The following is a 54,649-nucleotide window of genomic DNA, read 5'->3' on the forward strand; positions in this document are numbered from 1 at the left end:
AAGAAGCCGATGCCGACGCCGCCGATGAGCATCTCCGCGGCGATGATCGCCAGCCACGACAGGCCGACGCCGATGCGCAGGCCGGTGAAGATGTACGGCGCGGCAGCCGGCAGCATGATGGTCTTGAAGTACTCGAAGCCGTTGAGCTGTAGCACCTGGGCGACGTTGCGGTAGTCCTGCGGGATGTTGCGGATACCCACCGCGGTATTGATGATGATCGGCCAGATCGCGGTGATGAAGATGACGAACAGCGCCGAGGGATGGCTGTCCTGGAAGCCCGCCAGCGACAGCGGCAGCCAGGCCAGTGGTGGCACGGTGCGCAGCACCTGGAAGATCGGATCGAGGCCGCGCATGGCCCAGTCCGACTGGCCGATCAGCACGCCGAGGCCGACCCCGGCGACCACCGCCAGCAGATAGCCGACCGCCACCCGTTCGAGGCTGGCCAGCAGTTGCCAGGCCAGGCCCACGTCATTGCCGCCGTTGTCGTAGAACGGATCGATGATCAGCTCCCAGGTTTCCGCGACCACCTGCGAGGGCGGCGGCAGCGCGGCATCGGCGCCGGAGCAGAGCATCTCCCAGATCACCCCGAGCAGCAGCAGGATCACAAGCGGCGGTACCAGCTGTTGCAGTGCGTAGCGGCCGCTGCGTCGAGCCAGGGCGGCGAGCCGCGATGGGCGGACGATCGACACCGGCTCGGAGGTGGCGGGATGCAGTTTGACGTTGGCATTCATGGGCTTTTCCTCGCGGGTTGCGGTTATCAGGCCATGGCCTTGATGGTCAGGCTGTCCAGATAGGCTTGCGGGTTCTCGGGGTCGAACACCTTGCCGTCGAAGAACTTCTCCACGCCGCGGGAGGTGGAGGTCGGGATCAGCTCGGCGGGCAGGTTCAGCTCGCCGGCGGCGGCGCGCCAGATGTCTTCGCGGTTGACCTTGGCGATCAGTGCCTGGCTGTCGAAGTCGGCCGGCAGGTAGCCCCAGCGCTTGTTCTCGGTGAGGAACCAGAGGTCGTGGCTCTGGAACGGATAGGAGGCGTGGTCGTCCCAGTAGCGCATCTGTTCGGGATGGTTCTCGATGACCTTGCCGGTGCCGTAGGCGAAGTTGCCCTTCATGCGGTCGACGATGTCCTTGTAGGGCGCGCCGATCCACTTGCGCTGCGAGCAGATCTTCGCCACTTCTTCCTTGTTCTCGGCCTTCTCGCAGAACTGCTGGGCTTCCATGATCGCCATGGTCAGTGCCTTGGCCGCGTTGGGGTTGGCGGCGACATAGTCGCTGCGCAGGGCGAAGGCCTTTTCCGGGTGGTTGTGCCACAGCTCGCCGGTGGTGTTGGCGGTGTAGCCGATCTTCTGGTTGATCAGCTGCGCGTTCCACGGCTCGCAGACGCAGAAGGTGTCCATACTGCCCACCTTCATGTTGGCGACCATCTGTGCCGGCGGCACGACAATGGTGTTGATGTCGGCGTTCGGGTCGATGCCACCGGCCGCCAGCCAGTAGCGCATCCACAGGTCATGGGTGCCGCCGGGGAAGGTCATCGCCGCACTGACCTTCTTGCCGCTGGCCTTCTTCGCCTCCAGCGCGGCCTTGAATGGCGTGCTGTCGAGGCCGATCTTCAGGTCGCGATACTCCTCGCCGACCGAGATGCACTGGCCGGACAGGTTCAGCCGCGCCAGGATCGACATGGGTACTGGCTGGTTGTTCGGCGTGACGATGCCGGCGCTGATCAGGTAGGGCATCGGCGTGAGGATGTGCGCGCCGTCGATGCCGTTCTTCGCCGAGCCGAGCACCAGGTTGTCGCGGGTGGTGCCCCATGACGACTGCTTGAGTACTTCGACCTCGGTCATCCCGTACTTGGCGAAGAAACCCTTCTCGGCAGCGACGAACAACGGCGCGGCGTCGGTCAGGGCGATGAAGCCGAGCTTGGCCTTGGTGGTTTCCACGTCACCGCCCGCGGCCCAGGCGGCCGAACGCATGCCTAGGGACATGCCGCCGAACAGGGCGACGCCGCTGGCGGCGATGATCGAATGCTTGAGAAAGCTGCGGCGCGAGGCCAGCGTTACGCTGCTGGGCTGGTCGTTGTTCGGCTTGTCGGTCATGGTCCGTTTTCCTTTGGGCGAAAAAAAACGGCGCCACACCGCCCGGCTGAAGCCGGAGAGCGTGGACACCGTTGTCCTGATGAGGAGTTGTGAAAGCCGAAGGATCCGGCCTTGCCTGGTCTTTGCGAAAGCTGTGCCAGAACTGCTCGGGCGGCACCGGGCGGGTCCGGGCGCGGCATCGAATCGCCTGGTGGCTTCTGCCAAATCAAGCACTTGCGACGGCGCCACAGACAGGCCGCGACCAGCTCGGTCATTGGTGCGCTCGAGATGAGTTGTGCGTGGCGATTCAGCGGGGCTGGCTGCGCATGCACATTCGAGGGGCAGGGAGGCTGGTCCGATGGTGCGGCGTGCCTGTTTTCAGTGCCTGGAACGCTGGCCCAGGGTGCGCGCCGGGGCGCGCTCGGCCGCCGGCTGTGCCAGTGACAGCAGGCGCTGGGCGACCTCCTCCAGGCGCAGGCCCTGATTCATTGCCGCCTGACGCAGCCAGCTGTAGGCCTCGCCTTCGGAGAAGCCCTGCTGGCGCATGAGCTGCTGCTTGGCCCGCTCCACCTGTTTGCGCTCGTCCAGCGCCTGACGCGCCTCGCGCAATTCTTCATTGAGGCCCTGCAGGCGTACGCTCTGTGTCAGCAGCAGCTCCAGGGTCGAGCGCGCCACCATCGCCGTCATGCCGTCCGGCGGCGGCGCGCCGAGATCGCTGGCCTGCACGCTGAACAGCTTGGCCTGCTCGGCGGCCGCGTGCATGTCGGCGATGCCGTCGAGCAGCTTGCGATGGCTCTGCAGGTCCTTGCGAATTCGCTCGATGCTGTACCGGCACTGTTGCAACAGATCCTGCTCCAGGCGCGTCTCGACCTGCTTCATCGCATCGATGCGCTGCGTGTGCAGCTCGAACCAGAGCTCGCACAGCTGCGGTTCGACCGCCGCACCGGGGCTGGTGCGGCGGGCGATGTCACGCAGGCGGCAGGCTTTGATGTTCGTCTCGCTGGTGCACAGCGCTTGCCATAGCGCCTGCGCCGCCGGGCTGGCGAAGCGGCTGAAGGTGGCGAAGCAGCGTTCCTGGCCCTCTAGCAGGTGCTCCAGACGCTCCAGCATGTCCGCGCGGAAATAGCCGCTGGCGAAGCCGACCACACCTAGCGCGCGCTCCTGCCCGGCCAGTTCCTTGCCCTGCATGAAATTGAACAGTGCCACCAGGCAGCGGGTGATATCCGGGTCGGCGGCGGTGTCGGCCGCTTCGAACACCACTGCCAGCAGCCCTCCGATCAGCCGCACCAGTGTCGCCGTGGCGTCCTGCATGCCGATGGCGTGCTCGCGGATGCGCCGGCGTAATGCGGGCAGCTCGTCGAGGCTGTGCAGGGCGTAGGCGATGCGGGTGAACAGGCGGGTCTTGTCGGCACTGCTGACGGCGTCCAGATCGATGCGATCCAGATCCAGGCGCACGTCGCGTTCCAGCGCCTCGGCTTCCAGGCTGAGCACGTCCAGCTGCTGGCGCTGATGGGCGGCGTTGCCGCTGAGGTAGATGTTCGAGTAGCCGCGCTCCTTCTGCAGCGCGTGCACCAGCTGGCTGATGCGGGTGACCAGTTCGCAGGTGCGCGCCAGGTCTTCCAGGCCGAGCAGTTCGCTGCGCCGGGACGCCAGCATGAAGCGCAAGGTCGCAGGCATTTTCCGTCCGTGCATGGGCGGCACCTCCGCGGGTTGACGCGCAGGTTCTTGCAAGATGCAGTCCAGTAAGCCCGGCGCGTATCCGTGCTGCGGCGTTTGCGCCTATAATGTGCCCCTTTTCGCCCACGATCAGCGGAGCTGTTGATGTCCGAACGTACGGCTTACGTAGAGCGCAACACCCTGGAAACCCAGGTCAAGGTCACCATCAATCTGGATGGCACCGGCAAGGCGCGCTTCGCCATCGGCGTGCCCTTCCTCGAGCACATGCTCGACCAGATCGCCCGTCACGGGCTGATCGACCTGGATATCGAGTGCAACGGCGACCTGCACATCGACGACCACCACACCGTCGAGGACGTCGGCATTACCCTCGGCCAGGCCTTCGCCAAGGCCATCGGCGACAAGAAGGGCATGACCCGCTACGGGCATTCCTACGTGCCGCTGGACGAGGCGCTGTCGCGCGTGGTGATCGACTTCTCCGGGCGCCCGGGGCTGACCATGCACGTGCCCTACACCCGCGCGGTGGTTGGCAAGTTCGACGTCGACCTGTTCCAGGAATTCTTCCAGGGCTTCGTCAATCACGCGCTGGTGACCCTGCACATCGACAACCTGCGCGGCATCAACACCCACCACCAGATCGAAACGGTGTTCAAGGCCTTCGGCCGCGCGCTGCGCATGGCTGTCGAACTCGATCCGCGCATGGCCGGGCAGATGCCGTCCACCAAAGGGTGCCTGTAATGCAGACCGTCGCCGTCATCGACTACGGCATGGGCAACCTGCACTCGGTGGCCAAGGCCCTCGAGCACGTCGGCGCCGGCAGGGTGCTGGTGTCCAGCGATGCGCAGGTCATCCGTGAAGCCGACCGCGTGGTGTTCCCCGGCGTCGGCGCGATTCGCGACTGCATGGCCGAGATTCGCCGGCTGGGCTTCGACGAACTGGTTCGCGAAGTCAGCCAGGACCGTCCGTTCCTCGGTATCTGCGTCGGCATGCAGGCGCTGATGGAGCGCAGCGAGGAGAACGACGGCGTCGATTGCATCGGTCTGTTCCCCGGTCAGGTGCGCTTCTTCGGCAAGGACCTGCACGAGGACGGCGAGCACCTGAAGGTGCCGCACATGGGCTGGAACGAGGTCAAGCAGGTGGTCGACCACCCGCTCTGGCACGCGATTCCGGACAACGGCCGCTTCTACTTCGTGCACAGCTATTACATCGAGGCCGGCAACCCGCGCCAGGTGGTCGGTCGCGGCCACTACGGCAAGGACTTCGCCGCCGCGCTGGCAGAAGGCTCGCGCTTTGCCGTGCAGTTCCACCCGGAAAAGAGCCATACCCACGGCCTGCAGCTGCTGCAGAACTTCGCCGCCTGGGATGGCCGCTGGTAAATGAGCCGGGCCAAGCTCAAGCCGCCGGTCCTGACGCTGGATGCCGCTCAGGAGCAGGCGGCGCAACAGGTCATCAAGCGCTTTCTGCAAGAGCGCTTCGAACTCGAGCTGGGCTCGTTCGAGGCGCAGGAAGTGCTCGATCTGTTCGCCCGGGAAATCGCGCCGCTGTATTACAACAAGGCGATCTTCGACGTGCAGAGCCACCTTAAGGAGCGGTTCGAGAGCATCGAAAGCGACTTGTGGGCACTCGAGAAGAGCTGACCCTTAACCGACACTTGATTTGAACAGGTTCAAGCCATGCTGATTATCCCCGCTATCGATCTCAAGGACGGCGCCTGCGTACGTCTGCGCCAGGGCCTGATGGACGACGCCACGGTGTTCTCCGATGACCCGGTGGCCATGGCTGCCAAGTGGGTCCAGGCCGGCTGCCGCCGCCTGCATCTGGTCGACCTCAACGGGGCCTTCGAAGGCCAGCCGGTCAACGGCGAAGTGGTCACCGCCATTGCCAAGCGTTACCCGGACCTGCCGATCCAGATCGGCGGCGGCATCCGTACCCTGGAAACCATCGAGCACTACGTGCGCGCCGGTGTCAGCTACGTGATCATCGGCACCAAGGCGGTCAAGGAGCCGGAGTTCGTTACCGAGGCCTGCCGCGCCTTCCCGGGCAAGGTCATCGTTGGCCTTGATGCGAAGGACGGCTTTGTCGCCACCGATGGCTGGGCGGAAGTCTCCAGCGTGCAGGCGGTGGATCTGGCGCGCCGTTTCGAGGCCGATGGCGTCTCGGCGATCGTCTACACCGACATCGCCAAGGACGGCATGATGCAGGGCTGCAACGTCGAGGCCACCGTGGCGCTGGCCAACGCCAGCCGTATCCCGGTGATCGCGTCCGGTGGCATCCACAATATCGGCGATATTCAGAAGCTGCTCGACACGAACACTCCAGGCATCATCGGTGCCATCACCGGGCGCGCCATCTATGAAGGCACGCTGGATGTGGCCGAGGCGCAGGCGCTCTGCGACCTGAAGTACAAGGACGAGTGATTCGCTGAACTGCGGTGGATCGGTGAAGCGCGATCCACCCTATACGCTACCTGCAGCTTGAAGCCTGCGGCTTGAATAAGCCGCTTTCGGAGAAAGCCATGGCCCTGGCCAAACGCATCATTCCCTGCCTCGACGTGGACAACGGCCGCGTGGTCAAGGGTGTCCAGTTCGAGAACATCCGCGACGCCGGTGACCCGGTGGAGATCGCCCGCCGCTACGACGAGCAGGGCGCCGACGAGATCACTTTCCTCGACATCACCGCCAGCGTCGACAACCGCGATACCACCCTGCATACCGTCGAGCGCATGGCCAGCCAGGTGTTCATCCCGCTGACCGTGGGTGGGGGCGTGAGGACCGTGCAGGACATCCGCAACCTGCTCAATGCGGGAGCCGACAAGGTTTCGATCAACACCGCCGCGGTGTTCAACCCGGATTTCGTCGGCGAGGCCGCGGACCGTTTCGGCTCACAGTGCATCGTCGTCGCCATCGACGCCAAGAAGGTCTCCGCGCCAGGCGAGCCGGGCCGCTGGGAAATCTTCACCCATGGCGGGCGCAAGCCCACCGGCCTGGATGCAGTGGCCTGGGCGAAGAAGATGGAAGACCTCGGTGCTGGCGAAATCCTGCTGACCAGCATGGACCAGGACGGCGTGAAGAGTGGTTACGACCTGGGCGTCACCCGCGCCATCAGCGAAGCGCTGTGCATCCCGGTGATCGCGTCGGGGGGCGTCGGTAACCTGCAGCACCTGGCCGATGGCATCCTCGAAGGCAAGGCCGATGCGGTGCTGGCCGCAAGCATCTTTCATTTCGGCGAATACACCGTTCCGGAAGCCAAGGCCTACCTGGCCGCCCGCGGCATCGTGATGCGTTGATCCCGACGTGCAGCTGAATAAGGCTTAATGCCCGAGACAAGGACACGCCCGCCGCAGTCGCGGGCGAACAATCAGGAGATTTCTCATGCTCAAGACCATCGCCTCCATTGCCAGTGCGCTGCTGCTCGGCGCCTCGCTGGCCCATGCCCAGGAACCGGCGAAGATCGACCTGCTGACGGAGAACTTTCCGCCCTACAACATGGCGGCCGACGGCAAGAACTTCGCCCGCGATGAAAACATCAGCGGGATCGCCGCGGACATCGTGCGCGAGATGTTCAAGCGCGCCGGTGTCGACTACACCCTGACGCTGCGTTTTCCCTGGGAGCGCATCTACGGCATGGCGCTGGAGCAGCCTAACTATGGCGTTTTCGTCACCGCGCGGCTGCCCGAGCGTGAGGAGCTGTTCAAGTGGGTCGGACCCATTGGTCCGGACGACTGGGTGCTGCTAGCCCGTGGCGACAGCCCGATCAACCTGACCAGCCTGGATCAGGCGCGCCAGTACAACATCGGCGCCTACAAGGGTGACGCCATCGCCGAGCACCTGGACGGTCAGGGGCTGCAGCCGCAGCTCGCCCTGCGCGACCAGGAAAACGTGAAGAAGCTGCTCGACGGCAAGATCGACCTGTGGGCCACCGGCGATCCCGCCGGCCGCTACCTGGCGCGCCAGGAAGGCGTGACCGGGCTCAAGCGCGTGCTGCGCTTCGACAGTGCCGAACTCTACCTGGCGCTGAACAAGCAGGTCGCCGACGAGACGGTGCAGAAGCTGCAGAAGGCGCTCGACCAGATGCGCAGCGAAGGTGTGATCGACGAGATCAACGCGCGTTACCTCTAAGTCTCCCTGGTCGGCGCATCTCCTGCGCCGACTTTCTCGATGATGGCGGTGCGCTAGCAGGGTGCGCCGATCCACTTCCTCGCGCCGTCCTGGCGCATGCACGCTTCCCCGTTTCAGCAGGCGCTTAGCCCTGGCGCCGTGGCGCTTCGCTGGTTCGCATCTTGCTTTGGATCGACCCCGGCTCTGGCTCGCGGAGGGGTGGGCCAGAGAATCGAGAAAAAGGGAGCGATCGATGTTCAAGCGAATCATTGCCGTCGTCTTGCTGCTGCTCTGTGCTCACGCGCACGCCGCGCTGCCTGACGATTACCGAGTCGTGCTGCTGACCGAGAATTTTCCACCATTCAACATGGCCGAGGACGGCAAGAACTACGCGGCCGACGCGCGCATTCACGGCATCAACGCCGACATCGTGCGCGAGATGTTCCGCCGCGCGGACATCCGCTACGAGCTGACCCTGCGCTTCCCCTGGGATCGCATCTACAAGCAGGTGCTGCAACAGCCGGATCAGGGGCTGTTCTCCACCACCTTTACCGCCGAGCGCGAGCCGCAGTTCAAATGGGTCGGGCCGCTGGCAAGCATCAGCTGGGTGCTGCTGGCGCCCGCCGACAGTCCTCTGCGCCTGACCGGGCTGGAGCAGGCACGTGACCTGCGCATTGGTGCCTACAAGAACGACGCGGTCAGCCAGCACTTGGAGGGCAAGGGCCTGGCGCCGATCAATTCGCTGCGCGACCAGGAGAACATCGGCAAGCTGCTCAAGGGACAGATCGACGTTTGGGCCACCGCCGATCCGGTCGGCCCCTATCTGGCCAAGCAGGAAGGCGTCACCGGTCTGAAGCCGGTGCTGCGTTTCAATGAGGCGCGATTGTTCCTGGCGCTCAACCGGGCGACGCCGGACGAGGTGGTCGAGCGTCTGCAACGGGCGCTGGACGCGATGCGCGCCGATGGCACGGTGGACAGGATGCTGCAGCGCTATCTCTGATGCTCAGCGGTAGATACCGCCGCGACCGTGGGCGGCCATGGCGCGATTGCCGCGCGTGGCGATCATCTGGCCAACGTCCACCCACTCGATGCCCTGCGCAGGCAGGCGCGGCAGTTCCCGCTCCAAGAGCGCCAGCGTGCTCTCGTGGGGATGGCCGATGATGACGACCGAACCCTGCTTGCGCGCGAGCGCGATCGCGGCCTGGAACCGCTCGGCCACCGCAGCGGGGGATGGGTCGTCATCGAGAAAGATATCCCGCGACAGGCTCGCCAGCGCGGTGCGCTGCGCGCTGGCAGCGGCCACGGTGCGAGGGCTGGTGCGGCTGTCGAGGAAAAACAGATGACGACGCTGCAGCTCGCCCATCAACCAGGTCATGGCTTGCGGCTGCTCGGTCATGGCGCTGCCCATGTGATTGTTCAGCCCGCTGGCATGCGGCACCGCTTCAAGGGCTGCGTCGAGGCGGCGCGCCAGCTCGTCGTGGGGCAGACGAGGGTGCCAGGCGAAACGGCCCTGGGCAGGCGCCATCGGCATATGCAGCATGACGGTCTTGCCGGCGCTATGGGCCTGTTCGGCCAAGGCGGCAGCGTGGCGGGTGTCCGGCAGGATCGCCAGTGCGACCGGTCCCGGCAGCTCCAGCACACGGCGATCGCGCGTGGGGTTCTGGCCGAGGTCGTCGATGACCAGGGTCAGCCTGGGTCGGGGCTCATGTTCGTGTACGACGTCGCGGCCGAGCACGGCCTGGCTGAATACTGCCAGCACCAGTGCCAGGCCCGCTGCCCAGGCGGGCATGCTCATTGCCCGCGGGTGAGATTCAATCCCTTGAGCAGGTTCAGCGCTTGACCGAGCTGGTAGTCATCGTCCTGCGGCCGATCCGAGTCGCTGGCGATCTGCGTGCTGGTTGGCCGATCCGGGCCGCCATTGCCATTGCCTAGATGCCCGGCGAGATCGGCCTCGCGAAGGCCTTCGGCAGCCTGTTCACGGGTCAGCTTGGCGCGTTCCACCTTGATGTCGGGCTCGATGCCTTGCGCCTGGATCGAGCGGCCGTTGGGGGTGTAGTACAGCGCCGTGGTCAGTTTCAGCGCGCGGTCGTTGTTCAGCGGCAGCACGGTCTGCACCGAACCCTTGCCAAAGCTGTCGGTGCCCATCACCACGCCACGCTTGTGATCCTGCAGGGCGCCGGCAACGATTTCCGAGGCCGAAGCACTGCCGCCATTGATCAGCACCACCAGCGGTACCCCTTCGCTGGCATCGCCCGCATCGGCGTTGAAGCGCAGCTCGGAATTGGCGATGCGGCCCTTGGTGTAGACGATCAGGCCCTTGGTGAGGAAGTGGTCGGAAATCTCCACCGCCGCCTGCAGCACGCCACCCGGGTTGTTGCGCAGATCGAGCACCAGGCCGTTGAGCTTCTTGCCGCCGTTGTCCTTCTTCAGCCGGGCCAAGGCCTTGCCGACTTCCTCGCCGGAGTTGACCTGGAACTGGGTGATGCGCAGGTAACCATAGCCGGGCTCCAGCATCTGGCTCTTGACGCTGCGCACCTTGATCACCGCGCGGGTCAACTCGACGTCGAACGGCTGACCGCCCTCACGTACCAGCGTCAGGCTGATGGTGCTGCCAGGCTTGCCGCGCATCTTGGCGATGGCGTCCATCATCGACAGCCCCTTGGTCGGCTGCCCGTCGATCTTGACGATCAGGTCGCCGGCTTCGATGCCAGCCTTGGAGGCCGGGGTATCGTCGATCGGCGACACCACCTTGATGAAGCCGTCCTCCATGCCGACCTCGATGCCCAGCCCGCCGAATTCGCCGCTGGTGCTTTCCTGCAGCTCGGCAAAGGCGTCGGGCTCGAGATAGGCCGAGTGCGGATCGAGGTTGCTGAGCATGCCCTTGATGGCATTTTCCAGCAGCGTCTTGTCATCTACCGGCTCGACATAGGCGGCCTTTATGCGGTCCAGCACTTCGGCGAAGGTGCGCAGTTCATCCAGCGGTAGCGGCGCTTTGGAGCTCGGTACCGCAGCCGCTTCCGCCGGAGGCTGCTGGGCCCAGGCACCGCCTTGCATGCCCAGCAGGATGGCCAGGGCGAGCGTGGAGGGGCGGGCGAAACGGCGCAGGTGCAACATGTCGAACTCCAGTAATGAGAGGGCACGCTAGGCAAATGGGGCGGCTCGGTAGGGCCGAATCACCCTCGACTAGCCTTGCGTGCGGCACCATTGGGCAGGATCGCTGGGGCGGCCCTGCTGACGAATGGCGAAATACAGTGCGGCGGTTTCCTGGCCGCCGCTGGTGCCAACCGTGGCGATCGGGTCGCCGGCCTTGACGATCTCGCCGGCGTCGCGCAGAAGGCTCTGGTTGTGCCCGTACAAGCTCAGGTAGCCGTTGCCATGGTCGAGAATCACCAGCAGGCCGGCGCCGCGCAACCAGTCAGCGAAGACCACCCGACCGCCATGCACGGCACGGACCTGCGTGCCTGCACTGGCGCCGATCAGTACGCCGTCCCATTTGGTTCGAGCGTCGCCGCCGCGCGGAGTGCCGTAGCGGGCGACGAGACGTCCGTCGACCGGCCACGGCAACTTGCCCTTGGCCTGGGCAAATGGTCCGCCGAAACTGCTGCCGGCGCTGGAAACCATCGGACCGCTTGGCGCTGCGCTGCCGGCCTGGCGTTGCTGCTGTCGCTGGCGCTCGGCCAGCAGTTCGCGCTGGCGGGCCTCTTCGGCTTCGCGAGCCTGTCGTGCGAGGGTTTCTTCAATGGTCTTGAGCACCCGCTCGAACTGCGCCTGTTCCTGCCGCCGCGCCTGCAGCTTGCGTTCACGGGTGGACAGATCGCTGTTGAGCTTGGCCAGGGTCTGCTGACGCTCCTTGCGCACCTCGGCGAGCTGATTGCGCCGCTCCAGCAGGCCGTCCTTCTTCTCGGCGAGCAGGTTCTGCTGGGCTTCGATGTCGGCCTCGACGTTGGCCAGCTGGCGCAGTGTCTCGTTGAAGCTGTCGAGCTGCTCGAGACGGGCCTTGTTCAGATAGTCGTAATAAGTGAGGGTGCGGCTGAATTTTTCCGGGTTCTGCTGGTTGAGCAACAGCTTGAGATATTCCTGACGGCCGTTCTGGTAGGCGGCGCGGGCCTGCAGGCCGATCAGCCGCTGCTGCTCCAGGCGAGCGCCTTCGAGGGTGGTCTTCTCCTCGTTCAGGCGCTCCAGCTCGGCCTCGCTGCGGTCGATCTCCTGCTGCAGGCTATCGACCTGCTTCTCCAGCTGGCCCATCTCGCTTTCGGTGGTCTGCAGCTGTTTCTGGACGCCGGACTTCTCCTGCTCGATCTGCTTGAGCAGCTTCTGCAGCTCGGCAATGTCCTGGCGGGCGGCTTCGATCTGCTGCCTTGCGGCGGCGCGCTCGTCCGCCACGGCCGGGCCGAGCAGGCAGAGAAAGGCGAGGGCGAGGAATGTACGAGGCATGGAAGGCTGTCAACCGAGGGTCATGACCGGCGTAGTATGCCTAAAAAGCGGACGGGAAGCTTGGCCCGTCGCGGGAAGCGAAGGCTGGTGCCCCCGCATCCCGCTAACGCCCGTCAGTTGAGTTCAACGATCGAGCGGCCGGTCATTTCCTGCGGTACTGGCATGCCCAGCAGAGTCAGCATGGTCGGCGCGACGTCGGCCAGCACGCCGCCTTCGCGGATCGAGACGTTGCGCTTGCCGATATAGATGAAGGGCACCGGCTCACAGGTGTGCGCGGTGTGCGCCTGGCCGGTCATGGCGTCTTCCATCTGTTCGACATTGCCGTGGTCGGCGGTCAGCAGCGCTTCGCCGCCGACCTTGTCCAGCGCCTCGACGATCCGCCCGACGCAGCTGTCCAGGCATTCCACCGCCTTGACCGCCGCTTCGAACACGCCGGTATGGCCGACCATGTCGCCGTTGGCGTAGTTGACGATGATGACGTCGTAGCGCTGGTTCTCGATGGCATCGACGATGCGGTCGGTGACCTCGGGGGCGCTCATCTCGGGCTTCAGATCGTAAGTGGCGACCTGAGGCGACGGGATCAGAATTCGTTCCTCGCCCGGGAAGGGCTCTTCGCGGCCGCCGGAGAAGAAGAAGGTGACGTGGGCGTACTTCTCGGTTTCGGCGATGCGCAGCTGGGTCTTGCCATTGTTGGCCAGGTATTCGCCGAGCACGTTGGTCAGCGCTTCCGGAGCGAAGGCGGCGGGTGCGGGGATGCTCGCGGCGTACTGGGTGAGCATGACGAAGCCGGCCAGCTGCGGCACGCGGGCCCGCGGGAACTCGCTGAAACCGGGCTCGACGAAGCAGCGGGTCAGCTCGCGGGCGCGGTCGGCGCGGAAGTTCATGAACACCACGGCGTCACCATCCTCGACGCGCACCGGCTCGCCAATGCCGGTGGCCTTGACGAACTCGTCGCTCTCGCCGCGCTCGTAGGCGGCGATCAGGCCGTCCACCGCGTAGTCGGAGCGGTACTCGGCCTTGCCCTCGACGATCAGCTCGTAGGCCTGCTGCACGCGGTCCCAGCGGTTGTCGCGGTCCATGGCGAAGTAACGGCCGATCAGGCTGGCGATACGGCCCTTGCCCAGGCGGGTGAAGGTAGCCTGGAGCAGCTCGATGGAGCTTTGCGCGCTCTTCGGCGGGGTGTCGCGGCCGTCGAGGAAGGCATGCAGGTAGATCTTCTCGGCGCCCCGTTGGGCTGCCAGTTCCGCCATGGCCACCAGATGGTCCTGATGGCTGTGCACGCCACCGTCGGAAAGCAGGCCGAGGATGTGCACCGCCTTGCCGGCCCCGGCGGCCTTGTCGACGGCGGCGCAGATGGTCGGGTTGGCGAAGAACTCGCCGTCGCGGATCGCCTTGGTCACCCGGGTGAAGTCCTGATACACCACGCGTCCTGCGCCCAGGTTCATGTGGCCGACCTCGGAGTTGCCCATCTGCCCGTCCGGCAGGCCCACATCCATGCCGCTGCCGGAGATCAGTCCATGCGGTTGGCTGGCCAGCAGACGGTCATAGACCGGCTTGCGCGCGGCATGGATGGCGTTGAACTCGGGGCTGTCGCTGTGCCCGAAGCCATCGAGAATGATCAGTACCAGAGGTTTGGGCGCGGCGGTAGGGGCGACAGGCATGCTTTCGGGCTCCTTGCACGGGGGCGGAAAAGGGCGGCCAGTCTACTGGCTGGCCGTGGCGAGGTCACGAGTCATCAGGGTTCAGCCGGTAGGAGGGGCTGTGTATACTGGCCCGCATTTTATCGCCCGGGTACCCGTTGATGCTCGCTAACCTGATTGAATTTGTCTCTAACCACTATGTACTCAGCAGCCTGTTCGTGGCGCTGTTGATCCTTCTGTTCATCACCGAGACACGCAAGGGTGGCAAGAGCCTGAGCAATCGTGAACTGACGGCGCTGGTCAACAGTGGCGAAGGCGTCGTGTTGGACGTGCGCGTCAAGAAGGAGTTCGATGCCGGCCATATCGTCGATGCATTGAACATTCCCTACGAGAAGCTGGTCAGCCGCACAGGCGAGCTGGAAAAGCACAAGGCCAAGACCATCATCGTGGTCGACGCCATGGGTCAGCACGCCGGAACGGCCTGCCGTGAGCTGCAGAAGGCAGGCTTCACTGCCGCCAAGCTGTCGGGAGGGATTTCCAGCTGGCGCGGCGACAATCTGCCAGTGGTCAAGTAATCATGCCCAAGGTCGTCATCTATACCACCGCCTGGTGCCCGTTCTGCATCCGCGCCAAGGCGCTGCTCGATCGCAAGGGTGTCGCCTACGAGGAGATTCCCGTGGATGGCAAGCCCTCTCTGCGCGCCGAGATGGCCAGCAAGGCCGGGCGTACCTCGGTACCGCAGATATGGATCGGCGATAAGCACGTCGGCGGCTGCGACGAGCTGCACGCGCTGGAGCGCGCCGGACGCCTTGACCCGTTGCTGCAGGCCTGAGGCCGGCGCCGCGGGTGCGCGAACAATTCAAACGACACGCACAACTGGATAGAAGGTTGCAGAAATGACCGAACAAGCTAACAACGGCGGCGCAGCGTCGCAGAACGAACAGGGCGCGCAGTTCTCCCTGCAGCGCATCTACGTCCGCGACCTGTCCTTCGAGGCGCCGAAGAGCCCGGAGATTTTCCGTCAGGAATGGAATCCGAGTGTCGCGCTGGATCTGAACACCAAGCAGAAGGCGCTTGAGGGTGACTTCCATGAAGTCGTGCTGACCCTTTCGGTGACGGTGAAGACCGGCGAAGAAGTGGCCTTCATCGCCGAAGTGCAACAGGCCGGAATCTTCCTGATCAAGGGCCTGGAAGCGGCAGCCATGAGCCACACGCTCGGTGCGTTCTGCCCGAACATCCTCTTCCCGTACGCCCGTGAGGCGCTGGACAGCCTGGTGACCCGCGGCTCCTTCCCGGCGCTGATGCTGGCTCCTGTGAACTTCGATGCGCTCTACGCCCAGGAAATGGCGCGCATGCAACAAGGCGCCGGTGAGGCCCCCAGCACTGCCCACTGATCCATGCGGATCATGCAGGAAGCGTCTGACGCTTCCTGCATTCCCCTCTGCGCCTCAGCGCACCTGCACCACCAGCTTGCCGACCGCTTTGCGCTGACCCAGCGTGGCGATGGCCTGGCCGGCTTCCTCCAGCGTGAAGCGTTGCGACACCAGCGGCTTGAGCTTGCCTTCGGCGTGCCAGGCAAACAGCTGGCGGAAATTCGCAGCGTTGTCCTGCGGCTGGCGTTGGGCGAAGGCGCCCCAGAACACGCCGATCAGTGCCGCACCCTTGAGCAACGGCAGGTTGGCCGGTAGTGCCGGGATATCGCCGCCGGCGGCAAAGCCGACCACCAGCATGCGGCCGTTCCAGGCGATGCTGCGGAAGGCTTCCTCGAACAGCTTGCCGCCCACCGGATCGTAGATCACATCCACGCCCTGGCCGCCGGTCAGTTCCTTCAGGCGCTCCTTCAGGCTCACTTCGCTGTAGTTGATCAGCTCGTCGGCGCCGGCATTCTTCGCCACCTCCAGCTTCTCGGCGCTCGAGGCTGCGGCGATCACCCGGGCGCCCATGGCCTTGCCGATCTCGACGGCAGCCAGACCGACGCCGCCGGAGGCGCCGAGCACCAGCAGGGTTTCACCCGGTTGCAGATTGGCGCGCTGCTTGAGCGCATGCATCGAGGTGCCGTAGGTCATGCTGAAGGCGGCAGCGGTCTCGAAGTCCATGCTTGGCGGAATCGGCAGTGCGTTGCTGCTGGCGACCGCAACCTGCTCGGCGAAGCTGCCCCAGCCGGTCAACGCCATGACCCGGTCACCCACTTTCAGGTGGCTGACCTTCTCGCCGACCGCGGCAATCACGCCGGCCGCCTCGCCGCCTGGCGAGAACGGGAACGGCGGCTTGAACTGGTACTTGCCCTCGATCATCAGCGTGTCAGGGAAATTCACCCCGGCGGCATGCACGTCGAGCAGGATCTCGCTCGGCTTGATCTGAGGGGTGGGGGCATCTTCGACAACCAGGCTTTCGGGCGGGCCGAAGCTTTTGCACAGGACGGCTTTCATCGCTTTTCCTTGTTCGACTGGTCGGACGCTTGCCGCCCGACGATGGATGGCTCGACTGCTCAGGACTATCCAGTCTAGGAGCGCTGCGTGGCGAGGCAATCAGCATCGTTCGCTGTAATGGCGACGTATAAGTGCCAGGCGATAGTGCAACGACTTGGGCGTTGTGCTGCGACTGGTTATGCTGGCGCAGTTTCTTCCTGGAGTCGCAGCGTGAGATACCTACTATCGATGTTTTTCTGCCTGGCATTCGCCGGGGCTGTTCAAGCCAATGAGTCCGCCGAAGAGTCCGCTGCTCCCCAGACCCTCTATTACGCGCTGACGCCTGCGATGGTGGGTAACTATGGCTCCGGCGAGCGACTCAAGTACTACAAGGCCGATGTCGCGTTGCGCATCTCCAGCAAGGAGGTCGAAGATCGGGTCAAACATCATGAACCGCTGATCCGCCACCAGCTGGTAATGCTCTTCTCGCAGCAGACCGACGAGACTCTGAGTGGTCCTGAAGCGAAGGAGCAGCTGCGTCAGGAAGCGTTGAAGCAGGTGCGTGAGGTGCTCGAACAGGAAGAAGGCAAACCGCTTGTCGATGATCTGCTGTTCAACAACCTGATCATCCAGTAGTCAGCGCATCGCCAGGATCGCCATCCACTCGCTGTCGCTCACCGGCATCACCGACAGTCGGCTGCCTTTCTTCACCAGTGCCAGTTCATGCAGTGCTGGCTCGGCCTTCAGGCGCGCCAGTTTCAGCGGTGTCGCGAAGGCCTCGACGAACTCGACATCGACCGCGCTCCACGGATTGGCGTCATCACGCGCCTTGGTATCGTGGTAGGGGCTTTCAGGGTCGAGCGCGGTGGGGTCGGGGTAGGCGCTACGGGATATCCGGCCGATTCCGGCGATACCCGGCTCGGCGCAGCTGGAGTGATAGAAGAAGAACTGATCGCCTTCCTGCATCTGCCGCAGGAAATTGCGTGCCTGATAGTTGCGCACGCCGTCCCAGCGTCCGCGGCCCAGTTTTTCCAGGTCCCGAATTGAAAACTCGTCCGGTTCGGACTTCATTAGCCAGTACGGCATGAACCTTGCTCTCCTGTCAGACGGTTCGATCAGACCATGATGGCAAAATCTCCGACAATCGGCTGCAATAGGGATTTGCGCGGTGCCGAGGCTTAACGGAAAATGCCGCGGCTGTAAGGTGGCCTATCGAGTCCTAGAACGATAAATCACACTGACTCGACGCAAGCATTTCGCCTGGTAGGGGGAGGCGAACACACATGAAACGTAAGCCCGATATTCTGTGGATTTTGGTCTTTATCTTTGGTCTTGGCGTAGTCACCACGGGCTATACGCAGAGTCTGTGGGATCAGCACGATGGCGCGGCCGGCATGGCCCCGGTCATCCAGGTGCAGCAGGCTCAACAGCGATGACCTCGTGCCGCACGGACGCGGCGCTCCGTCACCCGGCGTACCAGCCCTGGTCTGTCACCGTAGCCTGAAGCGCTACATCCCAGCTCTCCAGCGGCAGTCGATCGACTCGCTGGCATTCGTGAGCCAGTCCCAATAACGTCGGTTTGTGACTTTTTTTGCGCATCGCGCGATACGCCAAACTGCGATCATAGAAACCGCCGCCCATTCCCAGTCGCCCACCGTTCCCGTCGAAGCCCACCAGTGGCATCAGCAGCAGGTCGAGTGCCCAGACGCGACGCTGTCGAGCGGTTCGAATCACCGGTTCGAAAATGCCGAAGCGGTTGCGCCGCAGCCGCTCGCCGGGCTTGATGCGCTGGAACACCATGCGCGTGCGCGGCCAGGGGTTGAGGACCGGGAGATAGGTCGCCTTGCCGCGACGCTGAGCCGCTTGCAGCAGTAGGCGTGGATCGATTTCGCCATCGTTGGGCAGGTACAGCGCGATATGCCGAGCGCGCCGAAACTGCGGGTGGTGGGCTAGCTGCCGGTAGAGCCGGCGAGCGGCGAGGCGCTGCTGGGCGGGTGTCAGTTGGCGCCGGGCGTGGCGCAACTTGCGGCGCAGCGCCGGGCGCGAAAGGCCTTCGGCTGCAATCATAGGAAGTGGCTCCCCAGCATGCCGCTGCCCGCGTAGGCCCTTGAACCCGAGAGTTCAAGGTGGCGACTACAGAGTACCTTAAGGCTTTCCGTCAGGCGGACATGCACACCGGCACCACGTGTAGCCTCCATGGTATTGCTTATCGGGAGAGGGTCATCGCCGACTGGCGAACATGCCAGGGAGTTGGGCGGAGTATAACGCAAACCGGCTACCGTTGATCAGTTGCCGGACGGGTTCGGGTCGGTGGCCAGCGCGCTGTCGACGCGCTCTAGGAGCATGCGTACGTGCTCGCGCGCGCTGTTGGCTTCGGCATCCAGGCGGTCATGTTTGTGCAGCAGCTCGTGGGTAATGTTCAGTGCCGCCATCACCGCGACGCGGTCTGCGCCGATGACTTTGCCGCTGCTGCGGATCTCGCGCATCTTGCGATCCAGATAGCGGGCCGCGCCTTCCAGGTTGCTGCGTTCTTCCGGCGGACAGGCAATGCAATATTCCTTGTCCATGATGTGCACGGTGACGGTGTTCGGCTGGGTCATGTGTCCTGCTCCAGGGCTTTCAGGCGCGAAATCATTGATTCGACCTTCAAGCGTGCCATTTCGTTCTTTTCGATCAGATGAGCGCGCTCTTCACGCCAGGCCCGCTCGTTGGCCAGTAGCAGATGGTTCTGCGCCTTGAGCTGTTCGATGCGCTGAATCAGCTGCTCCAGCTTGATGGTCAGCGCTTTCAGATCGGCGTCTTCCATGGGATTCCTGTTGAGGCACTGGTGAAGACGAGGCGATGCCCAGGGGCTTCGATGGTCTTGCCGCGGCCGCCGGTGCTAGGATACGAAGCCTTCATTCTAGTCATTGCGCCACTGTGCGCCTAGCCGCCATGTCCATTCAGAACTCCCCCTACGCCGCTTTCGCCACACTTCTGGCGAGCAGTCCGCAAACCGTATCGCCAGCCGAGCTGCACGGCCTGTTGCTGGGGCGCAGCTGCGCTGGTGCCGGCTTCGATGTCGAGCCCTGGCTGACCGATGCCTCCGACCTGCTCGGCGAGGCGCCTCAGGACAATGTGCGCCAGGCCCTGATCGGCCTGCAGGAGATGGTCAAGGGCGAGCTCGCCGGCGACGACATCGCCATTGTCCTGTTGCTGCCCAGCGACGAAGCACCACTGTCCGAACGCGCCGTGGCGCTCGGCCAGTGGTGCCAGGGTTTCCTGGCCGGTTTCGGCCTGACCGCTGGTGATCGTGCGCTGAGCAGCGAAGCCATGGAAGTGCTGCAGGACCTCTCTGCCATCGCACAGATCCAGGATTCGCTGGAAGAATCCGAGGATGGCGAAACCGATTACATGGAAGTGATGGAATACCTGCGCGTGGCGCCGCTGCTGCTGTTCACCGAATGCGCCAAACCGCTGCCCGCCGCAGCGAAACCGTCTCTGCATTGAGGAAACCGCTCTGTCCATGACTCGCATCCCGAAACCGGAATACGCCCGTCGGCGCAAGGCGCTGATGGAGCTGATGGAACCCAACAGCATCGCCATTCTGCCGGCGGCGCCGATGTACATCCGCAACCGTGATGTCGAGCATGTCTACCGCCAGGACAGCGACTTCCAGTACCTCTCCGGTTTCCCCGAGCCGGAGGCGGTGATCGCCCTGATCCCCGGTCGCGAGCATGGTGAATACGTGCTGTTCTGTCGCGAGCGCGATCCCGAGCGCGAGCTCTGGGACGGTCTTCGTGCCGGGCAGGATGGTGCCATTGCCGAATATGGCGCCGACGATGCCTTTCCCATCGGTGATATCGACGACATTCTTCCCGGCCTGATCGAGGGCCGCGACCGCGTCTACTACGCCATCGGTACCAACGAGGCCTTCGATCACCGGCTGATGGAGTGGATCAAGACCATCCGCGGCAAGGCCCGCCAGGGCGCGCAACCGCCCAGCGAGTTCGTCGCGCTCGATCACCTGCTGCACGACATGCGTCTGTACAAGTCGAGCAACGAGGTGAAGGTGATGAAGCATGCGGCAGAGATTTCCGCCCGTGCGCACATCCGTGCCATGCAGGCCAGCCGCGCCGGCCTGTTCGAGTACCACCTGGAAGCCGAGCTGGACTACGAGTTCCGCAAGGGTGGCGCAAAGATGCCGGCCTACGGCAGCATCGTCGCCGCGGGTCGCAATGCCTGCATCCTGCATTACCGCGAGAACGATGCGCCGCTCAAGGATGGCGACCTGGTGCTGATCGACGCCGGTTGCGAAATCGACTGCTACGCCAGCGACATTACCCGCACCTTCCCGGTCAACGGCCGCTTCTCGCCCGAGCAGAAGGCCATTTACGAACTGGTGCTCAAGGCCAATGAAGAAGCCTTCAAGCACATCGCACCCGGCAAGCACTGGAACGAGGCGCACGAGGCCACGGTGCGAGTGATCACCGCCGGGCTGGTCGAGCTGGGCCTGCTGCAGGGCGAGGTCGACGAACTGATCGCTGGCGAGGCCTACAAACCTTTCTATATGCATCGCGCCGGCCACTGGCTGGGCATGGACGTGCATGACGTCGGCGACTACAAGATCGGCGGCGAGTGGCGCGTGCTCGAGCCGGGCATGGCAATGACCGTCGAGCCGGGCATCTATATCGCCGTGGACAACCAGAACGTCGCCAAGAAGTGGCGCGGCATCGGCGTGCGTATCGAGGATGACGTAGTGGTGACGAAGACCGGCTGTGAGATCCTTACCGATGGCGTGCCAAAAAGTGTTGCCGAGATCGAGGCGCTGATGGCCGCCGCTCGCGAGCAGGTCGCCTGACATGCAGAGCCTGGCGATCATCGGCGGTGGGCTGGTCGGTGCCAGCCTCGCGTTGGCCTTGCAGGACGGCGCCCGTGAGCGCGGCTGGCGGATTCATCTGATCGAGCCGTTCGAGCCGGGCCACGAGTACCAGCCGAGCTATGACGCGCGCTCCACCGCACTGTCTTACGGCACCCGGATGATCTATCAGCGCCTGGGGCTGTGGGAGCGGATCGCCGAGCGTGCCGAACCGATCCTGCATATTCACGTGTCCGAGCGCGGCCGTCTCGGCGCAGCGCGTTTGCATGCGCGCGACGAGGGCGTCGAGGCGCTGGGCTACGTGGTGGAAAATGCCTGGATCGGCCACTGCCTGTGGCAGGCGCTGGATGATCGGGTGGTGGTCCGCCATTGCCCGGCAGAGGCCGAGCGGCTGGAACCCAGCGCCACCGGCTATCGCCTGAGCTTCACCGATGGTCAGACGCTGGCGTGCGAGCTGACCGTGCTGGCCGATGGTGGTCGCTCCGGCTTGCGCGAGCAGCTCGGCATCCAGGTCTCTCGGCGCCCCTATGGCCAGACCGCTCTGATCGGCAACATCACCCCGGGCAAGCCGCACGGCGGGCTGGCCTTCGAACGCTTCACCGAAGACGGCCCGATGGCGCTGCTGCCACTGCAGGACAACCGCTGCGCCCTGGTGTGGACGCGTTCTCCGGCCGACGCCGCGCGCTTGGCGCAGGCCCACGAAGCGGCCTTCCTGGAGGAACTGCAGGAGGCCTTCGGCTATCGCCTGGGCGCCTTGCAGCAGGTCGGTGCCCGCCATCTGTATCCGCTGACGCTGATCGAGGCCGAGGAGCAGGTGCGCTCGGGGTTGGTGGTGCTGGGCAATGCTGCGCACAGCCTGCACCCGATCGCCGGGCAGGGTTACAACCTGTCGCTGCGGGATGTCGATGCGCTGAGTGCCGCGTTGCTGCGCAGCGAGGCGCCGTTGGGCGATCTGCCGGTGCTGCAGGAGTACGCCCGCCGGCAGCGCCTCGATCAACGGCTCACCGTTGGCTTTTCCGATCAGGTGACCCGACTGTTCGGCGACTCCGGACGCCTGGTCGCGGCCGGACGCACTCTCGGCCTGCTCGGGTTGGACTTGACTCCCGCTGCCAAGCGCTGGTTCGCGCGCCAGGCGATGGGCCTGGGTACGCGCGCGGGTTGAGCGCGACAACGAAGGATTCGGCATGAGCGCTTCCAGGCTGGCGCGCAAGGCGCGGTTTCTGCGCTGGGCCATGAATTTCTACCCGCCCTACATCGGAGCCGGTGTTCGGGTGCGGCACATCAGTGCGGATATGCGCCTGGTTCAGGTCAAGATGGTGCTGCGCTGGTACAACCGCAATTATGTCGGTACGCAGTTCGGCGGCTCGCTGTATTCGATGGTCGACCCGTTCTTCGTGCTGATGCTGATGGAGAATCTCGGGCGCGACTACATCGTCTGGGACAAGGCTGCCAACATCGAATTCGTCAGCCCCGGGCGGGGTGCGGTCTACGCCGAGTTCGCCATCAGCGACAAGTTGCTGGATGAGATCCGCGCGAACACCGCCGACGGCAGCAAGTACTTGCCCAGAATGCATGTCGAAGTGCGGGACGGCGAAGGCACGCTGGTGGCACGGGTGCAGAAGACCCTCTACATACGACTCAAGCCGCGGGCGCGGCAGTCAGGAGAGAAGTGATGCAAGCGGATCTGATCATCGTTGGCGCCGGAATGGTCGGCAGTACGCTGGCACTGGCGCTCGACGGCTCCGGACTGAATATCGTCGTGCTCGACGCCAGTCCGCTCGAGGTCGCCGACTTCGATCCGCTGGGCGGCTTCGAGCCCCGGGTCAGCGCGTTGTCCGCAGCCAGTCAGCGCATCCTGCAGCGGGTCGGTGCGTGGCCGGGTATCGCCGCGCGGCGCGCGAGCCCCTACACCGACATGCATGTGTGGGATGGCTCGGGTACCGGCCAGATTCATTTCTCTGCCGAGACCGTGCACGCCGAGGTGCTCGGGCACATCGTCGAGAACCGCGTGGTGCAGGACGCCCTGTTGGAAACGATGCAGCGTGGTGGCAGGTTGCAGTTGATCGGCGACGCGCGTGTCGAGCAGCTGACGCAAACCGCCGAAGGCTGGCGGCTGACGCTGGGCGATGGTCGCGAGTTGCACACGCCCCTGCTGATCGCCGCGGACGGCGCCAACTCGGCGATTCGCCGCCTGGCTGGCTGTGAAACCCGCGAGTGGGACTATCTGCATCAAGCCATCGTTACCAGCGTGCGTTGCAGCGAGGCGCACCAGCGTACGGCCTGGCAACGCTTCACCGATGACGGCCCGTTGGCCTTTCTGCCGCTCGAGCGCGATGGCGATCGGCACTGGTGCTCGATTGTCTGGTCGGTTACTGAAGCTGAAGCCAAGCAGCTCATGGCGCTGGATGACGCGGCATTCCGAACGGCGCTTGGGCGAGCCTTCGAGGAGCGCCTGGGCGAAGTGCTCGAGGTCGATCCGCGGCTGTGCATCCCGCTGCGCCAACGCCATGCCAAACGCTATGTGCAGCCCGGCCTGGCGTTGATCGGCGATGCCGCACACACCATTCATCCGTTGGCGGGGCAGGGCGTGAATCTTGGTCTGCTGGATGCCGCGGTGCTGGCGGAAGTGCTCAAGGCGGCGGTTGCCCGCGGTGAGCGGGTAGCGGATGTGCGGGTGCTGAGCCGCTTCGAGCGTCGGCGCATGCCACACAATTTGGCGATGATGGCAGCCATGGAGGGCTTCGAGCGGCTGTTCCAGGCTGATCTGCTGCCGCTGCGCTGGTTGCGCAATGCCGGTCTCAAGGCCGTCGAGGCGCTGCCGGAGGCGAAGGCGCTGTTCGTGCGTCAGGCGCTCGGACTGAGCGGTGATCTGCCCGAACTGGCCAAGCCCTGATATCAGATTGATATTTACAAAAGATTACCTGCACGATTTGTCGCATTGAGAAGGTAAATAACATTCACTATTATTTGGCCTCTGTTCCAACTCACCAAGAGGCTGTTTCATGCAGGCAAGCAAAGGTTTACTCGCCGCCCTGGCGCTTACGGCGCTGTCGGGCGCTGTCCAGGCTGCCGACGAAGTGGTGGTTTACTCCTCGCGCATCGACGAGCTGATCAAGCCGGTGTTCGACGCATACACCGAGAAGACCGGTGTCGCTATCAAGTTCATCACCGACAAGGAAGCTCCGCTGATGGCCCGCATCAAGGCCGAAGGCGAGAACACTCCTGCCGACCTGCTGCTAACCGTCGATGGTGGCAACCTCTGGCAAGCCGAAGAAATGGGCCTGCTACAGCCGCTCGATTCCCAAGTGGTGAAGGACAACATCCCCGCTCAGTACCGCTCCTCCAGCGACGCCTGGACTGGCCTGTCGCTGCGCGCGCGGACCATCGTTTACTCCCCGGAACGGGTCAAGGATGGCGAGCTGACCACCTATGAAGCGCTGGCCGACAAGAAGTGGGACGGCCGTCTGTGCCTGCGTACCAGCAAGAAGGTCTACAACCAGTCGCTGACCGCCACCATGATCGAGACCCATGGTGCCGAGAAGACCGAACAGATCATCAGGGGCTGGGTCAGCAACCTCGCTACCGATGTCTTCGCCGACGATACCGCGCTGGTCCAGGCGGTTGATGCCGGGCAGTGCGACGTCGGCATCGTCAATACCTACTACTTCGGCCGCCTGCACGCGCAGAATCCGCAGCTCAAGGCCAAGCTGTTCTGGCCGAACCAGGAAGATCGCGGCGTGCACGTCAATCTGTCGGGCATCGGCCTGACCAAGCACGCACCGAATCCGGACGCCGCGCGCAAGCTGGTGGAGTGGATGACTGGCGCCGAGGCGCAGAGCATCTTCGCTGACATCAACATGGAGTATCCGGCCAACCCGAGCGTCAAGCCGTCTGCCGAAGTGGCCGCATGGGGCGAGTTCAAGGCCGACACCATCCCGGTGGAAGTGGCTGGCAAGCGCCAGGCCGAGGCCATCAAGCTGATGGATCGCGCCGGCTGGAACTGATCAGCCTTTCGCGCTTGCAGCGCTGACGTGCGGCTCCGGCCGCTACGTCAGCCGCTGCGGTTATACTCGGCGCCCCGGCCTGGTCCGGGGCGTCGTCTTTTTTGCTGTCGAGGCTTGAGTGTCCCATCCCGTCGAGCGCCGCTGGTATCCCATCACTTTCGCCATCGCCGCACTGGTGCTGCTGCCGCTGAGCATTCTGCTGTTCAGCTGGAGCAGCATCGACACCGAGATCTGGGCGCACCTGTGGGATACACAGATGCCGCGGTTGCTGGGCAACACCCTGACCCTGGTGCTTGGCGTCAGCGTTGGCGTGGTCGTGCTCGGCGTCAGCCTCGCCTGGCTCACGGCGCTCTGCGAGTTCCCCGGCCGCCGCTGGCTGGACTGGGCGCTTATGCTGCCGTTCGCGATTCCGGCCTACGTACTGGCGTTCGTCTTCATCGGCCTGCTGGATTTCGCCGGTCCGGTGCAAACCCTGGCACGCGAGTGGTTCGGCAGTGGCATCCGCTTTCCGCGAGTGCGCTCGACCGGTGGCGTCATCACGGTACTGGTGTTGGTGTTCTACCCCTATGTCTACCTGCTGGCGCGTTCGGCCTTCCTCGCCCAGGGCAAGGGGCTGATGGAAGCGGCGCGGGTGCTCGGCCAGTCCCCCTGGCAGGCTTTCTGGCGCGTGGCGCTGCCGATGGCGCGGCCGGCCATCGGCGCCGGGCTGGCGCTGTCGATGATGGAGACGCTGGCCGATTTCGGTGCGGTGTCGGTATTCAACTTCGACACCTTCACCACCGCCATCTACAAGACCTGGTACGGTTTCTTCAGCCTGACCAGCGCCACGCAGCTGGCCAGCCTGCTGTTGCTGGCGGTGATGCTGGTGCTCTACGGCGAGCGTCGTGCCCGCGGTGCGGCGCGCCCGGCCAACGAGCGTGCGCGCTCGGCGGCACTGTATCGGCTGACCGGAATGAAGGCCTTTGCCGCCAGCGCCTGGTGCGGCCTGGTGTTTCTCTGCGCGTTCGTCATACCTGTGCTGCAACTGCTCGTATGGCTCTGGCAGCGCGGCCGCTTCGACCTCGACGAGCGCTATGCCGGGCTGATCCTGCATACGCTGTACCTGGGCGGCATCGCTGCGCTGATCACCGTTACCGCGGCGTTACTGCTGGCCTTCGCCCGGAGGCAGGCTCCGGTGCGCTCGGTCCGCAGTGCGGTGAGCCTGGCCAACCTCGGTTATGCGCTGCCCGGCTCGGTGCTGGCGGTGTCGATCATGCTGGCGTTCAGTTATCTCGACCGGCACATGGTGATTCCGCTGTCCAGCTGGCTGGGCGGGGCGGGCAAACCGATCCTGCTCGGCAGCCTCGGCGCCTTGCTGCTGGCCTATCTGATCCGCTTCATGGCAGTCGCCTTCGGCCCGCTGGAGAACGCCCTGGCACGAATTCGCCCTTCGTTGCCGCAGGCGTCGCGTAGCCTCGGCGTCGGCGGCCCGGCCCTGTTCTTGCGCGTCTATCTGCCACTACTGCTGCCGGGCACCCTGAGCGCAGCGCTGCTGGTGTTCGTCGACGTGCTCAAGGAGATGCCGGCAACCCTGCTGATGCGTCCGTTCGGCTGGGACACCCTGGCGGTACGCATTTTCGAGATGACCAGCGAGGGTGAGTGGGCACGTGCTTCGCTGCCGGCGCTGACCCTGGTGTTGGTGGGCTTGCTGCCGGTGGTGCTGCTGATTCGGCGCTCGGCGAGACGTCCAGGCTAATCGTGCGACTTGGACGCACGGTGCTGAACGGCGCGGCCGCGCTGCTGCGGGCCGCGGGTCGACCTCCAGTCTCCTGGCGCCTGAAGCGCAGTGACCTACCGTCACCTTGGGGCTACAATGCGCGCCATTCGAAAGTCGCCGAGCCTCGCGGGGCCCGGTTTTACTGACTTTTCCAATGCCGATTCGGCGACCTGCCCGGAAGGAGAAACCCATGGGTCAGCGCACTCCCCTCTACGATCAGCACCTTGCGCTCGGCGCCAAGATGGTCGATTTCGGTGGCTGGGACATGCCACTGCATTACGGCTCACAGGTGGAAGAACACCATCAGGTGCGACGCGATTGCGGGGTCTTCGATGTCTCGCACATGACCGTGGTGGATGTCGCCGGCGAGCAGGCCACCGCCTATCTGCAGCGCTTGCTGGCCAACGACGTGGCACGCCTGAAGAGCGCCGGTCGCGCCCTTTATAGCGCCATGCTCAATGAGCGTGGCGGGGTCATCGATGACCTGATCGTCTACCTGACCGACTGGGGCTACCGCCTGGTGGTCAACGCCAGCACCCGCGACAAGGACCTGGCGTGGATGCAGACCCAGATGGCGGGCTTCGCCGTCGAGGTCAACGAACGCCCGCAGCTGGCCATGCTGGCCATCCAGGGGCCGCACGCCCGCGCACGCACGGCCGAGCTGGTCAGCCAGGCGCGCGCCACCTTGATTCACGAACTCAAGCCGTTCCAGGGCCTGGCCGAAGGTGACTGGTTCATCGGTCGCACCGGCTATACCGGCGAGGACGGCCTGGAAATCATCCTGCCGGCCGAGCAGGCGCCGGACTTTCTCAGCGAGCTGGTCGGCGCCGGCATCCCGCCCATCGGCCTCGGTGCGCGCGACACCCTGCGTCTGGAGGCCGGGCTGAACCTGTACGGGCAGGACATGACCGAGGAGGTTTCGCCGCTGGCCGCCAACATGGGCTGGACCGTGGCCTGGGAACCGGCCGAGCGCGACTTCGTCGGCCGTGCCGCGCTGGAGCAGCAGCGCGCCCAAGGCGATCTGCCCAAGCTGGTCGGCCTGGTGCTGGAAGAGCGCGGCGTGCTGCGTGCCCATCAGGTGGTGCGGGTGACCGGTGTCGGCGACGGCGAGATCACCAGCGGCAGTTTTTCTCCTACGCTTGGCAAATCCATCGCTCTGGCGCGCGTGCCGGCTGGCACCGCCGAGCGCGCGGAAGTGGAGATTCGTGGCAAGTGGTATCCGGTGCGGGTCGTGCAGCCGACATTCGTGCGGCACGGCAAGGTACTGGTGTAAATTCGACCGACTGTTTTGCGCGACTGCTGTCAACAGCCTTGAGGATCCAACAATGAGCAATATCCCCAGCGATCTGCGTTACGCCGCCAGCCACGAGTGGGCCCGTCTCGAAGCGGACGGCAGCGTCACCGTCGGCATCTCCGATCACGCCCAGGAGGCGCTGGGGGATGTGGTCTACGTCGAGCTGCCCGAGGTCGGGCGCCAGCTCAATGCCGGTCAGGAAGCCGGCGTGGTCGAGTCGGTAAAGGCCGCCTCCGACATCTATGCCCCCGTTTCCGGAGAGGTGATCGCCATTAACGAGGCGCTGGCCGATTCACCCGAGCAGGTCAACAGCGACCCCTACGGCAGCTGGTTCTTCCGCCTGCAGCCGAGCGACAAGGCGGAGCTGGACAAGCTGCTCGACGCAGCCGGCTACCAGGCCGCCTGCGACGCCGACGCCTAAGCATCATCCGCAAAAGCCCCGCTCTGTCGGGGCTTTTGTTTTTTCCGAGAGTAGCGACCATGCCGTATATGCCGAGCCTTTCCCAACTCCAGCAAACCGATGCCTTTCTGCGCCGTCACCTCGGCCCGGATCAGGGCGAACAGCAGGCCATGCTCGACGCGCTGGGGCTGGCCAGCCGCGAGCAGCTGATCGAGCAGACCGTGCCGCCGGCGATCCGCCTGCAGGGCGAGCTAAATCTGCCGTCCGCGCTGGATGAACAGGCGGCGCTGGCCAAGCTCAAGGGCTATGCCGAGCAGAATCAGCTCTGGACCAGCCTGATCGGCATGGGCTACCACGGCACCATCACCCCGCCGGTGATCCTGCGCAACGTGCTGGAGAATCCGGGCTGGTACACCGCCTACACACCCTATCAGCCGGAGATCGCCCAGGGTCGGCTGGAAGCGTTGCTGAACTATCAGCAGATGATCATCGACCTCACCGGCCTCGATCTGGCCAACGCCTCGCTGCTCGATGAGGCGACCGCAGCAGCCGAGGCCATGACCCTGGCCCGGCGCATGGCCAAGAGCAAGAGCAACCGCTTCTTCGTCGACGAGAATTGCCATCCGCAGACGCTTTCGGTGGTGCAGACCCGTGCCGAAGCGTTCGGCTTCGAACTGGTGGTCGGCACGCAGGACGACCTGGCCGGACACGAGGTGTTCGGCGCGCTGCTGCAGTACCCGGATACCCACGGCGAGATTCGCGACCTGCGTCCGGCCATCGAGCAGCTACACGCACAGCAGGCGCTGGCTTGCGTGGCGGCCGACCTGCTCAGCCTGCTGTTGCTGACCCCGCCGGGCGAACTGGGTGCCGACGTGGTGCTCGGCTCGACCCAGCGCTTCGGTGTGCCGATGGGCTACGGCGGCCCGCACGCGGCCTATTTCGCCAGCCGCGACGAGTTCAAGCGCGGCATGCCGGGCCGCATCATAGGCGTGTCCAAGGACGCCCGCGGCAACACCGCACTGCGCATGGCGCTGCAGACCCGCGAGCAGCACATCCGTCGCGAGAAGGCCAACTCCAACATCTGCACCGCGCAGGTGCTGCTGGCCAACATCGCTGGCTTCTACGCCGTCTATCACGGCCCGCAGGGCCTCAAGCGCATCGCCCAGCGCGTCCATCGGCTGACCGCCATCCTCGCCGCGGGTCTGGAGCAGAAGGGCATCGTGCGGCTCAACCGGCATTTCTTCGACACCCTGACCCTCGAGGTCGGTGGCGCGCAGACTGCAATCATCGAAAGTGCCGAGGCTGCACAGATCAACCTGCGCATCCTCGGTCGCGGCCGGTTGGGCGTGAGCCTCGACGAGACCTGCGACGAGCGCACCGTCGAGCACCTGCTGGCGATCTTCCTCGGTGCCGATCACGGCCTCGATGTCGCCGCGCTGGATGCGGGTGAGCTGGCCGCGGGCATTCCCGCAGGGCTGCAACGCGAGAGCGGTTACCTGGAGCATCCGGTGTTCAACTCGCACCACAGCGAAACCGAGATGCTGCGCTACCTCAAGCAGCTGGAAAACAAGGATCTGGCGCTGAACCAGGCGATGATCCCGCTCGGCTCCTGCACCATGAAACTCAACGCCACCAGCGAAATGATCCCGATCACCTGGGCCGAATTCGCCAACCTGCATCCGTTTGTCCCGCGCGGCCAGGCGCAGGGTTACAGGCTGATGATCGAAGAGCTGGAAGCCTGGCTCTGCGCGATCACCGGTTTCGACGCCATCAGCATGCAGCCCAACTCCGGTGCCCAGGGCGAATACGCCGGCCTGGTCGCGATCCGCAAGTATCACGAGAGCCGCGGTGAAGGGCAGCGCGATATCTGCCTGATCCCGTCCTCGGCGCACGGCACCAACCCAGCATCGGCGCAAATGGTCAGCATGCGTGTGGTCATCGTCGAGTGCGACAAGGGCGGCAACGTCGATCTCGAGGACCTCAAGCGCAAGGCCGCCGAGGCGGGCGACCGGCTGTCCTGCCTGATGATCACCTATCCGTCGACCCACGGCGTCTACGAAGAAAACGTGCGCGAGATCTGCGCCGCGATCCACGCCCAAGGCGGCCAGGTGTACATGGACGGCGCCAACCTCAACGCCCAGGTCGGCCTGGCGCGACCGGCGGATATCGGTGCCGACGTCTCGCACATGAACCTGCACAAGACCTTCTGCATCCCCCATGGCGGTGGCGGCCCGGGCATGGGGCCGATCGGCGTCAAGGCGCACCTGGCGCCGTTCGTGGCCAACCACCCGGTGGTCGAGCTGGAAGGTCCGCAACCGGGCAACGGTGCGGTGAGCGCGGCGCCCTGGGGCAGCGCGAGCATCCTGCCGATCAGCTGGATGTACATCGCCATGATGGGCCCGCAGCTGCGCGACGCGACCGAGGTGGCAATCCTCGGTGCCAACTACCTCGCCAACCGCCTCGGCGGGGCGTTCCCGGTGCTCTACAGCGGACGCAACGGTCGTGTCGCCCACGAGTGCATTCTCGATCTGCGCCCGCTCAAGGCCGCCAGTGGCATCAGCGAGGAGGATGTCGCCAAGCGCCTGATGGACTATGGCTTCCATGCGCCGACCATGTCGTTCCCGGTGCCCGGCACGCTGATGATCGAGCCCACCGAGAGCGAGTCGAAGGCCGAACTGGATCGCTTCGTCGAGGCGATGCTGAGCATCCGCGCGGAGATCGCCAAGGTGCAGGACGGCGAATGGCCGGCGGACAACAACCCGCTGGTACGCGCGCCGCATACGCTGGCTGACGTGATCGGCGAGTGGGATCGGCCGTACAGCATCGCCGAGGCGGTGACGCCAAGCGCCCATGCACGCGCGCACAAGTACTGGCCGGCGGTGAACCGCGTAGACAACGTCTACGGCGATCGCAATCTGTTCTGTGCCTGCGTGCCGGTGGATGCCTACCGCGACTGAGTTGCGCTGAGGGCCGGGTGGGCGTCGATTCTCGGCGCCTTTCCGGCTTCTGCGAGGTGATTGGTGGGGTGAATTCGGGCGATTTTAGCGATTGGTGCCGGACTTCGTAGGGTGGATGTCGCTTTTTACATCCACCGTAGCTCCGGCCAGGGCTGCAGGAACCGGCAACGCCTGACCCACTCTATGCCTCAGGCTCGTGCTCGTCTTCGGCTGCCTCGTCCAGCATTCCCAGCCAGTTCGCCAGCACCAGCTGCGCTTCCTCGACCCCCTGCCGCTTCGGTGCCGAGAACAGCTGCACGCTGACATCGGCACCCCAGCCCTTGCGGATATCGCGTTGGATGGCCAGCAGCGCGTTCTTCGCCGCGCCGAAGGCCAGCTTGTCGGACTTGGTCAGCAGGATGTGCAGGGGCATCTGGCTGGCGCTCGCCCAGTCCAGCATCATGCGGTCGAATTCGGTCAGGGGATGGCGAATGTCCATCATCAGGAACACCCCGGCCAGGCTTTCGCGACTGCCCAGGTAGGCTTCCAGATGGCGCTGCCAATGCTGCTTGAGCGGGATCGGCACCTTGGCGTAACCATAACCCGGCAGGTCGACCAGGCGGCGCTCGTCATCGAGGCGGAAGAAGTTGAGCAGTTGAGTGCGCCCAGGCGTCTTCGAGGTCCGGGCCAGATTGGCGTGAGTGAGGGTGTTCAGCGCACTGGACTTGCCCGCATTGGATCGACCGGCGAAGGCCACTTCCAGACCCTCGTCGGCCGGGCACTGATCGACCTTGGCGGCGCTGATCATGAAGGAGGCCTGTTGGCAAAGGCCGAGAATCGGGTTTTTCGGTAGCATGGTCGTTCCGGTGAGTGCGCGCGGGGTGCGGCAATGGTTCGTTTCCGTTTCAGGAACGGAAGTATATAATGCCGCAGTTTTTATGTGCGCTTTGGCCTGATGTCAGGCGCCGGATGGCGTTCGGCCGGTATCAGGCGCAACGTGCGTCTGCGGGCCGCCGCCGGAGACGAAAGTCCTGCGTGCCACTATAACGAGCGTCGTCCCGGTTTTGATGCCGTGCGCGACCCGATGAATTCCCTTTCAAACCCTTAGCCGTAGTTGGATTAGCTGATGAACAAAATACTCGTGAGTCTGCTGTTGACCCTTGGCATCACCGGTATGGCCCACGCGGCTGGAAACGCCGAGGCTGGTCAGGGCAAAGTTGCAGTGTGTGGCGCCTGCCACGGTGTCGACGGCAACAGCCCGGCGCCGAACTTCCCGAAACTCGCCGGCCAGGGCGAGCGCTACCTGCTCAAGCAGCTGCATGACATCAAGGCTGGCAGCACCCCGGGCGCCGAGGAAGGCGTCGGTCGCAAGGTGCCCGAAATGACCGGCATGCTCGACCCGTTGAGCGATCAGGATCTTGAAGACATCGCCGCCTACTTCGCCAGCCAGAAGGGCAGCGTCGGTTATGCCGATCCGGCTCTGGCCAAGCAGGGCGAGAAGCTGTTCCGTGGCGGCAAGCTGGATCAGGGCATGCCGGCCTGTACCGGTTGCCATGCGCCGAATGGCGTCGGTAACGACCTTGCCGGTTTCCCCAAGCTGGGTGGCCAGCACGCTGCCTACACCGCCAAGCAGTTGACCGACTTCCGCGAAGGCAACCGTACCAACGACGGCGACACCATGATCATGCGTGGCATCGCCGCCAAACTGAGCAACAAGGACATCGAAGCGCTGTCCAGCTACATCCAGGGCCTGCACTGATAGCCGTTGCAGCCTGAGCAGAAGGGCGTCCGGGCCACCAGCCCCGACGCCCTTCTGCGTTTTCGGGGCCTGCTTCATTGTCTGTATCACGTGCTTGCACAGTCGGATGAAAAACGCTGGCGAGTCCCGGCGTTTTGCTGCAGCCTGTTGCGCCATTGGTCCGTCGTTAACAGGAGTATTCCATGCGTAATTTCCTACTCACTGCCGTTCTCGCCGCCGCCAGCCTGTTCGGTCTGGCAGCCCAGGCAGCGGAGTTCCAGGCCGGCAAGGAGTATGTCGAGCTGAGCAGCCCGGTGCCGGTTGCAGAGCCGAGCAAGATCGAGGTGGTCGAGCTGTTCTGGTATGGCTGCCCGCACTGCTATCAGTTCGAGCCGACCGTCAAACCATGGGCCGAGCAGCTGCCGGATGACGTCGATTTCAAACGCATCCCGGCGATGTTCGGCGGTATCTGGAACGCCCACGGACAGCTGTTCATCACGTTGGAATCCATGGGCGTCGAGCCCGAGATTCATGATGCGGTGTTCGCCGCCTATCATCAGGACCGCAAGAAGCTCGCGACCCCCGAAGAGATGGCCGAATTCCTCGCCGGCCACGGCATCGACAAGCAGGCCTTCCTCAAGGCTTACAACTCCTTTGGCGTGCGCAGCCGCGTGGAGCAGGCCAAGAAGCTTGGCATGGCTTACCAGATCACCGGCGTACCGGTGATGATCGTGAACGGCAAGTATCGTTTCGATCTCGGTTCTGCCGGCGGCCCGGAACGCACGCTGCAGGTGGCCGACTTCCTCATCGAAAAAGAACGCGCAGCGCGGTAGCCGAACGTGCTGCGCCGCTGGAGCGCTCCGCGCCACGCCGGCCCCGGCAAGGCTCGGGTCAATCCCCACTGTCTGGCCAGCAGCGGCCTGCCGGCGGACGGGCGGCTGCGGCTGCTCAGTTTCAACATCCAGGTCGGCATCAGCACCGAGCGCTACCACCACTACCTGACGCGCAGCTGGCAGCATCTGCTGCCGCATCCCGGACGCGCCGGAAACCTGCAGCGCATCGGCGAACTGCTCGGCAACTACGATCTGGTGGCCTTGCAGGAAGCCGATGGCGGCAGTCTGCGCTCCGGTTATGTCAATCAGGTCGAGCATCTCGCCCAGCTGGGCGCGTTTCCCTACTGGTACCAGCAGCTCAACCGGAACCTCGGGCGCTTCGCCCAGCACAGCAACGGTGTCTTGAGCCGGCTCGAGCCGCAGAGGCTGGAAGACCATCCACTGCCGGGACCATCCGGACGGGGCGCCATCCTGCTGCGCTTCGGCGAAGGGGCGGACGCGCTGGTGGTGGTCATGATGCACCTGGCGCTCGGTGGCGGGGCACGGGCGCGCCAGCTGGCCTACATCCGCGAGCTGATCGGCGGCTACCGCCATCAGGTACTGATGGGTGACATGAATACCCACGCCAACGACCTGCTGGAGAACTCCCCACTGCGCGACCTCGGCCTGCTCGCACCGCAGGTCGAGGCGACCTTTCCAAGCTGGCGGCCGCAACGCTGCCTCGATCACATCCTGTTGAGTCCGAGCCTGGCGCTTGAGCGCGTCGACGTGCTGCCGTTGCCGATCTCCGATCATCTGCCGGTCGCCGTGGAGATCAGGTTGCCCGACGCGTTCAGGGCGGATTCTCTGCCGGTTCAGGTACAAGAAAGCAAATGAGCGACGAAGCCGAACGCTGGAAAGAAAAGTATCTGCAGCTGGTCGAGCGCCAGGACCGGCTGGAGGCCCGCTGGGAGCAGCGGGTGGACTTGCTGCGCCGCAGTCTGGTGCGCAGCAGCCTGGCGGTGGAGGGGGCCGATCCAGCCGTCGAGCGCTGCCTGCAGCAGATGCGCGAGATTCTGCGCGACGGCGATCTGGACGATGGCCTCGGGCAGCTGGTTCCCCGTCTGGAAAAAGCCGTGCTGGACTCCGAGCGGCATCGTCAGGAGCGTGCCGTGCAGCTGACCGAAGCGCTGCATCGGCTGGTTGCTCAATTGCTGGGGATGTCCTTGCCGGCCGAATTGCGCAAGCCGCTCAAGCGTTTTGCCAAGGAGTTGGATCAGCGCGCGACCCGGCTACGCGAACTGCCGGTACTGCTCAGTGAACTCAGTGTGCTGCAGGGCCAGGTTCTGGACCTGCAAGGACTGGGCACGCCGCAGCAAAGCGGGTTTTTGAAGCGCCTGTTCGGCAATCGGGACAGTCAATCGGTGGCGATCCCGCTCGAGGCGGCGATTCCAGCGGCGCTGACGGTCGAGACCGAGGTGGTTGCCGGCAGCGCGATGACCGGTGCGTCCGCTGCGGCCGTGATGCCAGCCTTGCCTGAGCCGGCGAGCGACGAGCAGCAAGCGCTCGAGCCCGCCGCAACAGCGGCTGAGCCCGAAGTAGCCGCACCGGTGGCGGATGCCGAGCAGAGGCCAGTGGCCGAGCCGCAGGCGGCCGCCTACGCCCTGCCGGACTCACCGGAGCCCGCCTACAGCGTGGTTGCCGAACGCGTCGAGGCGACGCTCGCCAGCCTGCTCGACAGCCTCCATCTGCCCGAACAGCATCAGCCGCGGCTGCAGCTGTTGCGCGCCCGCATTCAGCATGGCTTGAACTGGTACGAGCTGGTACCGGTGCTGGATGACCTGGCGATGCTGATGATTGCCTTCAGCGATCAGGGGCAGCGGGATTTCGAGAACTACCTGCAGACGCTCAACGAGCGGCTCACCGCGATGCAGGAAAACCTGCTCGCCGCGCACCAGGGCCATACCGAGGGCCGCGACGCCGCACAGACGCTCGATGCCGAATTACGCGAGCAGGTCGGCGGACTGCAGGACAGCATGCGCCAGGCCACCGATCTGTCGAGCCTGAAAAAGGTGGTCGAGGCGCGCCTGGATGGTCTGCTGACCACGGTGGATACCTACCGGCAAAAGCGTAGCGAGCAGGAGCAGAAGCTTGGCGAGCGACTGCAGCAGTTGGTCAGCCGGGTCGGCAGCCTCGAACAGGCCGCGCGGGGGTTGCGCGGCCATCTCGAGGAGCAACGGCAGAAGGCTCTGCAGGATCCATTGACCGGGCTGCCCAACCGTGCCGCCTGGAACGAGCGCCTGGATCTGGAATTCGCCCGCTGGCAGCGCTATGGCGGCGACCTGTTACTGGCCGTGCTGGATGTCGATCACTTCAAGCGGGTCAATGATGGATACGGTCATCTGGCCGGCGACCGGGTGCTCAAGATCATTGGCTCGGAGCTGCAGAAGCGGCTGCGCAAGACCGACTTCATCGCCCGCTTCGGCGGCGAGGAGTTCGTCGTGCTGCTGCCCAACACGCCCCAGGAAGCGGGGCGGCAGTTGCTGGAAACGCTGCGCGAATCCATTGGCAGCTGCCCGTTTCACTTCAAGGGTGAACGCATCGTGATCACGCTGTCGGCAGGCCTGACCGCCTTTAGCGATGGCGACACCACAGAGCGTGCCTTCGAGCGCGCCGACAGCGCGCTGTACCGCGCCAAGGAGGCCGGCCGCAATCGGGTCGAACCGGCCTGACCGGCTGACGCCGCGAGCCTGCGGTCGCCTGGGTATAATCCGACCGCGCTGCCAAGCGCTGCCATGCCGGCGCGCCTGCCGGTCATCCGATCTGCGTCATTTCGCCGTCGACACAGAGGTCATCCCGATGAAAGCCTTCACCGCCACCCTGTTGCTCCTGCTGCTTGCCGGCTGCGCCAGCGGCCCGCGCATCGATACCCGCTACAGCTCGATCGGTCACGACAGCCGCGCGCAGTTCATCGTGCTGCACTACACCTCTGCCGACCTGCCGCGTTCGCTCACGCTGCTCAGTGGTCGTGACGTCAGCAGCCACTACCTGATCGGCGAGGCACCGGCGACTATCTATCGTCTGGTGGATGAAAACCGGCGCGCCTGGCATGCCGGCGAAAGCGAGTGGAACGGGCGCACCTGGCTCAATTCCAGCTCGATCGGCATCGAGCTGGTCAATCGTGGCTATGTCGAAAGCGCGGACGGGCGGCGACTCTGGTACCCGTACTCGGACGAACAGATCGACGCACTGGTGGCGCTGCTCAAGGACATCATGGCGCGCCATGATCTCAAACCGGGCTCCATCATCGGCCACAGCGATATTGCGCCGCAGCGCAAAGTCGATCCGGGGCCGCTGTTTCCGTGGAAACGCCTCGCCGACGAGGGGCTGCTGCCCTGGCCTGAGGCGGACGCGGTGGCGGCGGAGCGGGCGAACTATGCGCTCAGCGGCGTGCCGTCGGTCGCCTGGTTTCAGGAGGCATTGGCGGTTCAGGGCTACCGCGTGCCGCGGCATGGGCAGCTGGATGACGAGACGCGTAACGTGATCGCCGCATTCCAGATGAAGTATCGACCGGCCCGTTTCGACGGCGAGCCGGATGCCGAAACCGCAGCGATGCTGAAGGTACTCACTGCCCAGGCGGGCCGCTGACATAGCGGTCGGTGCGGTGCGTTGGTTGAAGCAAGTCCGGATGCACAGGGCTACGAGACAAGGCGCTGCGACGAGTCATGGCAGGCCATGGCAAGAAGCAGCGACGCAGTATCGGGGCCATGGGCGCCGAAATTGGCCAACTGAACTTACCAAACCGGCCACTAGTAGCGGGTCGTACCGATCAGCCGCGAGTCGGTTAGCGCCGCGCTGCGATGCTCGGTGGCAGCCTGGTACTCGTGATCGCTGATCATCGCCAGAAAGGCTTCCTTGGACGGGTAGCTGACCAGCAGCAGGTCATCCCACTGTTCCTCCGCTGGCGCGATCAGTGCGGCATGCGCCTTGGCACGTACCTCCACCGCACCGCCGCAGGCCTGCACCTTGGCCAGCGCCACACGGCTGTAGCGGGCATAGGCTTCGCGGCCGCTGCAGGGGCTGTGCTGGCTGCCCGCTGGGTATGTCGCCTGAGCGTTGTAGCGCAGCAGGTTGAGCATCAGGATCGGCACGCCCGCTGGCATCGCCGCCACGTAGGCGGCGAGCTGTTCGGGGCTGGGATTCACGCTTGGCATGGCAGGTCCTCGTGGTGGCGCTGTCAGATCGGCAGCGCGACGTAGAAGATGGTGCCGTGCCCGATCCGCGAATGCACGCCGATGCGCCCACCATGCAGCTGGGCGATTTCCTTGCATAAGGCAAGCCCCAGTCCGGCGCCGCCGCGACGACGACCGATCTGCACGAAGGGTTCGAAGATGCGCGCCTGCTGGCTGTAGGGGATGCCTTCGCCGTTGTCCTCGACGCTGAGAATCATCCGCTCGCCATGATGGCGGGCCAGCAGCCGTACCTCGCCGCCTTTCGGCGTATGCCGCAATGCGTTACTCAGCAGGTTGTCCATCACCCGCTCGATCTGCTGGCGGTCCAGCATCAGGGTCGGCAGTGGCTGCTGCAGCTCCAGCTGGAGCTGCACCTCCTGCTCGGCCGCGGCGACCTCGAAGCGCTGGCGTGCGGTTTCCAGCAGCTCCGGGATTTCACACGGCTCCAGCTCCAGCTTCTGCTGGCCGCTCTGGTAGCGGGAGAAGTTGAGCAGGTCGTTGATCAGCCGGACCAGCCGTTGCATCTCCTCGTGCACGGTATCGAACAGGTCCGATTCGCGACTGCCGGCCGGGTAGCGCAGGCGTTCACGCAGCAGGCTGAAGGCCATCTGCATGCCGGTTACCGGCGTGCGCAGCTCATGTGAGGCGCGCAGCACGAACTCGTTGCGCACCCGCTCGAAGGTGCGCTGGTCGGTGACGTCGTGCAGCACCATGACCGCGCCGCTGATGCTGCCGTCGTGGTGGCTTACCGGGCTGATGCGCCAGGCCAGCAGGCGTCGCTCGCCGTCGGCCTCGATCACCAGATCCTCGGGTGGGTCGGACAACGGTTTGTCGTCCAGTACCTGGCGCGCCGCAATGTCCAGCGCCGGGCAGCCGAGCGCCTCGCCCAGGGACAAGCCGAGATGCTCGTTCTCCCAGGCCAGCTGCCGTTGCGCTACCGGGTTGGCGTGCTCCAGACGCCCCTCGCGGTCGATGATCAGCAGACCATCGTCGATGCTGTCGAGCAGCGCCTGCAGACGCTGCTGCCCGTTGACCAGTGCCTCCACGTTGGTCTGCTTGAACTGGTGCAGCGCCTGCGCCATCAGGCCGAAGCGGCGACTCAGCGAGGACAGTTCGGCGATCGGCGGGGTGGGCAGGGCGATATTGAAATCGCCGCGTCCGATCTGGTCGGCCGCCGCGGAAAGGCGTTCGATCGGCTCACCGAAGCGACGGGCGAAACTGTGCGCGGTGATGAAACCGATCAGCAGCACCGCAATCGCGGTCAAGCCGAGCAGGCCGGCGAGCAGCGCAGCACGGTCGCGGCTACGCAGCTCGGTGTCGCGAATCCGGTCGTACGCGGTGCGCTGCATGTCGGTCATCAGGCCGCGCAACTGGTTGAAGGACTGGCTCAGCGGGTTGTCTTCGAGCAGGGTCAGATCCTGCCGGCCGGGCAGATCGACCTGTTGCAGAAAACTGGCGTAGGCGCTGGCGATTGCCTGGAACGCCTGCCGGTCGGCATCGTCGCGAGCTTCGGCGATACCGCGCTCTAGCGTTTGCTGGAAGGTCTGGCGTAACGGCTCCAGCGCCTGGCTGTTGTTCTCGTCGGTGAGCAGGACGACCAGATGGTTGCCCAGAACCTGGCGCAGCTGCTGGTTGATTTCGATGATGCCGAAATTGTTGCGGATGAGATGTTCCTGACTTTTCGCCATCTGCATCACGCTGACCAGCGCCAGCAACAGCCCGAGCAGGGCCACCGTCATCAGGGCCGAGAACCCGAGGAAGAGTCGGGTCCGCAGCTTCATCTGCAGTTTCATAGGCCGTACTGCTTGCGTTTTCTGTACAGCGTCGATGCGTCGATGCCGAGGATGCGCGCGGCCTGCTCGAGGGTATCACTGGTGCTCAGCACGCCGGCGATATGGGCCTTTTCCAGGGCTTCCAGGCTCAGTGGCTCACCGATGCGCGGGGCGTTGCTGGCAACCTGCTCGCCGAGGCCCAGGTGGCTCACCTCGATCATCTGCTGCGGACAGATGATGCTGGCGCGTTCCACCACGTTGCGCAGTTCCCGCACGTTGCCCGGCCAGCGGTAGGTCTTCAGCGCGGCAATCGCGGCATCGCTGAAGCCGCGGGCCGGGCGCCCGTAGTTCTTGACGAAGGAAGCAAGGAAGCGTTCGGCCAGGGTCAGCACGTCTTCCGGACGCTCACGCATGGGGGGCAGGTTGAGGGTGATGACGTTGAGGCGGTAGAGCAGGTCCTCGCGGAACTTGCCCTCGCGCACCATCTCCTCGAGGTTCAGATTGGTGGCGGCGAGGATGCGCACATCGGCGCGGCGGGTCACCGGGTCGCCGACGCGCTCGTACTCCTTGTCCTGAATGAAGCGCAGCAGCTTGGGCTGCAGCGCCAGCGGGAAGTCGCCGATCTCGTCGAGGAACAGCGTGCCGCCATCGGCCTGGTTGACCCGGCCCAGGGTGCTTTCGGTGGCCCCGGTGAACGCGCCGCGGTTGTGGCCGAACAGCTCGCTTTCCATCAGGTCCGCCGACAGCGAGGGGCAGTTGATGGTGACGAAGGCCTTCTTCGAGCGCCGGCTCCAGGTGTGGATGGCACGCGCCAGCTCACCCTTGCCGGTGCCGGACTCGCCGAGGATGAGGATATTGGCGTCGGTGTCGGCGACCTGGCGTGCGGTTTCCAGCACCGCCATCATCGCCGGGCTGTGCGAGCCGAGCGCATCGCTGCGCTGCTTCATCTCGCCTTCCAGGGCCTCCAGGCGCGCCGCCATCTGCCGGACTTCCAGTTGCTTGGCTGCGGACAGGCGCAGCTGCTCGGGGCTGCACGGCTTGAGCAGGTAGTCCGCGGCGCCGGCCTGCATGGCGTCTACCGCCGTGTCGACGGCCGAATGGGCGGTGACGATCACGACCCGCATCCAGGGCGCGAGCATGCGCATCTGCTGCAGCACATCGAGGCCGTTGTCCTCGCCCAGGCGCAGGTCCAGAAAACAGAGATCGAATACCTGGCGCTGCAGGATGGCTTCTGCCTGCGCGGCGCTGGCGGCGGTCATTACGGTATAGCCGCGATCCTCCAGACAGTAACGGAAGGTACGCAGGATCGCCGCTTCGTCATCCACCAGGAGGATGCGCCCGCCGTTGTCCGTCGTTTGGTCCATGGATGCTCCCAGTCAGATGGCGAATCAGTCGCTTGAAAAGAAATAACTTATGGCGTGCGGCGCTTGGCAGGGCGCCGTTGCGTTGTTGGCGAGTGCTTAGTCTATGAAATGTCTTGCAAGTTGCACGGTGACGATGAGCTGTTCCTGCATGCTGCATTCCGGACGCGGCACGGCCGCCATGCAAGTCGCTGATTTTGCTCGGCCGCAACTCGCAGACCGACTGGCACGGGGCTTGCGACCAGGATAAGAGAACGCGCCGCGGCCCGCCGAGTGGGCGTGGCGCCGTCTTCACTCGTCCAGGAGGCGTCATGAACCATTCCATGAATCAGCTCAACGAACTCATTGAGATCACCCGCGACGGCCAGCGTTTCTACCAGCATGCCGCCGAAGAAGCAAAAGACGTGGAACTGCAGCATCTGTTTCGCGACCTGGCGCAGGCCAAGACACAGGTGATCCAGGCGCTGTCGGTGAAGGTCGCCGCCCACCATGAACAGCCTTCTCAGGGCGGGACCCTCACCGGGCGCATGCGCGAGCTGTACACCGACGCACGCTCGCGGGTCGGCGACCATGATCGCGCCTACGTCGACCAGCTCGAGCAGAGCGAAGCACACCTGCTGCGTGCCTTCGAGGACGCCGTCGCGGATGCGGAACCGGACGTGAAGGCCTTGCTGGCCATCGAGCTGCCGAAGTTGCGCGCCTGCCACGAGCGCATTCGCCAGCTTAAAGCCACTCGCCACTGAGGGTCGTGCAAAACGCCCGGCCTACCTGGGCGGCTCGTGCAAATTAAGTTGCGTTGCTCTCTGTTTTGTTGCGTAACCTGTTGATTTTAAAGCTCTTAAAAGAGTTCCTCGGGCTGGCACGCAGCCTGCAATGACTTGATCAACGCAACATCATGTTCGCCACGCTTTGCTTAGAAGGAGTTGAGGATGAATCGCCAAGCTAGCCTTTCTTTAGCCTGCAAGGGTTTCCTCTCTGCTGCAGTCGTCATGCTCATCATGGGTGCCGAACGGCCGATGTCGCAACCGCTCGGCCAGACGCAGCAGGTCTCCGTGGAACGAATCCGGATGTATGACGCTCAACCTATTGAGCTCACGCGGACCAGCCAGGAACGGCAGACCATCGACTACCGCCAGGCGCCTGCCGAACAGCGCTGGGTGTTCTGAGTAAGGAAGAAGGACGTGCGAGCGAACCGGCAGGGATGCGTAACCACATCGACGCCGATCGGCTGATCCGATCCGCTGAGTATCGTTCCTGAAACAGAGGAGTTACACCATGCTGAGTTGGGCCATTACCTTCCTGATCATCGCCATCATCGCTGCGGTACTGGGCTTCGGTGGCATCGCCGGCACCGCTACCGGTATCGCCAAGATCCTGTTCGTGGTGTTCCTGGTGCTCTTCGTGGCATCGCTGATCTTCGGCCGCGGGCGTGGACCGCGCGTCTGATGCAATCGATGGCCGCCCGCAAGGGCGGCTGGTTCAGGAGTGTCAGCGGCATGGGATGCCACTTTTGCCGGGTCATGTTCGGCTTTCGAAGGTGATCCAGAGCGCGCGTCGGGTGTAACGACTCTGCGCGCTCGACCCCTCAGCGGGGGGAACCAGGGGGTCGGGTTGTTCTGCCTTGGCGGAGCGACCTAGGGGTACAGGGAGTACCTCCGTTATCGGACCGGGTTCTGTCAGGCTGCAGCCAGGGTGGACCATTACTGCCCTGGCCTGCAGCTCACAACGCTCCGCTTCGCAGCCGCGCGGCTGCACCTCCTTTCCAAGCGTCTCTTTCTTCCCTTTGCCTGCCGACTGCGGATGACCCCTGCGCGCCTGCACCGCTATCATCGCCGCCAGCTTCGATGGGAGAACGACATGCTCAACGGCCTCTGGCTGGGCTTTTTTCTGATTGCCACCGTGGCGGCCATGGGGCGCTGGCTGCTTGGCGGCGATCCGACCGTATTCGCCGCTCTGGTGGAAAGCCTGTTCGCCATGGCCAAGCTGGCCGTGGAAGTGATGATCGTCCTGTTCGGCACCCTGACGCTCTGGCTCGGCTTCCTGCGCATTGCGGAGAAGGCCGGGCTGATCGAGCTGCTGGCGCGTCTGCTCGGCCCGCTGTTTCGCCGGCTGATGCCGGAGGTGCCGGCCGGCCACCCGGCGCTGGGTCTGATCACTCTGAATTTCGCCGCCAACGGGCTGGGCCTGGACAATGCCGCCACGCCGATTGGCCTCAAGGCCATGCGCGCGCTGCAGGAACTCAATCCGCTGCCGAATGTGGCGAGCAATGCGCAGATTCTCTTTCTGGTGCTCAACACCTCTTCGCTGACGCTGCTGCCGGTGTCCATCTTCATGTACCGCGTGCAGCAGGGCGCGGACGACCCGACGCTGGTGTTCCTGCCGATCCTGCTGGCCACCAGCGCTTCGTCGCTGGCCGGCTTGCTGGCAGTGGCGCTGGTGCAGCGGCTGCGCCTGTGGGACCCGGTGGTGCTGGCCTATTTCATTCCCGGTGCGCTGCTGCTCGGCGGCTTCATGGCGCTGCTGGCCGGATTGTCGGCCACCGCCCTGGCCTCGCTGTCCTCGCTGCTGGGCAATCTCACGCTGTTTGGGCTGATCATCGCCTTCCTGCTGGTGGGTGCACTGCGCAAGGTGCCGGTCTACGAAGCCTTCGTCGAAGGTGCGAAGGAGGGCTTCGACGTGGCCAAGAGCCTCTTGCCCTACCTGGTGGCAATGCTGTGTGCCATCGGTGCGCTGCGCGCGTCCGGAGCGCTGGACCTCGGCCTGGAGGGCATACGCTGGCTGGTCGAGGCGCTGGGCTGGGACACGCGCTTCGTCGACGCCCTGCCGACGGCACTGGTCAAGCCGTTCTCCGGCAGTGCGGCACGGGCGATGCTGATCGAGACCATGCAGAGTCATGGCGTCGACAGCTTCCCGGCGCTGGTGGCGGCGACGGTGCAGGGCAGCACCGAGACGACCTTCTATGTGCTGGCGGTGTATTTCGGTGCCGTCGGCATCCAGCGGGCGCGGCATGCGGTGGGTTGTGCGCTGGTGGCGGATTTCGCCGGAATCGTGGCGGCGATCGGGGTGTGTTACTGGTTCTTCGGCTGAACCGGGGCGGCTTCGTAAGTCGCGCCGGTCGCCATGCAGACGGCCGTACCAGCCAGTGCCCCAAAAAAAGAACCCGCCTGACGGCGGGCTAAAGCGTGGCTCGTTGCCAGAGCCGAAACACCGGCTCGGCGAGAAACATCACCAGAAACAACCTGAGCACCTGCACCGCCGTCACCAGCGCCACCGACAGCTGCAACGCCTCGGCCGTCAGGCACAGCTCGGTGATGCCGCCGGGCATCATCCCCAGCATCAGCGAGGTTTCGTCCAGTGCCGTCAGCCAACCCAGCCCGGCTGCCTGCGTGGCGGCGACCAGCATGGCCGAGAGGGTGAACAGCAGTACCCGCAGCAGAAAGGCCGGTGCGCTGCGAAAGAAAGCCCGGTCGAAGTGACAGGCCAGCGACGAGCCGATCAGCCACTGGCCGACCTGGCCGAGCCCGTCCGGGAAGCCGATGTGCAAATCGAACCCGGCGCTGGCCAGCGCGCAGACGGTCAGCGGGCCGAGCATCCAGGGATTGGGCTGGCCGAGCCGGCGCCAGAGCAGGGCCAGCAGGCCGCCGGCCGGCAGCAGCACAGCCAGCCAGAAGCCGTCGACTGGTAGCGGTGCCGGTGCCTGGATCGGCGGCAGGCTCCAGGTGAAGAACGCCGGGATCAGCAGCACCACCAGCAGCATGCGCAGGCTGTGCGCGGCGGCGACGCGGCCGGGGTGGGCGGCGTGGCGGCTGGCCAGGTTGACCATCTCGCTGGCGCCACCCGGCATGCTGGCGAAGTAGGCGGTGGCCCGATCGCAGCCGCCGCGCGAGAGGATGGCCATGCCGATCAGGCTCAACGCCAGGGTACCGAGCGCGCCGGCGAGGATCACGCCGAAGTGCACAAGCACCTCGCGCATCACCTCGCCGGTGAAGTGCAGGCCGATGGCGCTGGCAACGATCCACTGCCCGGCCTGACGGCCGCGCGGCATCTCACTCACCAGCCAGCCGCTGCAGCGCACCGCGATCACCGCCAGCAGTGAGCCGACCATCCAGGGCAGTGGCCAGTTGGCCAGATTCGCCAGCCAGCCGCCGACCGCGCCGATCAGTGGTGTCGCCCACCAGGCCGGCAGCCGCTGGCGCATGTCAGGCCTGTGCCTCGACCACGTTGCCGCGACGGCGCTTGAGGTACCAGCGCAGCCCCGGCATGGCCAGCATCGCCACGGTCAGCGCCCACAGCGCCAGGGTGATCGGGCTGCCCCAGAGGATGCCCAGCTCACCGTTGGAGATCGACAGTGCGCGGCGCAGGTTGTCTTCCATCATCTCGCCGAGCACGAAGCCGAGAATCAGCGCCGACAGCGGGAAATCCAGCTTGCGCAGCAGATAACCGAACACGCCGAGGCCGACCATCAGCACCAGGTCGAAGGTGGTGCTGTGCACCGAATACACACCGACCATGCTGATCACGGTGATCGCCGGCACCAGCACCCAGTTCGGCACCGCGAGCATGCGCGAGAACAGGCCGACCAGCGGGATGTTCATCACCAGCAGGATCACGTTGCCGATGAACAGCGAGGCGATCAGACCCCAGACCACGTCCGGCTGCTGTTCGAACAGCAGGGGACCGGGGGTGATGTTGTACAGCGTCAGCGCACCGATCATCACCGCGGTGGTGCCCGAACCCGGTACGCCGAGGGTCAGCATGGGAATCAGCGAGCCACAGGCCGAAGCGTTGTTGGCCGCTTCCGGCGCCGCCAGACCGCGCAGGTCGCCATCGCCGAAGCGGCCCTTGTCGCCGGCCATGCGCTTCTCGCTCATGTAGGTCATGGCACTGGCGATGGTCGCCCCGGCGCCCGGCAGGGTGCCGATGACGAAGCCGGCCACGGCGCTGCGCACCATGGTGAAGAAGGTCAGGCAGAACTCCTTGAAGTTGAACAGCAGCCGGCCGCTGGCCTTCACCGCCTGCTGCCCACTGTGGGTTTTTTCCAGCATCAAGAGGATCTCGCTGACGCTGAAGAAGCCGATCACCACGATCACGAACTGGATGCCGTCGGACAGGCTGACGCTGCCGAAGGTGAAGCGGTAGACGCCGGTGGTCGAGTCGACACCGACGGTGGCCAGCGCCAGGCCCATCAGCGCGGCCATCAGCGTCTTCACCGGCTTGTCGCCGACCATGCCGCCGAGGCAGGCGATGGCGAAGATCATCAGCACGAAGTATTCCGCCGGGCCGAAGGCCACTGCCCACTTGGCCAGCAGCGGGGCGAACAGCACCACGCCGCAGGTGGCGATAATGCTGCCGATGAACGAGCTGACCGCGGAAAGCGACAGGGCGATGCCGGCCTTGCCTTGGCGTGCCAGCGGGTAGCCGTCGAGGGTGGTCATCACCGCGGCGGCATCACCCGGCACGTTGAGCAGGATCGCCGAGATGCGTCCGCCGTACTCGCAGCCCAGGTACACCGCGGCGAGCAGGATCAGCGCGGTCTCCGGCGGCAGGCCGAGGGCGAAGGCTAGCGGCAGCAAGAGCGCCACGCCATTGATCGGGCCGAGCCCCGGCAAGAGGCCGACCACGGTGCCGACGAAGGCGCCGAACAGCGCCACCAGCAGGTTGGTCGGCCGGGTGGCGACGTCGAAGCCCTGCATCAAGAAATTCAGTGTTTCCATTTCAGCTCTCCAGCAGACGCAGCAGGCCAAGCGGCAGCGGCACGTCCAGCAGGTAATCGAACAACCCGTAGAGCAGCACGCCAAGCAGCGCACCGCTCATCACGCTGGGCCACAGGCGACCGTTGAACAGCAGACCGAGGGCAAAACCGGCCAGGGCGGTGCTGATGACGAAACCCAGGGTTTCGAACAGCAGCGCGTAGGCCAGCAGGGCCAGCACGCACAGCACGGCGCGCTGCGCCTTGGGCCGATCGAATGGCGGTGTCGGCTCACCGTGCGGCTTGAACAGCAGCCACGCCGCACCACAGGCCATCAGCAACAGCAGCAGCAGCGGGTAGGCGCGCGGCCCGACCGGGTCGTAGGCGAAGGGCGCCTCGAAGCCCCAGGCGAGCAGGGCGAGGCCGGCGCAGGCGAGCAGCCACGCCGCGGCGAAGACACGTACGTACATGACGGGATACCTCAGGGATTCGGCGACCCGGCAGCTGCCGGGTCGACCGTGCGGCCCGCGAACGCGGGCCGGTTCGCGTTACTTGACCAGGCCGAACTCGCCGGCCAGCGCCTTGTAGTCCTGCACCTGCTTCTGGACGAAGGCTTCCAGCTCGTCGCCGGTCATCGACAGCGGGAACAGATCGCGCTGTTCGCGCAGCTTGGCGAAGTCCTCGTCGGCGAGCAGGCTGTCGAACTGGGTCTTCCACCAGTTGAAGTCCTCGTCAGGCACTTCCGGCCCCATGTAGAAGCCGCGGATCACCGGCCAGCTGATGTCGTAGCCCTGTTCCTTGGCAGTGGGGATGTCGGCGAGCTTGCCCGGCAGACGCTCGTCGGAGAGTACGGCAAGGATGCGGATCTTGCCGGCGTCGAGCTGCGGGGTGACTTCGCCGAGGCCGCTGGAAGTGACCTGCACATGGCCGCCGAGCATGGCGGTGAGCGTTTCGCCGCCGCCCTCGAAGGCGACGTAGCGCAGCTTCTTCGGATCGACCCCGGCAGCGCGGGCGATCAGCGCGGTCTGCATCCAGTCCTGGCCGCCGATGGTGGCGCCGGCGCCGAACACCACACTGCCCGGGTCCTTCTTCACCGCGGCAATCAGCTCGTCGAGGTTCTTGTAGGGCGCGTCGGCACGCACCGAGATGGCGCCGTAGTCGGTACCGACCGCAGCCAGCCAGCGCACGGCGTTCTCGTCGTAACGACCGAACTTGCCCTGGGCGAGGTTGAGCAATGAACCGCTGGAGAAGGCGGTGATGGTGCCGGCTTCCGCCGCACGCTGGGCGACCACCGCGTTGTAGGCCACCGCGCCGACGCCGCCGGGCATGTAGGTGACGCGCATCGGTGCTTCGAGCAGGCCGCTGTCCTTCAGGCCGCTCTGGGCCAGCTTGCAGGTCAGGTCGAAACCACCGCCGGGCTTGGCCGGGGCGATGCACTCGGGGCGCTTGGGTTCGGCCAGCAGCTGGCTCGAGAGCAGCAGGCAGGACGACAGCAGGGCGAAACGGCTGAGTCTGGTTTTCATCGGATAGTCCTCGCGTTCTTGTTCTGTTTACCAGATCGGCAGGCTGTAGCTGACGATCAGACGGTTCTCGTCGGCGTCGCGGGCGAAGTCGGAGCGGTACATCGCGTTGCGCCAGCGCAGCGCGACGTTCTTCAGCGGGCCGCTCTGCACCACGTACTTGAACTCGAAGTCGCGTTCCCACTCGCTGCCGTTGTTGCCGCCTGAGTACTCGGCGTTGTCGCCGGAGATGTAGCGGGTCAGGAAGGTCAGCCCGGGGATGCCGACAGCGGCGAAGTTGTAGTCGTAACGGGCCTGCCAGGAGCGCTCGTCGGCGTTGGCGAAGTCGTTGATCTGCACGAAGTTGACCAGGAACGGATCACCGCCGTCGATGTAGGCGTAGCCGGTGTCGCCGCGCATCTGCTGGTAGCCGACGCTGACCTTGTGCCCGCCGAGGCTGTAACCGAGCATGCCGTTCCAGGCCTGGTTATCGATCTTGCCGGCATTCGCCGCGCCGGTGTCATCACTGAGCATCACGCGCAGGTCGGCGCTCAGCGCGGAGTTGTCGCTCAGCGGCTTGTTCGCCAGCAGGCCGAAGAAGTGCTGGCGGTACACGTCATCCAGCTCGCCGTAGTAGTAGCGCCCGGTGAGGTTCTCGTTGAAGGCATATTCGGCACCGGCGAAGGTCAGGTGATCGGCCTCGGCGGCGCTGGCGAAACGGCCGTTCTTGTTGTTCAGCTGCAGGTCCTGGGAGTTGGTCGAAGAACGATCGATCACCTTGTCCAGGCGGCCGCCGGTCAGGGTCAGGCCGTCGATATCGGTGGAGGTGACGGTGGCACCTTCGAACACCTGCGGCAGCGTACGGCTGTCGCTGGCCTTGACCACTGGCGTCTCGGGAATGTGCGAGCCGTAGCGCAGTTCGGTCTCGCCGATCTTGGCCTTGGCGGTAAGGCCCAGGCGGCTGAACTCGTCCGGCGTGCCGCCATCGTCCTGCACCGGCAAGAGGTCGGTGCCAGCGCGGCCGCCACCGGAATCCAGCTTGACGCCGAGCATGCCCAGGGCATCGAGGCCGACGCCGACGGTGCCTTCGGTGAAGCCCGACTGGACGTCGAGGATGAAGCCCTGGGTCCACTCTTCGCGCTTGGACTGGCCGCTGCCTTCGCGGAAATCGCGGTTCAGGTAGATGTTGTGGGTCTGCAGGGTCGCGCTGCTGTCTTCGATGAATGCGGCCTGGGCCATGGGTGCCAGCGAGGCGGCGGCAACGGCCAGGGCGAGACGGGCAGGAGCGGGTGAGCGTCTGACGGCAGTCAGCATCGGGGGTATCTCCACTATTGTTTTTGTTGTGACGGCGCGTGCGCCGCGCGTGGTGGTTCGAGCCACCTGCGAGCGATCCTAGGCGGTCAAGCTTTCGCCAGCCTTTCAGCGCCGAAAGCCGGCAGCGGCGTGGAAGTTCTGCCGCTACACTGGCGCTCCGTCGCCATCGCAGAGGACAGGCAATGCGAATTCTTCTGGTCGAGGACCATCCCCAGCTGGCCGAAAGCGTGGCCCAGGCATTGCGCGCCGCCGGCTGGACCCTGGACCTGCTGCACGACGGCGTCGCCGCCGACCTGGCGCTGGCCAGCGAGGACTATGCGCTGGCGATTCTCGATGTCGGCCTGCCACGGCTCGACGGCTTTCAGGTGCTGGCGCGCCTGCGCGAGCGCGGCAAGACGCTGCCGGTACTGATGCTCACCGCGCGCGGCGAGGTCAGCGACCGCGTGCACGGGCTCAACCTCGGTGCCGACGATTACCTGGCCAAGCCGTTCGAACTGTCCGAGCTGGAAGCGCGGGTCAAGGCGCTGCTGCGACGCAGCGTCGGCGGCGGCGAACGCCAGCAGCGCTGCGGCGCACTGGTTTACGATCTGGATGCGCGGCGCTTCAGCCTGGCCGACGAGCCACTGACGCTGACCTCGCGCGAACAGGGCGTGCTGGAGGCGCTGATCGCCCGCCCCGGTCGGGTGATGAGCAAGGATCAGCTGGCCGCCCAGGTATTCGGTCTGGACGAGGAGGCCAGCGCCGACGCCATCGAGATCTACATCCACCGCCTGCGCAAGAAGCTCGAGGGCCAGCCGGTACGCATCGTCACCTTCCGCGGGCTGGGCTATATGCTCGAGGCGCTCGATGGCTGAGCGCGGGGCGGCCGGCAGTCTGCGTGCGCGGCTGCTGCTGCGGCTGGCGATCCTGCTCACGCCGCTGCTGCTGTACGGAGCCTGGAGTGCCTACTGGAACGGCCGCGCCGCCGCCGATACCGCCTACGACCGGACCCTGCTGGCCTCGGCCCGGGCGATCGCCGAGGGGCTGGTGACCAGCGACGGCAGGCTGCGCGCCAACGTGCCCTACGTGGCGCTGGACACCTTCGCCTACGACAGTGCCGGGCGCATCTATTACCAGGTGCTGGACACCGAGGGGCGCCTGGTCAGCGGCTACGAACAGTTGCCCGCACCGGGTGCCGAGGTCCGTCGCACCGACGACTACCCGGCGCTGGCGCGCTTCTACGACGGCGAGTTCCAGGGCCAGGGCGTACGCCTGGTGAGCTTGCTGCAGCCGGTCAGCGAGCCCGAGCTCAACGGCATCGCCGAGATTCGCGTGGCCGAGACGCTCGGCGCGCGCGAGCGCATGGCGCGCAGCCTGTTGAGCGACACGCTGTGGCGCCTGGGCTTGCTGGCGCTTGCCGCGCTGGTGCTGGTCTGGCTGGCCGTCAGCGCGGCGTTGCGCCCGTTGGCCCGGCTCAGCGAGGCCGTGCAGGAACGCGCCCCGGACGACCTCAGGCCGCTGCCGCTGGTCGATGTGCAGCGCGAGCTGAAGCCTCTGGTCGGCGCGCTCAACGGCTTCACCGAGCGCCTGCGCGGGCAGTTCGAGCGCCAGGCGCGCTTCATCGCCGATGCCTCCCACGAGCTGCGCACGCCACTGGCGGCGCTCAAGGCGCGCATCGAACTGGGCCTGCGCGAAGCCGAGCCCGCGGCGTGGCGCAGCACCCTGGAAGACGCCGGACAGAGCACCAACAAGGTCATTCATCTGGCCAACCAGCTGCTTTCGTTGGCGCGTATCGAAAGCGGTGCGCAATCGATCGCCGAAGGCGGCGCTCAGCGTCTGGACCTGTCGCAGCTGGCCCGCGAGCTGGGGCTGGCGATGGCCGCGCTGGCGCACCAGCGCGGTGTCGCCCTGGCGCTGGAGGCCGAGACGCCGGTGTGGATCGACGGCGAACCGACGTTGATCAGCGAACTGCTGAGCAACCTGCTGGACAATGCGCTGGCGCATACCGCGGCTGGCGGCAACGTGGTGCTGCGGGTGCTCGACGGTGGCGTGCTGGAGGTGGAGGACGACGGCCCGGGTATTCCGGCCGCCGAGCGCGATCGCGTCTTCGCCCGCTTCTACCGCCGTGACACGGGCGGCCATGGCGCCGGCCTCGGGCTGGCGATCGTCGGCGAGATCGTCCGTGCCCATCGCGCCAGTATCAGCCTGGATCAGGGCAAGCTCGGCGGGCTGTTGGTGCGGGTGTGCTTCATGCCGGCTGAGGATTGATGCCGTCCGGGCAGGCAGCCGAGGGGGCGGCGGCGAGCACCACCTGATTGCGGCCCTGGTGCTTGGCCTGATAGAGCGCAGCATCCGCCGCCGCCAGCAGCTCCGCTGACGTGGCGTGCGCCGGAGCCAGCGTCGCCACGCCGAGGCTGATGGTCAGTGGCACGGGCTGCTCGTCGTGCTGCAGCGACAGTTGTGCGATCGTGCGGCGGATAGATTCGGCCAGCGCCGCGGCCTGCGGCCCGTCGAGCCCCGGTAGCAGCACGACGAACTCCTCGCCGCCATAGCGCGCCGCGACGTCCCCGGCGCGCTGGCAATGGGCGGCGAGCACTGCCGCGACCTGGCGCAGGCATTCGTCGCCGAACGGATGGCCATAGCTGTCGTTGACCCGCTTGAAGTGATCGATATCGGCGAGCAGCACCGACAGTGGACTGCCGGCGCGCCGCGCGCGGCGGATTTCCTCGTCCAGCAGGTGATCGAAGCGTCGACGATTGGCCAGCTGAGTCAGCGAATCGGTGGTGCTCAGGCGCAGCAGCTCGGCGTTGGCGGCTTCCAGGCCCAGGCGGACGTCCTCCAGCGCGCGGGTTCGCTCGTAGACCCGTGCCTCCAGCACCTCGTTGGCACGCAACTGCACGTCCAGCGCCTCCTGCTTGGCCTGCAAGTGCAGGGCGCGCTCGGCGGCGAGCGATTCGGACGTCTGCAGCGCCAGCTGCTGCGCGGCGATACGCCGGTTGCGCTCGATGTTGATGCGCTCGGCCAGGGCCATGGAGAGCAGCACGAACTCGGCGAACATGCCGATCAGCTGGCCATTCAGGGTCCAGGCGTTGAGCGGCAGCACACCGTTGAGTGCCAGCAGGTTGACCACGGTGAACACCAGCAGCGTGCTCCAGGCGATGCTGAACAACCGCGCAGACGGGTTGCCGCGCGCCCAAAGATTGAGCGTGATCGCCATGGTCAGCACACAGTGCAGCAGCGCGACGCTTTCCATGAATGTATAGCGGGCCAGGGCCGGCGCCAGCAGCAGGATCACCACCACGGCTCCCCAGTACAGCGTGAGGGTGATCGAAACTGCCCAGACCCAACCGCCGTAACGCCGCACACCGAGAAAGCGCAGGGCGAACAGCATCGGTGTGAAGAAACACAGGGCGGCCGAGAGCCCGTAGAAGCGTGCCGAGAGTTCGGGAATCTCCGGCCAGAGATAGAGCTGGCCGAAGCCGGTGATGCTCAGTACGTAGAACACCGCGCTGAGCAGATAGAGCACGTAGAGGAAATAGCTTGGGTCGCGGGTGAAGATCAGCAGGCTGCAGTTGTACAGCACGATCACCAGAATGCCGCCGAAGAACAGGCTGACCAGAGTGACATCGTGGAGTCGGCTCTCGATCAGTTGCTTCTCGTCGATCAGTTCCAGCGGCAGGGCCAGCGTCTCGCGGGCCTGCACCTGCAGGTAGACCACCGCGCGCTCGCCCGCCGGCAACTCCAGTGGGTAGACGAAGTGATGGTCCGCCAATGGCCGAGCGCTCATGGCCACGGCGTCCCCGGCGAGCATCGCCGTGCCCCAACGGTCGCTGTCCGGATAATGCAGGCGCACCGCGACGCGATCGAGCACCGGCCATTTCAGCAGCAGGTACCAGAGCCTGGCGTGCGCCGCGCTGTTGTGCAGGGAGATGCGCAGCCAGGCGCCGTCAGGCTGCTTGCCCAGGGTTGGCTTGGTCAGCGGCTGCCAGGGCCATTGCGCGCCAGCGGCGTCATCGAAGGACGCCATGGGTTTGCCCAGCACATATTCCACCGCGTCGACCTGCAGTGCCGATGCATCGCGCACCTGCAGCACCGGCGACGGCCCGGCAGTCACCGCGCTCGCGAGCGAGGACAGCAGCATCAGACCGGCGATAAACAGCAGGGTGCGCATCATGGTGGCTTGCCTCGTGGACGTCGCAGCGACTGACACGCATTCTGTCAGTCATCCGGCGCCAGAAACGCGCCGGCTGCGATGCCATCATGCCATCATGCTGTTGATCTGTCCCACACAGCTGACGGGCTGTCGTCTCAGGCGCGCCGGCGTGCCCAGAACTGCTGCACCAGCTCGAGCATGCCATCGGCCAGCTGGGCGACGCCGCTGGCGCTGCGCTGGCTGTGCATGCCGCTGCTGACATGTTGATCCGAGCTGCCGCGAATGCTGACGATGCTCTGGCTGATCTCCTCGCTGGCCGAACTTTGCTGGTCCACGGCGGCGGCGATCTGGTTGCTCATCGCGCTGATCTCGTTGACCCGGTTGTTGATATCGCTGAGCGAGTGTTCGGCCCGGTCGGCATGGCTGACGCTGTGCTCGGCCTGTTCGCGGCTGCGCTGCATGACGTCGACTGCCTGCCGCGTGCCGGCCTGCAGCGCGGCGATCATCGTCTGTATATCCGCCGTCGCC

At 65.3% G+C, this 54,649-nt stretch carries 56 protein-coding genes and 1 other RNA gene (2 of these 57 running past the window's edge); 33 read left to right on the forward strand and 24 right to left on the reverse strand.

Annotation, left to right across the window (positions count from 1 at the left end; all coding sequences use genetic code 11):
- The 3 genes from ntrB to ACX1DW_RS18165 all read right to left on the reverse strand — a co-directional run.
- On the reverse strand, positions 1-731 hold the 5' portion of the coding sequence (ntrB, locus tag ACX1DW_RS18155) for a nitrate ABC transporter permease (protein ID WP_458992076.1). Its footprint begins 139 nt before the window's first position; 731 of the gene's 870 nt are visible here — the first part of the coding sequence; its start codon is at positions 729-731; the stop codon falls past the left edge of the window.
- A gap of 26 nt (positions 732-757) precedes the next feature.
- A complete protein-coding gene (locus tag ACX1DW_RS18160; RefSeq protein WP_458992077.1) occupies positions 758-2,089 on the reverse strand; it encodes a CmpA/NrtA family ABC transporter substrate-binding protein in 1,332 nt (443 codons plus the stop codon).
- Positions 2,090-2,446: 357 nt separating this feature from the next.
- Entirely contained in the window at positions 2,447-3,760 is a 1,314-nt protein-coding gene (locus tag ACX1DW_RS18165) for a nitrate- and nitrite sensing domain-containing protein (protein WP_458992078.1), read from the reverse strand.
- Between the two features lie 129 nt (positions 3,761-3,889).
- On the opposite strand from ACX1DW_RS18165, the gene hisB reads away from it, so the two are divergent.
- The 7 genes from hisB (at position 3,890) to ACX1DW_RS18200 (ending at position 8,842) form a co-directional block, all read left to right on the forward strand.
- Positions 3,890-4,483: an imidazoleglycerol-phosphate dehydratase HisB gene (gene hisB / locus ACX1DW_RS18170; protein ID WP_458992079.1), complete on the forward strand. Its 594-nt coding sequence runs from the start codon at positions 3,890-3,892 to the stop codon at positions 4,481-4,483.
- The gene (hisH, locus tag ACX1DW_RS18175) at positions 4,483-5,121 is read left to right on the forward strand and encodes an imidazole glycerol phosphate synthase subunit HisH (protein ID WP_458992080.1); all 639 of its coding nucleotides are present in this window, start codon (positions 4,483-4,485) and stop codon (positions 5,119-5,121) included. Before hisB ends, hisH begins: the two co-directional genes overlap by 1 nt.
- Positions 5,122-5,382 carry a DUF2164 domain-containing protein gene (locus ACX1DW_RS18180; protein WP_003303327.1) on the forward strand — a complete coding sequence of 87 codons (261 nt, stop codon included), beginning with the start codon at positions 5,122-5,124 and terminating at the stop codon, positions 5,380-5,382. It abuts the gene before it with no gap.
- A 36-nt stretch (positions 5,383-5,418) separates the two neighbouring features.
- Positions 5,419-6,162 (forward strand): 1-(5-phosphoribosyl)-5-[(5-phosphoribosylamino)methylideneamino]imidazole-4-carboxamide isomerase, encoded by a 744-nt coding sequence (hisA, locus tag ACX1DW_RS18185; RefSeq protein WP_063541088.1) that lies wholly within the window; start codon positions 5,419-5,421, stop codon positions 6,160-6,162.
- Positions 6,163-6,260: 98 nt separating this feature from the next.
- Positions 6,261-7,031: an imidazole glycerol phosphate synthase subunit HisF gene (gene hisF / locus ACX1DW_RS18190; RefSeq protein ID WP_003303324.1), complete on the forward strand. Its 771-nt coding sequence runs from the start codon at positions 6,261-6,263 to the stop codon at positions 7,029-7,031.
- 85 nt (positions 7,032-7,116) lie between these two features.
- The gene (locus ACX1DW_RS18195; RefSeq protein ID WP_156244929.1) at positions 7,117-7,863 is read left to right on the forward strand and encodes a substrate-binding periplasmic protein; all 747 of its coding nucleotides are present in this window, start codon (positions 7,117-7,119) and stop codon (positions 7,861-7,863) included.
- Between the two features lie 232 nt (positions 7,864-8,095).
- A complete protein-coding gene (locus ACX1DW_RS18200) occupies positions 8,096-8,842 on the forward strand; it encodes a substrate-binding periplasmic protein (protein ID WP_458992081.1) in 747 nt (248 codons plus the stop codon).
- 3 nt (positions 8,843-8,845) lie between these two features.
- Here the strand turns inward: ACX1DW_RS18200 and ACX1DW_RS18205 are convergent, their stop codons facing one another.
- The 4 genes from ACX1DW_RS18205 to gpmI all read right to left on the reverse strand — a co-directional run bounded on the left by ACX1DW_RS18205 (position 8,846) and on the right by gpmI (position 13,937).
- On the reverse strand, positions 8,846-9,637 hold the full coding sequence (locus ACX1DW_RS18205) for a divergent polysaccharide deacetylase family protein (protein ID WP_458992082.1): 792 nt from the start codon (positions 9,635-9,637) through the stop codon (positions 8,846-8,848).
- Positions 9,634-10,956: a S41 family peptidase gene (locus tag ACX1DW_RS18210; RefSeq protein ID WP_458992083.1), complete on the reverse strand. Its 1,323-nt coding sequence runs from the start codon at positions 10,954-10,956 to the stop codon at positions 9,634-9,636. The genes ACX1DW_RS18205 and ACX1DW_RS18210 overlap by 4 nt, the downstream gene beginning before the upstream one ends.
- 69 nt (positions 10,957-11,025) lie before the next feature.
- Positions 11,026-12,276 (reverse strand): murein hydrolase activator EnvC family protein, encoded by a 1,251-nt coding sequence (locus ACX1DW_RS18215; RefSeq protein WP_063541093.1) that lies wholly within the window; start codon positions 12,274-12,276, stop codon positions 11,026-11,028.
- Positions 12,277-12,389: 113 nt separating this feature from the next.
- Positions 12,390-13,937: a 2,3-bisphosphoglycerate-independent phosphoglycerate mutase gene (gene gpmI, locus ACX1DW_RS18220; RefSeq protein WP_316958648.1), complete on the reverse strand. Its 1,548-nt coding sequence runs from the start codon at positions 13,935-13,937 to the stop codon at positions 12,390-12,392.
- 140 nt (positions 13,938-14,077) lie between these two features.
- Between gpmI and ACX1DW_RS18225 the strand changes: the two genes are divergently transcribed.
- The 3 genes from ACX1DW_RS18225 to secB all read left to right on the forward strand — a co-directional run bounded on the left by ACX1DW_RS18225 (position 14,078) and on the right by secB (position 15,310).
- The gene (locus ACX1DW_RS18225) at positions 14,078-14,491 is read left to right on the forward strand and encodes a rhodanese-like domain-containing protein (protein WP_003303316.1); all 414 of its coding nucleotides are present in this window, start codon (positions 14,078-14,080) and stop codon (positions 14,489-14,491) included.
- A 2-nt stretch (positions 14,492-14,493) separates the two neighbouring features.
- The gene (gene grxC, locus ACX1DW_RS18230; RefSeq protein ID WP_458992084.1) at positions 14,494-14,748 is read left to right on the forward strand and encodes a glutaredoxin 3; all 255 of its coding nucleotides are present in this window, start codon (positions 14,494-14,496) and stop codon (positions 14,746-14,748) included.
- A gap of 64 nt (positions 14,749-14,812) precedes the next feature.
- Entirely contained in the window at positions 14,813-15,310 is a 498-nt protein-coding gene (secB, locus tag ACX1DW_RS18235; protein ID WP_125852302.1) for a protein-export chaperone SecB, read from the forward strand.
- 54 nt (positions 15,311-15,364) lie between these two features.
- Here secB and ACX1DW_RS18240 read toward each other — a convergent pair whose 3' ends face one another.
- Positions 15,365-16,345: an NADPH:quinone oxidoreductase family protein gene (locus tag ACX1DW_RS18240; RefSeq protein ID WP_125883046.1), complete on the reverse strand. Its 981-nt coding sequence runs from the start codon at positions 16,343-16,345 to the stop codon at positions 15,365-15,367.
- A gap of 228 nt (positions 16,346-16,573) precedes the next feature.
- Here ACX1DW_RS18240 and ACX1DW_RS18245 point away from each other — a divergent pair, with 228 nt between their 5' ends.
- Positions 16,574-16,960: a flagellar basal body-associated protein FliL gene (locus ACX1DW_RS18245; protein WP_231600326.1), complete on the forward strand. Its 387-nt coding sequence runs from the start codon at positions 16,574-16,576 to the stop codon at positions 16,958-16,960.
- On the opposite strand, the gene ACX1DW_RS18250 is transcribed toward ACX1DW_RS18245, so the two are convergent.
- Positions 16,961-17,410 (reverse strand): EVE domain-containing protein, encoded by a 450-nt coding sequence (locus tag ACX1DW_RS18250; RefSeq protein WP_458992085.1) that lies wholly within the window; start codon positions 17,408-17,410, stop codon positions 16,961-16,963. It lies immediately after the preceding gene.
- Positions 17,411-17,607: 197 nt separating this feature from the next.
- Here ACX1DW_RS18250 and ACX1DW_RS18255 point away from each other — a divergent pair, with 197 nt between their 5' ends.
- Positions 17,608-17,760 (forward strand): hypothetical protein, encoded by a 153-nt coding sequence (locus tag ACX1DW_RS18255; protein WP_014818647.1) that lies wholly within the window; start codon positions 17,608-17,610, stop codon positions 17,758-17,760.
- Positions 17,761-17,788: 28 nt separating this feature from the next.
- Here the strand turns inward: ACX1DW_RS18255 and ACX1DW_RS18260 are convergent, their stop codons facing one another.
- The 4 genes from ACX1DW_RS18260 to ACX1DW_RS18275 all read right to left on the reverse strand — a co-directional run bounded on the left by ACX1DW_RS18260 (position 17,789) and on the right by ACX1DW_RS18275 (position 19,130).
- Positions 17,789-18,391: a 5-formyltetrahydrofolate cyclo-ligase gene (locus ACX1DW_RS18260; RefSeq protein ID WP_102838982.1), complete on the reverse strand. Its 603-nt coding sequence runs from the start codon at positions 18,389-18,391 to the stop codon at positions 17,789-17,791.
- Positions 18,392-18,397: 6 nt separating this feature from the next.
- Positions 18,398-18,576, reverse strand: a non-coding RNA gene (gene ssrS, locus ACX1DW_RS18265) — 6S RNA.
- Positions 18,577-18,609: 33 nt separating this feature from the next.
- Positions 18,610-18,924: a cell division protein ZapA gene (locus ACX1DW_RS18270; protein WP_003303305.1), complete on the reverse strand. Its 315-nt coding sequence runs from the start codon at positions 18,922-18,924 to the stop codon at positions 18,610-18,612.
- Complete coding sequence (locus ACX1DW_RS18275) at positions 18,921-19,130, reverse strand: TIGR02449 family protein (RefSeq protein WP_063541102.1); 210 nt, start codon at positions 19,128-19,130, stop codon at positions 18,921-18,923. The genes ACX1DW_RS18270 and ACX1DW_RS18275 overlap by 4 nt, the downstream gene beginning before the upstream one ends.
- 128 nt (positions 19,131-19,258) lie before the next feature.
- On the opposite strand from ACX1DW_RS18275, the gene ACX1DW_RS18280 reads away from it, so the two are divergent.
- The 10 genes from ACX1DW_RS18280 to gcvP all read left to right on the forward strand — a co-directional run bounded on the left by ACX1DW_RS18280 (position 19,259) and on the right by gcvP (position 31,593).
- On the forward strand, positions 19,259-19,813 hold the full coding sequence (locus tag ACX1DW_RS18280) for a YecA/YgfB family protein (protein ID WP_102838981.1): 555 nt from the start codon (positions 19,259-19,261) through the stop codon (positions 19,811-19,813).
- Positions 19,814-19,829: 16 nt separating this feature from the next.
- The gene (gene pepP / locus ACX1DW_RS18285; RefSeq protein WP_458992086.1) at positions 19,830-21,164 is read left to right on the forward strand and encodes a Xaa-Pro aminopeptidase; all 1,335 of its coding nucleotides are present in this window, start codon (positions 19,830-19,832) and stop codon (positions 21,162-21,164) included.
- Position 21,165: 1 nt separating this feature from the next.
- Entirely contained in the window at positions 21,166-22,344 is a 1,179-nt protein-coding gene (gene ubiH, locus ACX1DW_RS18290; RefSeq protein WP_458992087.1) for a 2-octaprenyl-6-methoxyphenyl hydroxylase, read from the forward strand.
- A gap of 22 nt (positions 22,345-22,366) precedes the next feature.
- Positions 22,367-22,855 (forward strand): DUF4442 domain-containing protein, encoded by a 489-nt coding sequence (locus tag ACX1DW_RS18295; protein ID WP_125872106.1) that lies wholly within the window; start codon positions 22,367-22,369, stop codon positions 22,853-22,855.
- Entirely contained in the window at positions 22,855-24,075 is a 1,221-nt protein-coding gene (locus ACX1DW_RS18300) for a 2-octaprenyl-3-methyl-6-methoxy-1,4-benzoquinol hydroxylase (RefSeq protein WP_458992088.1), read from the forward strand. The genes ACX1DW_RS18295 and ACX1DW_RS18300 overlap by 1 nt, the downstream gene beginning before the upstream one ends.
- A gap of 109 nt (positions 24,076-24,184) precedes the next feature.
- The gene (locus ACX1DW_RS18305) at positions 24,185-25,186 is read left to right on the forward strand and encodes an extracellular solute-binding protein (protein ID WP_161611730.1); all 1,002 of its coding nucleotides are present in this window, start codon (positions 24,185-24,187) and stop codon (positions 25,184-25,186) included.
- A gap of 118 nt (positions 25,187-25,304) precedes the next feature.
- Positions 25,305-26,921, forward strand: a complete 1,617-nt coding sequence (locus tag ACX1DW_RS18310) for an ABC transporter permease (protein ID WP_208217002.1) — start codon at positions 25,305-25,307, stop codon at positions 26,919-26,921.
- A 211-nt stretch (positions 26,922-27,132) separates the two neighbouring features.
- On the forward strand, positions 27,133-28,215 hold the full coding sequence (gene gcvT, locus ACX1DW_RS18315) for a glycine cleavage system aminomethyltransferase GcvT (RefSeq protein WP_110778757.1): 1,083 nt from the start codon (positions 27,133-27,135) through the stop codon (positions 28,213-28,215).
- 52 nt (positions 28,216-28,267) lie between these two features.
- The gene (gcvH, locus tag ACX1DW_RS18320; RefSeq protein WP_013984409.1) at positions 28,268-28,657 is read left to right on the forward strand and encodes a glycine cleavage system protein GcvH; all 390 of its coding nucleotides are present in this window, start codon (positions 28,268-28,270) and stop codon (positions 28,655-28,657) included.
- Between the two features lie 59 nt (positions 28,658-28,716).
- Entirely contained in the window at positions 28,717-31,593 is a 2,877-nt protein-coding gene (gene gcvP, locus ACX1DW_RS18325) for an aminomethyl-transferring glycine dehydrogenase (RefSeq protein ID WP_458992089.1), read from the forward strand.
- Between the two features lie 181 nt (positions 31,594-31,774).
- Here the strand turns inward: gcvP and yihA are convergent, their stop codons facing one another.
- Complete coding sequence (gene yihA, locus ACX1DW_RS18330) at positions 31,775-32,428, reverse strand: ribosome biogenesis GTP-binding protein YihA/YsxC (protein ID WP_133455319.1); 654 nt, start codon at positions 32,426-32,428, stop codon at positions 31,775-31,777.
- 270 nt (positions 32,429-32,698) lie between these two features.
- On the opposite strand from yihA, the gene ACX1DW_RS18335 reads away from it, so the two are divergent.
- The 5 genes from ACX1DW_RS18335 to ACX1DW_RS18355 all read left to right on the forward strand — a co-directional run bounded on the left by ACX1DW_RS18335 (position 32,699) and on the right by ACX1DW_RS18355 (position 37,770).
- Entirely contained in the window at positions 32,699-33,331 is a 633-nt protein-coding gene (locus ACX1DW_RS18335; protein WP_063541113.1) for a c-type cytochrome, read from the forward strand.
- Between the two features lie 182 nt (positions 33,332-33,513).
- Complete coding sequence (locus tag ACX1DW_RS18340) at positions 33,514-34,143, forward strand: thiol:disulfide interchange protein DsbA/DsbL (RefSeq protein WP_063541114.1); 630 nt, start codon at positions 33,514-33,516, stop codon at positions 34,141-34,143.
- Between the two features lie 6 nt (positions 34,144-34,149).
- Entirely contained in the window at positions 34,150-35,019 is an 870-nt protein-coding gene (locus ACX1DW_RS18345; protein ID WP_133455320.1) for an endonuclease/exonuclease/phosphatase family protein, read from the forward strand.
- Complete coding sequence (locus ACX1DW_RS18350) at positions 35,016-36,854, forward strand: diguanylate cyclase (RefSeq protein WP_458992090.1); 1,839 nt, start codon at positions 35,016-35,018, stop codon at positions 36,852-36,854. The genes ACX1DW_RS18345 and ACX1DW_RS18350 overlap by 4 nt, the downstream gene beginning before the upstream one ends.
- A 127-nt stretch (positions 36,855-36,981) precedes the next feature.
- Entirely contained in the window at positions 36,982-37,770 is a 789-nt protein-coding gene (locus tag ACX1DW_RS18355) for an N-acetylmuramoyl-L-alanine amidase (protein ID WP_102838969.1), read from the forward strand.
- Between the two features lie 161 nt (positions 37,771-37,931).
- On the opposite strand, the gene ACX1DW_RS18360 is transcribed toward ACX1DW_RS18355, so the two are convergent.
- Genes ACX1DW_RS18360 through algB form a run of 3 tightly spaced genes read right to left on the reverse strand, consistent with a single transcriptional unit; the run spans position 37,932 to position 41,490 of the window.
- Positions 37,932-38,336, reverse strand: a complete 405-nt coding sequence (locus tag ACX1DW_RS18360; RefSeq protein ID WP_270054240.1) for a DUF1330 domain-containing protein — start codon at positions 38,334-38,336, stop codon at positions 37,932-37,934.
- A 23-nt stretch (positions 38,337-38,359) separates the two neighbouring features.
- Positions 38,360-40,147, reverse strand: coding sequence for a KinB sensor domain-containing domain (locus ACX1DW_RS18365; protein ID WP_063541119.1), 1,788 nt, complete (start codon positions 40,145-40,147; stop codon positions 38,360-38,362).
- Complete coding sequence (gene algB, locus ACX1DW_RS18370) at positions 40,144-41,490, reverse strand: sigma-54-dependent response regulator transcription factor AlgB (RefSeq protein WP_063541120.1); 1,347 nt, start codon at positions 41,488-41,490, stop codon at positions 40,144-40,146. The genes ACX1DW_RS18365 and algB overlap by 4 nt, the downstream gene beginning before the upstream one ends.
- 308 nt (positions 41,491-41,798) lie before the next feature.
- Between algB and ACX1DW_RS18375 the strand changes: the two genes are divergently transcribed.
- The 4 genes from ACX1DW_RS18375 to ACX1DW_RS18390 all read left to right on the forward strand — a co-directional run bounded on the left by ACX1DW_RS18375 (position 41,799) and on the right by ACX1DW_RS18390 (position 44,574).
- A complete protein-coding gene (locus ACX1DW_RS18375; protein WP_133455323.1) occupies positions 41,799-42,230 on the forward strand; it encodes a ferritin-like domain-containing protein in 432 nt (143 codons plus the stop codon).
- A gap of 186 nt (positions 42,231-42,416) precedes the next feature.
- Complete coding sequence (locus ACX1DW_RS18380) at positions 42,417-42,653, forward strand: hypothetical protein (protein ID WP_133455324.1); 237 nt, start codon at positions 42,417-42,419, stop codon at positions 42,651-42,653.
- 109 nt (positions 42,654-42,762) lie between these two features.
- A complete protein-coding gene (locus ACX1DW_RS18385; protein WP_003282841.1) occupies positions 42,763-42,933 on the forward strand; it encodes a DUF1328 domain-containing protein in 171 nt (56 codons plus the stop codon).
- 411 nt (positions 42,934-43,344) lie between these two features.
- Positions 43,345-44,574: a nucleoside recognition domain-containing protein gene (locus tag ACX1DW_RS18390; protein ID WP_102839660.1), complete on the forward strand. Its 1,230-nt coding sequence runs from the start codon at positions 43,345-43,347 to the stop codon at positions 44,572-44,574.
- An 88-nt stretch (positions 44,575-44,662) separates the two neighbouring features.
- Here ACX1DW_RS18390 and ACX1DW_RS18395 read toward each other — a convergent pair whose 3' ends face one another.
- The 5 genes from ACX1DW_RS18395 to ACX1DW_RS18415 form a co-directional block, all read right to left on the reverse strand.
- A complete protein-coding gene (locus ACX1DW_RS18395) occupies positions 44,663-45,685 on the reverse strand; it encodes an AbrB family transcriptional regulator (RefSeq protein ID WP_458992091.1) in 1,023 nt (340 codons plus the stop codon).
- 1 nt (position 45,686) lies between these two features.
- On the reverse strand, positions 45,687-47,201 hold the full coding sequence (locus ACX1DW_RS18400) for a tripartite tricarboxylate transporter permease (RefSeq protein ID WP_458992092.1): 1,515 nt from the start codon (positions 47,199-47,201) through the stop codon (positions 45,687-45,689).
- Between the two features lies 1 nt (position 47,202).
- Positions 47,203-47,646, reverse strand: a complete 444-nt coding sequence (locus ACX1DW_RS18405) for a tripartite tricarboxylate transporter TctB family protein (RefSeq protein WP_458992093.1) — start codon at positions 47,644-47,646, stop codon at positions 47,203-47,205.
- Positions 47,647-47,724: 78 nt separating this feature from the next.
- Positions 47,725-48,699, reverse strand: coding sequence for a Bug family tripartite tricarboxylate transporter substrate binding protein (locus ACX1DW_RS18410; protein ID WP_208216992.1), 975 nt, complete (start codon positions 48,697-48,699; stop codon positions 47,725-47,727).
- Positions 48,700-48,726: 27 nt separating this feature from the next.
- On the reverse strand, positions 48,727-49,989 hold the full coding sequence (locus ACX1DW_RS18415) for an OprD family porin (protein ID WP_458992094.1): 1,263 nt from the start codon (positions 49,987-49,989) through the stop codon (positions 48,727-48,729).
- 182 nt (positions 49,990-50,171) lie between these two features.
- Between ACX1DW_RS18415 and ACX1DW_RS18420 the strand changes: the two genes are divergently transcribed.
- Positions 50,172-50,843 carry a response regulator gene (locus ACX1DW_RS18420; RefSeq protein ID WP_125867299.1) on the forward strand — a complete coding sequence of 224 codons (672 nt, stop codon included), beginning with the start codon at positions 50,172-50,174 and terminating at the stop codon, positions 50,841-50,843.
- Entirely contained in the window at positions 50,836-52,236 is a 1,401-nt protein-coding gene (locus ACX1DW_RS18425; protein WP_458992095.1) for a sensor histidine kinase, read from the forward strand. The genes ACX1DW_RS18420 and ACX1DW_RS18425 overlap by 8 nt, the downstream gene beginning before the upstream one ends.
- Here ACX1DW_RS18425 and ACX1DW_RS18430 read toward each other — a convergent pair.
- Both ACX1DW_RS18430 and ACX1DW_RS18435 read right to left on the reverse strand, forming a co-directional pair.
- Positions 52,217-54,142, reverse strand: coding sequence for a sensor domain-containing diguanylate cyclase (locus ACX1DW_RS18430; RefSeq protein ID WP_458992096.1), 1,926 nt, complete (start codon positions 54,140-54,142; stop codon positions 52,217-52,219). The two genes, ACX1DW_RS18425 and ACX1DW_RS18430, sit on opposite strands and share 20 nt — an antisense overlap.
- Before the next feature lie 134 nt (positions 54,143-54,276).
- Positions 54,277-54,649, reverse strand: partial view of a methyl-accepting chemotaxis protein gene (locus ACX1DW_RS18435; RefSeq protein WP_200630293.1) — the end only. The gene runs 1,214 nt beyond the window's last position; 373 of the gene's 1,587 nt are visible here — the last part of the coding sequence; its start codon lies off the right edge, out of view; it ends in the stop codon at positions 54,277-54,279.

This window comes from Stutzerimonas sp. KH-1, assembly GCF_054483855.1.

Coding starts and splice junctions, on each gene's coding strand:
- gpmI (WP_316958648.1), bottom strand. CDS start 13,937: ATGCCTGTCGCCCCTACCGCCGCGCCCAAACCTCTGGTACTGATCATT.
- ACX1DW_RS18165 (WP_458992078.1), bottom strand. CDS start 3,760: ATGCACGGACGGAAAATGCCTGCGACCTTGCGCTTCATGCTGGCGTCC.
- ACX1DW_RS18245 (WP_231600326.1), top strand. CDS start 16,574: ATGTTTTTCTGCCTGGCATTCGCCGGGGCTGTTCAAGCCAATGAGTCC.
- gcvP (WP_458992089.1), top strand. CDS start 28,717: ATGCCGTATATGCCGAGCCTTTCCCAACTCCAGCAAACCGATGCCTTT.
- hisH (WP_458992080.1), top strand. CDS start 4,483: ATGCAGACCGTCGCCGTCATCGACTACGGCATGGGCAACCTGCACTCG.
- ACX1DW_RS18430 (WP_458992096.1), bottom strand. CDS start 54,142: ATGATGCGCACCCTGCTGTTTATCGCCGGTCTGATGCTGCTGTCCTCG.
- ACX1DW_RS18380 (WP_133455324.1), top strand. CDS start 42,417: ATGAATCGCCAAGCTAGCCTTTCTTTAGCCTGCAAGGGTTTCCTCTCT.
- gcvT (WP_110778757.1), top strand. CDS start 27,133: ATGGGTCAGCGCACTCCCCTCTACGATCAGCACCTTGCGCTCGGCGCC.
- algB (WP_063541120.1), bottom strand. CDS start 41,490: ATGGACCAAACGACGGACAACGGCGGGCGCATCCTCCTGGTGGATGAC.
- ACX1DW_RS18365 (WP_063541119.1), bottom strand. CDS start 40,147: ATGAAACTGCAGATGAAGCTGCGGACCCGACTCTTCCTCGGGTTCTCG.
- ACX1DW_RS18180 (WP_003303327.1), top strand. CDS start 5,122: ATGAGCCGGGCCAAGCTCAAGCCGCCGGTCCTGACGCTGGATGCCGCT.
- ACX1DW_RS18195 (WP_156244929.1), top strand. CDS start 7,117: ATGCTCAAGACCATCGCCTCCATTGCCAGTGCGCTGCTGCTCGGCGCC.
- ACX1DW_RS18390 (WP_102839660.1), top strand. CDS start 43,345: ATGCTCAACGGCCTCTGGCTGGGCTTTTTTCTGATTGCCACCGTGGCG.
- ACX1DW_RS18250 (WP_458992085.1), bottom strand. CDS start 17,410: ATGCCGTACTGGCTAATGAAGTCCGAACCGGACGAGTTTTCAATTCGG.
- ACX1DW_RS18400 (WP_458992092.1), bottom strand. CDS start 47,201: ATGGAAACACTGAATTTCTTGATGCAGGGCTTCGACGTCGCCACCCGG.
- ACX1DW_RS18355 (WP_102838969.1), top strand. CDS start 36,982: ATGAAAGCCTTCACCGCCACCCTGTTGCTCCTGCTGCTTGCCGGCTGC.
- hisB (WP_458992079.1), top strand. CDS start 3,890: ATGTCCGAACGTACGGCTTACGTAGAGCGCAACACCCTGGAAACCCAG.
- ACX1DW_RS18300 (WP_458992088.1), top strand. CDS start 22,855: ATGCAAGCGGATCTGATCATCGTTGGCGCCGGAATGGTCGGCAGTACG.
- ACX1DW_RS18375 (WP_133455323.1), top strand. CDS start 41,799: ATGAACCATTCCATGAATCAGCTCAACGAACTCATTGAGATCACCCGC.
- ACX1DW_RS18255 (WP_014818647.1), top strand. CDS start 17,608: ATGAAACGTAAGCCCGATATTCTGTGGATTTTGGTCTTTATCTTTGGT.
- secB (WP_125852302.1), top strand. CDS start 14,813: ATGACCGAACAAGCTAACAACGGCGGCGCAGCGTCGCAGAACGAACAG.
- ACX1DW_RS18200 (WP_458992081.1), top strand. CDS start 8,096: ATGTTCAAGCGAATCATTGCCGTCGTCTTGCTGCTGCTCTGTGCTCAC.
- ACX1DW_RS18240 (WP_125883046.1), bottom strand. CDS start 16,345: ATGAAAGCCGTCCTGTGCAAAAGCTTCGGCCCGCCCGAAAGCCTGGTT.
- pepP (WP_458992086.1), top strand. CDS start 19,830: ATGACTCGCATCCCGAAACCGGAATACGCCCGTCGGCGCAAGGCGCTG.
- ACX1DW_RS18415 (WP_458992094.1), bottom strand. CDS start 49,989: ATGCTGACTGCCGTCAGACGCTCACCCGCTCCTGCCCGTCTCGCCCTG.
- ubiH (WP_458992087.1), top strand. CDS start 21,166: ATGCAGAGCCTGGCGATCATCGGCGGTGGGCTGGTCGGTGCCAGCCTC.
- ACX1DW_RS18405 (WP_458992093.1), bottom strand. CDS start 47,646: ATGTACGTACGTGTCTTCGCCGCGGCGTGGCTGCTCGCCTGCGCCGGC.
- ACX1DW_RS18340 (WP_063541114.1), top strand. CDS start 33,514: ATGCGTAATTTCCTACTCACTGCCGTTCTCGCCGCCGCCAGCCTGTTC.
- ACX1DW_RS18335 (WP_063541113.1), top strand. CDS start 32,699: ATGAACAAAATACTCGTGAGTCTGCTGTTGACCCTTGGCATCACCGGT.
- grxC (WP_458992084.1), top strand. CDS start 14,494: ATGCCCAAGGTCGTCATCTATACCACCGCCTGGTGCCCGTTCTGCATC.
- ACX1DW_RS18420 (WP_125867299.1), top strand. CDS start 50,172: ATGCGAATTCTTCTGGTCGAGGACCATCCCCAGCTGGCCGAAAGCGTG.
- ACX1DW_RS18275 (WP_063541102.1), bottom strand. CDS start 19,130: ATGGAAGACGCCGATCTGAAAGCGCTGACCATCAAGCTGGAGCAGCTG.
- ACX1DW_RS18270 (WP_003303305.1), bottom strand. CDS start 18,924: ATGACCCAGCCGAACACCGTCACCGTGCACATCATGGACAAGGAATAT.
- hisA (WP_063541088.1), top strand. CDS start 5,419: ATGCTGATTATCCCCGCTATCGATCTCAAGGACGGCGCCTGCGTACGT.
- ACX1DW_RS18215 (WP_063541093.1), bottom strand. CDS start 12,276: ATGCCTCGTACATTCCTCGCCCTCGCCTTTCTCTGCCTGCTCGGCCCG.
- ACX1DW_RS18385 (WP_003282841.1), top strand. CDS start 42,763: ATGCTGAGTTGGGCCATTACCTTCCTGATCATCGCCATCATCGCTGCG.
- ACX1DW_RS18225 (WP_003303316.1), top strand. CDS start 14,078: ATGCTCGCTAACCTGATTGAATTTGTCTCTAACCACTATGTACTCAGC.
- hisF (WP_003303324.1), top strand. CDS start 6,261: ATGGCCCTGGCCAAACGCATCATTCCCTGCCTCGACGTGGACAACGGC.
- ACX1DW_RS18260 (WP_102838982.1), bottom strand. CDS start 18,391: ATGATTGCAGCCGAAGGCCTTTCGCGCCCGGCGCTGCGCCGCAAGTTG.
- ACX1DW_RS18210 (WP_458992083.1), bottom strand. CDS start 10,956: ATGTTGCACCTGCGCCGTTTCGCCCGCCCCTCCACGCTCGCCCTGGCC.
- ACX1DW_RS18305 (WP_161611730.1), top strand. CDS start 24,185: ATGCAGGCAAGCAAAGGTTTACTCGCCGCCCTGGCGCTTACGGCGCTG.
- ACX1DW_RS18350 (WP_458992090.1), top strand. CDS start 35,016: ATGAGCGACGAAGCCGAACGCTGGAAAGAAAAGTATCTGCAGCTGGTC.
- ACX1DW_RS18395 (WP_458992091.1), bottom strand. CDS start 45,685: ATGCGCCAGCGGCTGCCGGCCTGGTGGGCGACACCACTGATCGGCGCG.
- gcvH (WP_013984409.1), top strand. CDS start 28,268: ATGAGCAATATCCCCAGCGATCTGCGTTACGCCGCCAGCCACGAGTGG.
- ACX1DW_RS18360 (WP_270054240.1), bottom strand. CDS start 38,336: ATGCCAAGCGTGAATCCCAGCCCCGAACAGCTCGCCGCCTACGTGGCG.
- ACX1DW_RS18280 (WP_102838981.1), top strand. CDS start 19,259: ATGTCCATTCAGAACTCCCCCTACGCCGCTTTCGCCACACTTCTGGCG.
- ACX1DW_RS18205 (WP_458992082.1), bottom strand. CDS start 9,637: ATGAGCATGCCCGCCTGGGCAGCGGGCCTGGCACTGGTGCTGGCAGTA.
- ACX1DW_RS18160 (WP_458992077.1), bottom strand. CDS start 2,089: ATGACCGACAAGCCGAACAACGACCAGCCCAGCAGCGTAACGCTGGCC.
- ACX1DW_RS18425 (WP_458992095.1), top strand. CDS start 50,836: ATGGCTGAGCGCGGGGCGGCCGGCAGTCTGCGTGCGCGGCTGCTGCTG.
- ACX1DW_RS18295 (WP_125872106.1), top strand. CDS start 22,367: ATGAGCGCTTCCAGGCTGGCGCGCAAGGCGCGGTTTCTGCGCTGGGCC.
- ACX1DW_RS18410 (WP_208216992.1), bottom strand. CDS start 48,699: ATGAAAACCAGACTCAGCCGTTTCGCCCTGCTGTCGTCCTGCCTGCTG.
- yihA (WP_133455319.1), bottom strand. CDS start 32,428: ATGCTACCGAAAAACCCGATTCTCGGCCTTTGCCAACAGGCCTCCTTC.